The sequence below is a fragment of the Pseudomonas sp. S06B 330 genome (assembly GCF_002845275.2).
GTDB lineage: Bacteria > Pseudomonadota > Gammaproteobacteria > Pseudomonadales > Pseudomonadaceae > Aquipseudomonas.
Genome location: NZ_CP088149.1, coordinates 1 through 55,575, shown reverse-complemented (window position 1 = coordinate 55,575; position 55,575 = coordinate 1). Strand labels below are relative to the sequence as shown.

General features: G+C 59.7%; 57 protein-coding genes and 1 pseudogene (1 of these 58 only partly in view). 27 read left to right on the top strand and 31 right to left on the bottom strand.

The genetic code is table 11. From position 1 onward, the window contains the following. Positions 1–313: the 3' portion of a COG4315 family predicted lipoprotein gene (locus CX511_RS00290; protein ID WP_101293873.1), read on the top strand. 59 nt of this gene lie to the left of the window's left edge; only the last 313 of its 372 coding nucleotides appear in the window; the start codon falls outside the window, past its left edge; the stop codon is at positions 311–313. Between the two features lie 31 nt (positions 314–344). On the opposite strand, the gene ubiA is transcribed toward CX511_RS00290, so the two are convergent. Both ubiA and CX511_RS00280 read right to left on the bottom strand, forming a co-directional pair. Continuing rightward, positions 345–1,235: a 4-hydroxybenzoate octaprenyltransferase gene (ubiA, locus tag CX511_RS00285; protein ID WP_045186201.1), complete on the bottom strand. Its 891-nt coding sequence runs from the start codon at positions 1,233–1,235 to the stop codon at positions 345–347. Then, positions 1,235–1,759 carry a chorismate--pyruvate lyase family protein gene (locus CX511_RS00280; protein WP_045186199.1) on the bottom strand — a complete coding sequence of 175 codons (525 nt, stop codon included), beginning with the start codon at positions 1,757–1,759 and terminating at the stop codon, positions 1,235–1,237. The genes ubiA and CX511_RS00280 overlap by 1 nt, the downstream gene beginning before the upstream one ends. A gap of 208 nt (positions 1,760–1,967) precedes the next feature. On the opposite strand from CX511_RS00280, the gene CX511_RS00275 reads away from it, so the two are divergent. The 4 genes from CX511_RS00275 to CX511_RS00260 all read left to right on the top strand — a co-directional run bounded on the left by CX511_RS00275 (position 1,968) and on the right by CX511_RS00260 (position 4,358). Then, the gene (locus CX511_RS00275) at positions 1,968–2,135 is read left to right on the top strand and encodes a rubredoxin (RefSeq protein ID WP_045186198.1); all 168 of its coding nucleotides are present in this window, start codon (positions 1,968–1,970) and stop codon (positions 2,133–2,135) included. A gap of 33 nt (positions 2,136–2,168) precedes the next feature. Further along, positions 2,169–3,317, top strand: coding sequence for an NAD(P)/FAD-dependent oxidoreductase (locus CX511_RS00270; RefSeq protein ID WP_101293874.1), 1,149 nt, complete (start codon positions 2,169–2,171; stop codon positions 3,315–3,317). 187 nt (positions 3,318–3,504) lie between these two features. Continuing rightward, on the top strand, positions 3,505–3,780 hold the full coding sequence (locus CX511_RS00265; RefSeq protein WP_003213368.1) for an HU family DNA-binding protein: 276 nt from the start codon (positions 3,505–3,507) through the stop codon (positions 3,778–3,780). Between the two features lie 203 nt (positions 3,781–3,983). Continuing rightward, a complete protein-coding gene (locus CX511_RS00260) occupies positions 3,984–4,358 on the top strand; it encodes a helicase (protein WP_045186194.1) in 375 nt (124 codons plus the stop codon). A gap of 22 nt (positions 4,359–4,380) precedes the next feature. Here the strand turns inward: CX511_RS00260 and CX511_RS00255 are convergent, their stop codons facing one another. The 6 genes from CX511_RS00255 to exbB form a co-directional block, all read right to left on the bottom strand. Then, on the bottom strand, positions 4,381–5,781 hold the full coding sequence (locus CX511_RS00255) for an aminoacyl-tRNA deacylase and HDOD domain-containing protein (RefSeq protein ID WP_045186193.1): 1,401 nt from the start codon (positions 5,779–5,781) through the stop codon (positions 4,381–4,383). A gap of 78 nt (positions 5,782–5,859) precedes the next feature. Next, entirely contained in the window at positions 5,860–7,935 is a 2,076-nt protein-coding gene (recG, locus tag CX511_RS00250) for an ATP-dependent DNA helicase RecG (RefSeq protein ID WP_045186191.1), read from the bottom strand. Positions 7,936–7,944: 9 nt separating this feature from the next. Continuing rightward, the gene (locus CX511_RS00245; RefSeq protein ID WP_045186190.1) at positions 7,945–8,865 is read right to left on the bottom strand and encodes a hydrogen peroxide-inducible genes activator; all 921 of its coding nucleotides are present in this window, start codon (positions 8,863–8,865) and stop codon (positions 7,945–7,947) included. A gap of 93 nt (positions 8,866–8,958) precedes the next feature. Then, positions 8,959–9,696: an energy transducer TonB gene (locus CX511_RS00240; protein ID WP_045186189.1), complete on the bottom strand. Its 738-nt coding sequence runs from the start codon at positions 9,694–9,696 to the stop codon at positions 8,959–8,961. Further along, on the bottom strand, positions 9,693–10,118 hold the full coding sequence (exbD, locus tag CX511_RS00235) for a TonB system transport protein ExbD (protein WP_038615935.1): 426 nt from the start codon (positions 10,116–10,118) through the stop codon (positions 9,693–9,695). Before exbD ends, CX511_RS00240 begins: the two co-directional genes overlap by 4 nt. Before the next feature lie 3 nt (positions 10,119–10,121). Continuing rightward, positions 10,122–11,117, bottom strand: a complete 996-nt coding sequence (exbB, locus tag CX511_RS00230) for a tonB-system energizer ExbB (protein WP_045186188.1) — start codon at positions 11,115–11,117, stop codon at positions 10,122–10,124. Between the two features lie 196 nt (positions 11,118–11,313). On the opposite strand from exbB, the gene CX511_RS00225 reads away from it, so the two are divergent. Further along, a complete protein-coding gene (locus tag CX511_RS00225; protein ID WP_045186187.1) occupies positions 11,314–12,171 on the top strand; it encodes an SDR family oxidoreductase in 858 nt (285 codons plus the stop codon). Position 12,172: 1 nt separating this feature from the next. Here the strand turns inward: CX511_RS00225 and CX511_RS00220 are convergent, their stop codons facing one another. The 5 genes from CX511_RS00220 to CX511_RS00200 form a co-directional block, all read right to left on the bottom strand. Beyond that, complete coding sequence (locus CX511_RS00220; RefSeq protein ID WP_045186185.1) at positions 12,173–12,907, bottom strand: hypothetical protein; 735 nt, start codon at positions 12,905–12,907, stop codon at positions 12,173–12,175. Between the two features lie 58 nt (positions 12,908–12,965). After that, the gene (gene ridA, locus CX511_RS00215) at positions 12,966–13,346 is read right to left on the bottom strand and encodes a deaminase RidA (RefSeq protein WP_045186183.1); all 381 of its coding nucleotides are present in this window, start codon (positions 13,344–13,346) and stop codon (positions 12,966–12,968) included. A 23-nt stretch (positions 13,347–13,369) separates the two neighbouring features. Then, the gene (gene spoT, locus CX511_RS00210; RefSeq protein ID WP_045186181.1) at positions 13,370–15,478 is read right to left on the bottom strand and encodes a bifunctional GTP diphosphokinase/guanosine-3',5'-bis pyrophosphate 3'-pyrophosphohydrolase; all 2,109 of its coding nucleotides are present in this window, start codon (positions 15,476–15,478) and stop codon (positions 13,370–13,372) included. A 60-nt stretch (positions 15,479–15,538) separates the two neighbouring features. Then, entirely contained in the window at positions 15,539–15,805 is a 267-nt protein-coding gene (gene rpoZ / locus CX511_RS00205) for a DNA-directed RNA polymerase subunit omega (RefSeq protein ID WP_028942466.1), read from the bottom strand. Positions 15,806–16,078: 273 nt separating this feature from the next. Beyond that, positions 16,079–16,957 (bottom strand): LysR family transcriptional regulator, encoded by an 879-nt coding sequence (locus tag CX511_RS00200; RefSeq protein ID WP_045186179.1) that lies wholly within the window; start codon positions 16,955–16,957, stop codon positions 16,079–16,081. 243 nt (positions 16,958–17,200) lie between these two features. On the opposite strand from CX511_RS00200, the gene CX511_RS00195 reads away from it, so the two are divergent. From CX511_RS00195 to CX511_RS00180, 4 genes are all read left to right on the top strand, one after another. Continuing rightward, positions 17,201–18,583 (top strand): glutamine synthetase family protein, encoded by a 1,383-nt coding sequence (locus CX511_RS00195; protein WP_045186178.1) that lies wholly within the window; start codon positions 17,201–17,203, stop codon positions 18,581–18,583. Positions 18,584–18,601: 18 nt separating this feature from the next. Further along, on the top strand, positions 18,602–20,095 hold the full coding sequence (locus tag CX511_RS00190; RefSeq protein WP_101293875.1) for an aldehyde dehydrogenase: 1,494 nt from the start codon (positions 18,602–18,604) through the stop codon (positions 20,093–20,095). Positions 20,096–20,109: 14 nt separating this feature from the next. Continuing rightward, positions 20,110–20,889 carry a gamma-glutamyl-gamma-aminobutyrate hydrolase family protein gene (locus CX511_RS00185; protein ID WP_045186174.1) on the top strand — a complete coding sequence of 260 codons (780 nt, stop codon included), beginning with the start codon at positions 20,110–20,112 and terminating at the stop codon, positions 20,887–20,889. 112 nt (positions 20,890–21,001) lie between these two features. Further along, positions 21,002–22,555 carry an APC family permease gene (locus tag CX511_RS00180; RefSeq protein ID WP_045186172.1) on the top strand — a complete coding sequence of 518 codons (1,554 nt, stop codon included), beginning with the start codon at positions 21,002–21,004 and terminating at the stop codon, positions 22,553–22,555. Between the two features lie 21 nt (positions 22,556–22,576). On the opposite strand, the gene gmk is transcribed toward CX511_RS00180, so the two are convergent. Beyond that, positions 22,577–23,197: a guanylate kinase gene (gene gmk / locus CX511_RS00175; RefSeq protein WP_045186170.1), complete on the bottom strand. Its 621-nt coding sequence runs from the start codon at positions 23,195–23,197 to the stop codon at positions 22,577–22,579. A 13-nt stretch (positions 23,198–23,210) separates the two neighbouring features. Further along, positions 23,211–24,074, bottom strand: coding sequence for a YicC/YloC family endoribonuclease (locus CX511_RS00170; RefSeq protein ID WP_045186168.1), 864 nt, complete (start codon positions 24,072–24,074; stop codon positions 23,211–23,213). A 239-nt stretch (positions 24,075–24,313) separates the two neighbouring features. Here CX511_RS00170 and rph point away from each other — a divergent pair, with 239 nt between their 5' ends. Both rph and CX511_RS00160 read left to right on the top strand, forming a co-directional pair. Next, positions 24,314–25,036: a ribonuclease PH gene (gene rph, locus CX511_RS00165; RefSeq protein WP_045186166.1), complete on the top strand. Its 723-nt coding sequence runs from the start codon at positions 24,314–24,316 to the stop codon at positions 25,034–25,036. A gap of 24 nt (positions 25,037–25,060) precedes the next feature. Beyond that, on the top strand, positions 25,061–25,429 hold the full coding sequence (locus CX511_RS00160; RefSeq protein WP_045186164.1) for a DUF4870 domain-containing protein: 369 nt from the start codon (positions 25,061–25,063) through the stop codon (positions 25,427–25,429). A 63-nt stretch (positions 25,430–25,492) separates the two neighbouring features. Here CX511_RS00160 and crc read toward each other — a convergent pair whose 3' ends face one another. Then, positions 25,493–26,272 carry a catabolite repression control protein Crc gene (gene crc / locus CX511_RS00155; protein ID WP_028942456.1) on the bottom strand — a complete coding sequence of 260 codons (780 nt, stop codon included), beginning with the start codon at positions 26,270–26,272 and terminating at the stop codon, positions 25,493–25,495. A gap of 80 nt (positions 26,273–26,352) precedes the next feature. Here crc and pyrE point away from each other — a divergent pair, with 80 nt between their 5' ends. Further along, a complete protein-coding gene (gene pyrE / locus CX511_RS00150) occupies positions 26,353–26,994 on the top strand; it encodes an orotate phosphoribosyltransferase (protein WP_045186162.1) in 642 nt (213 codons plus the stop codon). A gap of 265 nt (positions 26,995–27,259) precedes the next feature. Beyond that, positions 27,260–28,261 (top strand): formylglycine-generating enzyme family protein, encoded by a 1,002-nt coding sequence (locus CX511_RS00145; RefSeq protein WP_101293876.1) that lies wholly within the window; start codon positions 27,260–27,262, stop codon positions 28,259–28,261. Between the two features lie 52 nt (positions 28,262–28,313). Here the strand turns inward: CX511_RS00145 and CX511_RS00140 are convergent, their stop codons facing one another. From CX511_RS00140 to coaBC, 7 genes and pseudogenes are all read right to left on the bottom strand, one after another. Continuing rightward, on the bottom strand, positions 28,314–28,511 hold the full coding sequence (locus tag CX511_RS00140; RefSeq protein WP_143527813.1) for a hypothetical protein: 198 nt from the start codon (positions 28,509–28,511) through the stop codon (positions 28,314–28,316). Between the two features lie 69 nt (positions 28,512–28,580). Then, complete coding sequence (locus CX511_RS00135; RefSeq protein ID WP_101293877.1) at positions 28,581–28,823, bottom strand: hypothetical protein; 243 nt, start codon at positions 28,821–28,823, stop codon at positions 28,581–28,583. Between the two features lie 16 nt (positions 28,824–28,839). Further along, a complete protein-coding gene (locus CX511_RS00130; RefSeq protein WP_220639094.1) occupies positions 28,840–29,748 on the bottom strand; it encodes a LysM peptidoglycan-binding domain-containing protein in 909 nt (302 codons plus the stop codon). Positions 29,749–30,155: 407 nt separating this feature from the next. Continuing rightward, complete coding sequence (gene argB, locus CX511_RS00125; protein WP_045181313.1) at positions 30,156–31,061, bottom strand: acetylglutamate kinase; 906 nt, start codon at positions 31,059–31,061, stop codon at positions 30,156–30,158. 29 nt (positions 31,062–31,090) lie between these two features. Continuing rightward, positions 31,091–32,467 (bottom strand): annotated as a pseudogene (locus tag CX511_RS00120) (phosphomannomutase/phosphoglucomutase); the annotation flags it as partial. A 136-nt stretch (positions 32,468–32,603) separates the two neighbouring features. Beyond that, positions 32,604–33,059: a dUTP diphosphatase gene (dut, locus tag CX511_RS00115; protein WP_045181319.1), complete on the bottom strand. Its 456-nt coding sequence runs from the start codon at positions 33,057–33,059 to the stop codon at positions 32,604–32,606. Positions 33,060–33,065: 6 nt separating this feature from the next. Continuing rightward, positions 33,066–34,274, bottom strand: coding sequence for a bifunctional phosphopantothenoylcysteine decarboxylase/phosphopantothenate--cysteine ligase CoaBC (gene coaBC / locus CX511_RS00110; RefSeq protein ID WP_045181322.1), 1,209 nt, complete (start codon positions 34,272–34,274; stop codon positions 33,066–33,068). Positions 34,275–34,408: 134 nt separating this feature from the next. Between coaBC and radC the strand changes: the two genes are divergently transcribed. After that, the gene (gene radC / locus CX511_RS00105; RefSeq protein WP_045181324.1) at positions 34,409–35,095 is read left to right on the top strand and encodes a RadC family protein; all 687 of its coding nucleotides are present in this window, start codon (positions 34,409–34,411) and stop codon (positions 35,093–35,095) included. Here radC and CX511_RS00100 read toward each other — a convergent pair. Continuing rightward, positions 35,079–36,668 carry an ABC transporter substrate-binding protein gene (locus CX511_RS00100; protein WP_101293197.1) on the bottom strand — a complete coding sequence of 530 codons (1,590 nt, stop codon included), beginning with the start codon at positions 36,666–36,668 and terminating at the stop codon, positions 35,079–35,081. The two genes, radC and CX511_RS00100, sit on opposite strands and share 17 nt — an antisense overlap. A 362-nt stretch (positions 36,669–37,030) precedes the next feature. Between CX511_RS00100 and rpmB the strand changes: the two genes are divergently transcribed. Together rpmB and rpmG are read left to right on the top strand one after the other, a co-directional pair. After that, positions 37,031–37,267: a 50S ribosomal protein L28 gene (gene rpmB / locus CX511_RS00095; RefSeq protein ID WP_010225868.1), complete on the top strand. Its 237-nt coding sequence runs from the start codon at positions 37,031–37,033 to the stop codon at positions 37,265–37,267. Positions 37,268–37,278: 11 nt separating this feature from the next. Continuing rightward, positions 37,279–37,434 (top strand): 50S ribosomal protein L33, encoded by a 156-nt coding sequence (gene rpmG, locus CX511_RS00090; protein WP_010225867.1) that lies wholly within the window; start codon positions 37,279–37,281, stop codon positions 37,432–37,434. Between the two features lie 64 nt (positions 37,435–37,498). Here the strand turns inward: rpmG and CX511_RS00085 are convergent, their stop codons facing one another. Continuing rightward, positions 37,499–37,858, bottom strand: a complete 360-nt coding sequence (locus tag CX511_RS00085; RefSeq protein ID WP_101293196.1) for a cupin domain-containing protein — start codon at positions 37,856–37,858, stop codon at positions 37,499–37,501. A gap of 196 nt (positions 37,859–38,054) precedes the next feature. Here CX511_RS00085 and CX511_RS00080 point away from each other — a divergent pair, with 196 nt between their 5' ends. Together CX511_RS00080 and CX511_RS00075 are read left to right on the top strand one after the other, a co-directional pair. Then, the gene (locus CX511_RS00080) at positions 38,055–39,548 is read left to right on the top strand and encodes an aldehyde dehydrogenase (RefSeq protein ID WP_045181332.1); all 1,494 of its coding nucleotides are present in this window, start codon (positions 38,055–38,057) and stop codon (positions 39,546–39,548) included. A 96-nt stretch (positions 39,549–39,644) separates the two neighbouring features. Continuing rightward, positions 39,645–40,784, top strand: coding sequence for an MFS transporter (locus CX511_RS00075; protein ID WP_045181334.1), 1,140 nt, complete (start codon positions 39,645–39,647; stop codon positions 40,782–40,784). Here the strand turns inward: CX511_RS00075 and CX511_RS00070 are convergent. Further along, complete coding sequence (locus tag CX511_RS00070; protein ID WP_045181336.1) at positions 40,781–42,337, bottom strand: phospholipase D family protein; 1,557 nt, start codon at positions 42,335–42,337, stop codon at positions 40,781–40,783. The two genes, CX511_RS00075 and CX511_RS00070, sit on opposite strands and share 4 nt — an antisense overlap. Positions 42,338–42,396: 59 nt before the next feature. Continuing rightward, positions 42,397–43,827 (bottom strand): aminotransferase-like domain-containing protein, encoded by a 1,431-nt coding sequence (locus CX511_RS00065; protein WP_177409694.1) that lies wholly within the window; start codon positions 43,825–43,827, stop codon positions 42,397–42,399. A 179-nt stretch (positions 43,828–44,006) separates the two neighbouring features. Here CX511_RS00065 and CX511_RS00060 point away from each other — a divergent pair, with 179 nt between their 5' ends. Continuing rightward, positions 44,007–44,237 carry a DUF1127 domain-containing protein gene (locus CX511_RS00060; RefSeq protein WP_045181341.1) on the top strand — a complete coding sequence of 77 codons (231 nt, stop codon included), beginning with the start codon at positions 44,007–44,009 and terminating at the stop codon, positions 44,235–44,237. A 137-nt stretch (positions 44,238–44,374) separates the two neighbouring features. Here the strand turns inward: CX511_RS00060 and CX511_RS00055 are convergent, their stop codons facing one another. Then, complete coding sequence (locus tag CX511_RS00055) at positions 44,375–45,679, bottom strand: NAD(P)/FAD-dependent oxidoreductase (RefSeq protein WP_045181343.1); 1,305 nt, start codon at positions 45,677–45,679, stop codon at positions 44,375–44,377. Between the two features lie 115 nt (positions 45,680–45,794). Here CX511_RS00055 and CX511_RS00050 point away from each other — a divergent pair, with 115 nt between their 5' ends. Then, complete coding sequence (locus tag CX511_RS00050) at positions 45,795–46,148, top strand: YkgJ family cysteine cluster protein (RefSeq protein WP_045181345.1); 354 nt, start codon at positions 45,795–45,797, stop codon at positions 46,146–46,148. Positions 46,149–46,151: 3 nt separating this feature from the next. On the opposite strand, the gene dadR is transcribed toward CX511_RS00050, so the two are convergent. Next, on the bottom strand, positions 46,152–46,640 hold the full coding sequence (gene dadR / locus CX511_RS00045; RefSeq protein ID WP_008366790.1) for a transcriptional regulator DadR: 489 nt from the start codon (positions 46,638–46,640) through the stop codon (positions 46,152–46,154). A 156-nt stretch (positions 46,641–46,796) separates the two neighbouring features. On the opposite strand from dadR, the gene dadA reads away from it, so the two are divergent. The 6 genes from dadA to CX511_RS00015 all read left to right on the top strand — a co-directional run bounded on the left by dadA (position 46,797) and on the right by CX511_RS00015 (position 52,810). Beyond that, positions 46,797–48,098, top strand: a complete 1,302-nt coding sequence (dadA, locus tag CX511_RS00040; RefSeq protein ID WP_045181348.1) for a D-amino acid dehydrogenase — start codon at positions 46,797–46,799, stop codon at positions 48,096–48,098. Further along, positions 48,070–48,423, top strand: a complete 354-nt coding sequence (locus tag CX511_RS00035; protein WP_101293194.1) for a RidA family protein — start codon at positions 48,070–48,072, stop codon at positions 48,421–48,423. The genes dadA and CX511_RS00035 overlap by 29 nt, the downstream gene beginning before the upstream one ends. Positions 48,424–48,517: 94 nt before the next feature. Beyond that, the gene (alr, locus tag CX511_RS00030) at positions 48,518–49,591 is read left to right on the top strand and encodes an alanine racemase (protein ID WP_045181353.1); all 1,074 of its coding nucleotides are present in this window, start codon (positions 48,518–48,520) and stop codon (positions 49,589–49,591) included. Between the two features lie 108 nt (positions 49,592–49,699). Further along, the gene (locus CX511_RS00025; RefSeq protein WP_028942437.1) at positions 49,700–50,248 is read left to right on the top strand and encodes a cupin domain-containing protein; all 549 of its coding nucleotides are present in this window, start codon (positions 49,700–49,702) and stop codon (positions 50,246–50,248) included. Between the two features lie 159 nt (positions 50,249–50,407). Then, a complete protein-coding gene (locus tag CX511_RS00020) occupies positions 50,408–50,812 on the top strand; it encodes a c-type cytochrome (protein WP_101293193.1) in 405 nt (134 codons plus the stop codon). 117 nt (positions 50,813–50,929) lie between these two features. Further along, positions 50,930–52,810, top strand: coding sequence for an acetyl-CoA hydrolase/transferase C-terminal domain-containing protein (locus CX511_RS00015; protein ID WP_101293192.1), 1,881 nt, complete (start codon positions 50,930–50,932; stop codon positions 52,808–52,810). A 122-nt stretch (positions 52,811–52,932) separates the two neighbouring features. Here CX511_RS00015 and CX511_RS00010 read toward each other — a convergent pair whose 3' ends face one another. Both CX511_RS00010 and rep read right to left on the bottom strand, forming a co-directional pair. Further along, on the bottom strand, positions 52,933–53,502 hold the full coding sequence (locus CX511_RS00010) for a xanthine phosphoribosyltransferase (protein ID WP_045181362.1): 570 nt from the start codon (positions 53,500–53,502) through the stop codon (positions 52,933–52,935). Between the two features lie 63 nt (positions 53,503–53,565). Beyond that, complete coding sequence (rep, locus tag CX511_RS00005) at positions 53,566–55,575, bottom strand: DNA helicase Rep (protein ID WP_045181365.1); 2,010 nt, start codon at positions 55,573–55,575, stop codon at positions 53,566–53,568.

The following is a 55,575-nucleotide window of genomic DNA, read 5'->3' as shown; positions in this document are numbered from 1 at the left end:
GGGGATCGCGTCGGCCCATCACACCATGATGAAAGACGGAGTGATGGTCGATCAAGCCGGCATGACGCTGTACACCTTTGACAAGGATTCGGGTGGAAAATCCATGTGCAACGATGAGTGTGCCAAGAACTGGCCGCCGCTGATGGTCAAGAACGGCGACATGGCCGAGGAGGGTTGGTCACAGATCGAGCGCGACGACGGTTTGATGCAATGGGCTTACAAAGGTAAACCTGTGTACACCTTTGTCAAAGACAAGAAAGCTGGAGACATGACCGGCGATGGCATGAAGGATGTCTGGCACGTGATCAAGTAATCGCAAGCACGCGCTGTCTGCCTGCGGGCAGTCAGCGCGCTGCGTAGTCGATGACGATACTGATGAACACCAGCAGCCCGGCCCAATGGTTATGCAAAAAGGCTTTGAAACAGGATTCGCGATCCAGTTTACGGGTCGTCCAGAACTCCCAGATAAAACACGCCAAGGCTGCCAGCAGCCCCACGTGGAACCAGCCACCCAACTCGAAGCGGTTGCCAGCCATCAGCAAACAGCCCAACGACAATACTTGCAGGGTCAGGATGATCACCCGATCAGCCTCACCAAACAGGATCGCAGTGGATTTGACCCCGATCTTCAGGTCGTCATCGCGGTCGACCATGGCGTAGTAAGTGTCGTAACCCACGGTCCACAGTAGGTTGGCGATATACAGCAGCCAGGCAATGGCTGGCAGCTCGCCGTTGGCGGCGGTGAAGGCCATGGGAATACCCCATGAATACGCTGCGCCAAGCACTACCTGTGGATAGTAGGTGTAGCGTTTCATGAAGGGGTAGCAAGCCGCGAGCGCCACCGCGCCGAACGACAAGTAGACAGTGCTGGCATTGGTGCATAACACCAGCAGAAAACTCACACCGACCAGCACGGCAAACAGCATCAGTGCTTCTCGAGCATTGATTCGACCGGCGGCCAACGGGCGGTCGGCAGTGCGTTTTACGTGACCGTCGACTTTGCGGTCGGCGAAGTCGTTGATCGCGCAGCCTGCGGCCCGCATCAGCACCACGCCGAGCGTGAAGATCAGTACATTGGCCACAGTCGGCGTACCCTTGGCAGCGATCCAAACCGCCGAAAGGGTGGGCCACAGCAGCAGGTAGATACCGATTGGGCGGTCCATGCGGCTCAGCTGAATGAAGTCCCAGGCCCGTGGATGCAGACGATTGAGCGACTTGAGCAGCTGCACGTACATCAGTGGATCTCCCCAGGAATCTCAGCAGCCTGCCACAGCGATGGCAGGAAAACTTCGGCAACCAATACACTCAGCGCTGCGCGGTCAAAGCGCGAACGGCGCCCCCAGAGCGCGTTGCTGGCGTCTATGGCCGGTAACCAAGCGCTGGGATAATGGCAGACTTCAATGGCGCGGCGAGTGAATGCCTGGTCACAGAACAGCAGCTCACCCAAGGAGCGGCTGCCCAGCGCTTCCATGTCCAGCCCACCGCTTTCCAGGGCGCTGCGCGCCGCTACGCTACGGGCGAATACCCAGGCCTGGCCATGGCCACGCAAGTACACTTCGCGTACCCAACCTTCACTGTTGAGCGGCAATTCCAGTGCCTGACATTCGTCGTCACGCAGGGGCTGCCAGCCCTCGTAAAGGGGTGTAACAGAAAAGTGATCGGCGGATAATCGAGTCAGGCGACGGGTCAATGATCCTTGATCGAACAACCAGTCGAGGAGCGCAGGCGTTGCGCTGTCTGCTACCTGAGAGTACTGCAACCATTCTGCAGCGGGCGCTTGCGATGTTTCGTACGGCACGATGGTATGGATTAACAGGCCAAAGAGACCGCGAGCTTAGCATGATTGCCCGATCCGGCTTGCATGCTGGCACCTGGCTCCAGTACAAAGCCCCCTTCTTAGATGGTCGCCACTGTAATTACACCGAGAGCGGCCACTCCAATGCCTGGGTTTGTTGAGGAAATATGTGATGAAAAAGTGGCAGTGTGTTGTTTGCGGCCTGATCTACAACGAGGCCGAAGGCTGGCCGGATGATGGCATCGCCCCAGGCACCCGTTGGGAAGACGTCCCGGCAGAGTGGCTGTGCCCGGATTGCGGTGTGGGCAAGATGGACTTTGAAATGATTGAAATCAACTGATCACTGTTTAACCAGGACACAAGGAAATATGGCATGACGGCACCCGTGGTAATTGTCGGTACAGGGTTGGCGGGCTACAACTTGGCCCGTGAATTTCGCAAGCTCGACAGCGATACGCCGCTGCTGTTGATTACCGCTGACGACGGTCGTTCCTATTCCAAGCCAATGTTGTCCACAGGTTTTGCCAAGAACAAGGATGCCGACGGCCTGAGCATGGCCGAGCCTGGCGTCATGGCTGAACAGCTCAAGGCTGAAGTGCGCACCCACACGCGCATCAGTGGCATCGACCCGGGCCACAAGCGCCTGTGGATTGGTGAAGAGCAGGTGACCTATCGAGACCTGATCCTGGCCTGGGGCGCGCAAACCGTACAAGTGTCGGTGGAAGGCGATGGTGCTGAGGCGATCTTCCCGATCAACGACCTGGAAGATTACGCCCGCTTTCGTGCTGCCGCTGCCGGCAAGCAGCGGGTGCTGATCCTGGGGGCTGGGCTGATCGGTTGTGAGTTCGCCAACGACATGAGCCAGGGAGGCTTCCAGGTTGAGTTGGTCGCGCCCTGCGAGCAAGTCATGCCGACCTTGCTGCACCCGGCGGCAGCTGGCGCCGTGCAAGCCGGCCTGGAAGGGCTAGGGGTACGCTTCCATCTGGGGCCGGTACTGACCCGGCTGCAGCGCGTTGCAGGTGGGCTCGAGGCCCATCTGTCCGATGGCACGCTGATCCCGTGTGACCTGGTGGTTTCCGCTGTCGGCCTGCGCCCACGCATCGACCTTGCCGCCGCTGCGGGGTTGCAGGTCAACCGGGGCGTAGTCGTCGACCGCCAGTTGCGTAGCTCCCATGCCAACATCTACGCCTTGGGCGACTGCGCCGAGGTCGATAGCCTCAACCTTCTGTATGTCATGCCGTTGATGAGCTGCGCACGTGCTCTGGCGCAAACCCTGGCCGGTAACCCGACGGCGGTCACCTACGGCCCGATGCCAGTGACGGTGAAGACGCCAGCCTGCCCACTGGTAGTATCGCCGCCGCCCCACGGGCGTGATGGCACCTGGCAGGTTGAAGGACAGGGCATGGACCTCAAGGTGCTCTGCCATGATGCCGACGGCAACTTGCTCGGTTACGCCCTGACGGGCTCGGCGGTGATGGAGAAGCTGGCTCTAAATCGGCAACTTCCGGCGTTGATGGCGTAAATAGCTGGCGTTCTGTCGGTTTTCCCCTGCCTTTGCCTTAACAATGGCCGCCCAGAGACTGGCGCGGCCCCGGACGGCATGCCATCCTCACTCCCGTCTGCCGCAGTTTAGAGCCTGCGGTGCCTTGGGCGCTGTTCTCGAAGAGCAGCACGGCATAACAACAAAAAACCGTCTAAGAGGCTTCACTATGCGCAAACCAGAACTCGCCGCAGCTATCGCTGAAAAGGCCGATCTCACCAAAGAGCAAGCCAATCGCGTGCTCAACGCTGTGCTCGAAGAAATTACTGGCGCCCTGCATCGCAAAGACAGCGTGACGCTGGTCGGCTTCGGTACCTTCCTGCAGCGCCACCGCGGTGCTCGCACTGGCAAGAATCCGCAGACCGGTGAGCCCGTCAAAATCAAAGCCAGCAACACCGTTGCGTTCAAGCCAGGCAAATCCCTGAAGGACAGCGTCAATCCGTGATGCCTCACACAGGTTGATTGCAATAAAAAACGGGCACCCGATCACGGTGCCCGTTTTTTATTGCCGGGCCAGCTGCGAACGAGGGAATTACGTGGTTACAGAGGCAACAGCGCTGAACTTCGCGAAAAGAGCGGCAAAGTATGGTGTTTTTGTAGCGAGACTATAAACTGCTTCGCCAGTCACTTTTTAGCCGAGGCGCGCATATGAAGTTTCGCTTTCTCCTTTGGGCCATGGGGTTGTTGATGGCCAAGGCCAGTCGCAAAAACCCGGCATTCCAGCAGCAACTGGCCGACAAGGATCTGGTGTTCCAGCTGCAGACCCTCGATGGCAAAGTTGCGCGGCATTTCATCGTCAAAGATTTGCGTATCAGCAGTCAGTCCGGCACACACCCCCAACCTGCGTTTGCCATCGCTTTCAAGGATGCAGCGTTCGGCTTTGCCACCCTGCAAGCGAAGAACAAGCAATTGGCGTTCATGCAGGGTATTCAGGACAAGAGCATCCAGATTAAGGGCAATCCGGCACTGGTGATCTGGTTCCAGGGCCTGATGAAGTACTTGAAGCCGAAGAAAAAGGCCTGACCTCCTCGGTCAGGCCATAGGCTCAGTGCTGGCTAAACTGTGAAGCCAGCTCGCGCAGCAGCGCTTCTGCTTCCAGCACTTTGTTCACCACGTCATCGGCCTTTTCACGGCTGATGCTCAGGCGCTCAAGCAGTTCGTCGGGGATCGGCTGGTTCGGGCCCGAACCAATTCCGCGGGTGCGCAGCAGGCGCACCGCCAGGCACACCAGATTGGGAAAGGCGGCGTAGTCACCATCGTACTGTGGGTCGTGCTGGAAGCGCAGCGCGGTGGCCAGCTCCTCGGGCATATCCCACATGCGCATTAACCACGCCCCGATCTGTTCGCGGCTGATCCCCAGCAGGTGCTGTTCGACGTAGCTGTGGCATAGGTGCGGGTTGACCTCCAGATGACGGCAGATCAGCGAGAAATGCGGCGGAAACACATGCGCCAGTAGCAGATAACCGAAGTTGTGCAGCAGTCCGGCGAGGTAGGTCAGGCCCGCTTCTGGACGTTCTGCACGTGGCATGGCGCGGGTCAGGCCTTCGATCACGGCGGCGGTGTAGATTGACTGCTGCCAGTAAGGTGTTGCTTGCTGTGGATGATCCTTGGGCAGGCTCAGGGTCTTGCCAAGCGCCAGTCCCAGCGCCAGATTGATCACCAGGTCAAAGCCCAGCACGCGCACGATGGCATCTTCGACCGAGCGAATCTTGCCCGGTGAAGCGTAGTAGGGCGAAGCCGCCCAACTGACGACTTGGGCGGCCAAGGCCGGGTCGGTCTCGACCACGCCAGTAATGTCGTCGATGGTGGCATTAGGGTCGACGCGCAGCTTGATGATTTTTTGCGCGGTTTCCGCCAGCGGTGGAATCTCGATGGTGTTTTCCAGGCGCTGCTGGATTCGTCGAGCGGTAAATGCCTGGACCGCCTGGCTGATCTCTTCGCGGTCGTCCGTCGGGCGATCGAGGTTCGGACGGATGCTGCTCAGTGGCTCACCGAAATTGCCCGTGCTGGCTTTGCTAAGCATTTTCTTGAAGTCATCGCGCTCGAACTCCAGCAGCATGCCGTCTTCACCGGAGTGCACCAGCAGACGCTCAGGTTTCAGCAGGCTTTCTTCATAGAGGCACGGTGAACTGGTCAGCGCCGCAAGGCCAGGGAGCTTCTTCAGGCCATGCTTGTCGAGCATATGCTTGAGGCGATCCAGAGGCACGGCGGCCAGCTTGCGACCGGTCAGTTCGGCGAGGCGATTGAGGTCGAGCAGGTGGCTCTGTGGAAACAGCACCATCAGGGCGCCGACTTCGTCATCGAGCAGCACCGCCTGGACCTTGCGCTCAGGTAACAGGTTTGGGTTGTCGAGCACTTCGCGATAGGCGATGCCGAGCTTTTCCAGCAGCAGCCGGATAACAGACGGAGCGTGGGGGGTTGCGGTGTCCAGGGCAACTTCAGTCATGGTCTGTATCCAGAAATTTTACAATCGCAAGAGTATAACCAGCTTGAGGTCCTAGCTGGATCCATTCTGGGACGGGCGTCACACCTGTCCATATTGCTGGCCATGGCGCAGCCAGCGGTCCAGCAGTGGGCTGACATGCTCAGGCCAGCGCGCCAGCAACGCCTGAGCGGCATCACGCACGGCCGGTAGCAGATCGGCATCGCGCATCAGGTCGGCGACTTTGAACTGCAACAGCCCTGTCTGGCGGGTGCCTAGCATCTCGCCTGGGCCGCGCAGTTCGAGGTCTTTCTCGGCAATGATGAAGCCGTCATTGGTTTCGCGCATGATTCCCAGCCGTTCACGACCGATCTGTGACAGCGGCGGATGGTAGAGCAGTACACAATGGCTCGCCGCGCTACCGCGGCCGACCCGACCACGCAACTGGTGCAGTTGGGCCAGGCCCAGGCGTTCAGGGTTTTCGATGATCATCAGGCTGGCATTGGGTACATCGACCCCGACCTCGATCACTGTGGTCGCCACCAGCAGTTGCAGATGACCTTGTTTGAACTCGGCCATGACTGCGGCCTTTTCAGCGGGCTTCATGCGCCCGTGGATCAGGCCAACACGCAGCTCGCCCAAGGCGCTGCCGAGCTCTTCAAAGGTAGTTTCCGCGGCCTGACAGGTCAGCTCCTCGGACTCTTCGATCAAGGTACAGACCCAATAGGCCTGACGCCCTTCAGCGCAGGCGGCGCGCACCCGTTCGACCACTTCGAAGCGCCGGCTGTCAGCTACCAGCACGGTGTTGACCGGGGTGCGTCCGGGCGGCAGTTCATCGAGGATCGAGGTGTCCAGGTCGGCGTAGGCGCTCATTGCCAGGGTGCGCGGTATTGGCGTCGCGGTCATGATCAGTTGGTGTGGGCAGAGCTGGCCGCCAACACCTTTCTGACGCAGGGCCAGGCGCTGCTGGACGCCAAAACGATGTTGTTCGTCGATGATCGCCAGGGCTAGATTCTTGAACTTCACTTCGTCCTGGAACAGCGCATGGGTACCGACCACCATGGGGGCGCCACCTGCAATTTGTTCCAGAGCGCTGGCCCGGGCCTTGCCCTTGAGCTTACCGGCCAGCCAGGCGACTTCAATGCCCAGCGGCTCCAGCCAGCGCTTGAAGGTCACGAAGTGCTGTTCAGCGAGAATCTCGGTGGGTGCCATCAGCGCGACCTGATAACCCGCCTCCAGGGCTTGCAGGGCCGCGAGGGCGGCAACCACGGTCTTGCCGGCGCCAACGTCGCCCTGGACCAGGCGCAACATCGGCTCCGGCTGGCTGAGGTCGTAGGCAATCTCGTTGCCGACCCGTTGCTGGGCGCCAGTCGGGGCGAAGCCAAGGTTGGCCAGGTACTGCTGGGGCAAACGCGTGGCTTTGGGCAGTACCGGCGCCCGTTGTGCGCGCAGGCTTTCGCGCAGGCGTTGCTGCGATAGCTGATGGGTCAGCAACTCTTCGAACGCCAGACGGTGCTGGGCCCAGTGTTGACCTTCGGCAAGCTCATCGACATCGGCATCGGCGGGTGGGTGATGCAGGTAGCGGATGGCATCGGCGAGTGGTGCGAGTTGATAATCCCGGGCCAGTTCCGCTGGCATCCAATCGGGCAGGCTGCGTGGGCCGAGCATCGCCAGGCTCTGCTGGCACAGCTGGCGCAGGCGTTGCTGGGTAAGGCCTTCGGTGGTCGGATAGATCGGTGTCAGGGTCTGTTCCACCGGTGCCGGTTCGTCGCCAGTCAGGGCGCGGTACTCCGGATGGTAAATTTCCAGGCCAGAGGCACCGGGACGGGCTTCGCCGTAGCAGCGCAGATGGGTGCCGCGCTTCATGCCTTCCTTTTGCGCATTGCTGAAGTGATAGAAGCGCAGGCTCAACACGCCAGTGCCATCACCCAGGCGCACCAGCAGGCTGCGGCGCTTGCCCATGACCACATCGGTGCCGCTGACCACGCCTTCGATCACCGCATCCTGGCCAGGGCGCAGGGCTCCGATCGGGACCACACGGGTGCGGTCCTGATAGCGCAAGGGCAGGTGGAAGAGCACGTCCTGGAGGTTCTCCAGGCCGACCTTGGCGAGCTTCTCGGCCATGGCTTCGCCCACGCCCTTCAGTGCAGTCACCGATACCTGGGACAACTCCGGCATGGCGACTTCCTACTGGCTCACAGTGGGTTTTGCCACCGAGCACAGGCGGATGGAGTCGGCGAGGATCTCGATCGCTTTCGGTCGCGGGAAGCTGGCGCGCCAGGCGATTGCCACGGTGCGAAACGGTGCTGGTGGGCTCAAAGGGCGCACTTCGATGACCCCAGGGGCATAGTGATGGCTGTGGACCGCCGAAAGCGGCAGGATCGACACACCTAGACCCGAGGCCACCATGTGGCGGATCGTCTCCAGCGAGCTGGACTCGACCGTGGTGTGCTTGGCACCGTCACTGCCTTTGGCCAGGGTTGGGCACGCCTCGAGCACCTGATCGCGGAAGCAGTGGCCTTCACCCAGGAGCAGCAGGCTCTTGTCGTTGAGCAGGCTGGCGTCGATGGTCTCTTTCTTGGTCCACGGGTGTTCGCTGGGCATCAAGACATAGAAGGGTTCATCGTACAGGGGCAAGGTCAGGACATCGGCCTCGTTGAACGGCAGGGCGATGATCACCGCGTCGAGCTCACCGTTGCGCAGCTTGTCGCGCAGGATGTGCGTGAAGTTCTCTTCGATGTACAGCGGCATCTGCGGGGCGACCCGGTGCAGCTGCGGGATCAGGTGCGGGAACAGGTACGGGCCGACGGTGTAGATCGCACCGACTTTCAGCGGTGCGGTCAGCTGATTCTTGCCGGCCTGGGCCAGTTCGCGGATACCTTGGGCTTGTTCCAGGACCTTCTGGGCCTGGGCGACGATGCCTTCGCCAACCGGGGTCAGGCGTACCGCGCTTTTGCTGCGCTCGAAGATCAGTACACCGAGCTCGTCCTCAAGCTTCTTCACGCCTACCGACAGAGTCGGTTGGCTGACGTGGCAGCGCTCGGCGGCATGGCCGAAGTGTTGCTCTTGGGCGAGGGTGACGATGTAGCGCAATTCTGTGAGGGTCATAACGTGCGTCCATGAAGTTGCGGCCCCAGCATAGCGGCTGCAATCGATAGACGCACGTTATCAGAGTTGCTTGTTTGTGACAGAAACAAAGCGTTAGCGCTTGTCCAGCGAGTAGACGAAAGGCGCAATCACCTCGATGCTGCCGTTATTGAGCAATTCCTTAGGCGGTGGAGGTACAGGCTGCGCGCGACGGATCATCTCCAAGGTCGCTCGATCCAGTGCTGCGCTACCCGAGCCGCCAGCTAAGGTGTACGACAGGATCTTGCCTTCGCCATCCACCACGAATCGCAGTCGGTTGATGCCTTCCATGCGCATGCGCCGAGCGTTTTCCGGGTAGCGCTTGTACTTCGCCAGGTGACGCAGCAGGTCGCTCTGCCAGGTTGGCAGGGCATTGCTGTTGGTGGCGATGCTCGGCGCTGGAGCAGCCGATTTTTGCGTCGGCGCTGTTGTCGGCGGGGTATCGACCACTTCTTCGTCGGCTGGCTTTTCCTGCGGCGGCTCAGGCTTTTTCTCAGGCTTGGGCGGCTGCGGTTTAGCTTTAGGCTTGACCTGTTTGGCAACAGCGATCTTTGGCTTCGGTGCCTCGGCCAGCTTCGGCAACGGCGGTTCTTCGACCGGCGCTGGCGGCTGTGGCGGGGTTACCACTTTGGGGGGCGGTGGCGGTGCCGGTTCCGGCATCGGGGCCATCTCGATCATCATTGCCGCAGGCGGCAGCTCGATTGCCTGGGGGACCGACCAATTGAGCGTCAGCAGCACGGCGATGGCATGGATACCCAGCACAACCGCCAGACTAGTGCTGTAACGCGCCAGCTTATGCCGCGTCTTGATCATTTCTTGGCTGCCGTCTCAAGACCGACCAGACCGACTTTCAGGTAACCGGCCGCGCGCAGTGAGTTCATGACTTCCATCAAGTCACCGTAATCCACGCCTTTGTCCGCCTGGAAGAAGATCGTGGTGTCTTTATCGCCCTTGGTCTTGGCGTCGAGTACTGCACCGAGCTGGTCGCGTTGGACCTGCTCTTCGCCGACATAGACATTCTGGTCGGCCTTGACGCTGAGGAATATCGGCTTTTCCGGCCTCGGCGCCGGCTTGGCGGTTGAGGCGGGCAGGTCGACCTTGATATCAACGGTTGCCAGAGGCGCTGCCACCATGAAGATGATCAGCAGGACCAACATCACGTCGATGAACGGCGTGACGTTGATTTCGTGGTTCTCGGCGAGGTCGTCGCCACCTTCGTTAAGATGCAGGCCCATGGATTACCCCACTTTCACCATGTGAGGTGCAGTGGCGCGTTCACCTGGCTGATGGTCCAGGTCGCGGCTGACCAGCAGCAGGACTTCAGCCGAGGCGTCCGATACCTGAGCCTTGTAGCCAGCGATGGAACGGGCGAAGACGTTGTAGATCACAACGGCCGGGATCGCAGCAACCAGGCCCAGCGCGGTGGCCAGCAAGGCCTCGGCGATGCCTGGGGCAACCACCGCGAGGTTGGTGGTCTGGGTTTTGGCGATGCCGATGAAGCTGTTCATGATGCCCCATACTGTACCGAACAGACCGACGAACGGTGCGGTGGAACCGATGGTGGCCAATACTCCGGTGCCGCTGCTCATGTTACGGCCGCTGGCCGCTACCAGGCGCTCAAGACGGAAGCTGACGCGTTCCTTGATGCCTTCTTTCTCACGGGCATTCGCCGAGAGGCGCATCTCATCCAGAGCATCGTGGACCAGGATGTGAGCCAGGGTGCCCTCTTTATTGGAGCAGTCGCTGGCTTCCTTGAGGGTGGTGGCACGCTTGAGGGCAGCGATTTCGCCACGCAGGCGACGCTTGGCGCCCATCAGCTCGAAGCCTTTGGCGATCCAGATGGTCCAGGTGATGATCGAGGCGATGGCCAGGCCGATCATGACGATCTTGACCACGATGTCGGCGTTTTTGTACATGCCCCATGGCGACAGGTCGTGGGCCATGCCCAGGCTGGTGTCTTCGACCAGTGCTTCGACTTCTTCGGTTTCGCTGACGGGCTGACCATCAACTGGCGCGGCGGCAGCGGCGGCCGGGCTTGCAGCAGGATCGGCCTGGGTGGCTGGCTGGCTGGCGCCGGGCACAGCAGGGGCTACGGCGGCAGCGGGAGTAGCGGCAGGAGTGGTCGGCTCATCGGCCAGTGCAGCCGGGGCCATGACCAGGCTGAGCATCAGCGCGGCAATGGCGCGCCATGCGCGCGGCGTGGTTGGCGAAGCGGAAGGTTGAATACGTGTCATGCTGGCCGGACCTGATGAAGAAGAAAGAGGTGGTTGTCCTTCTAGGCCTCGAGACAGGCCGAGAACAAAATTTGGGCAGCCATTATTGCAAGTAATTCTTGTTAGCAGAAGTAATAAAGTTACTTTTTTTCCACTATAGCTAGCCGCCTATCGATTTATTTGGATAGGCTGGGCCTTTGATTTTTGGAGTTTCAGGATGTCTGCGCCTTCAGTTCTGGTCGTCGGTTGTGGCGATGTCGGTGGCCGTCTGGCCAAGCAAATGCAGGTCGGTGGCTGGCAGGTCAGCGGGCTGCGCCGCAGAATCGAGCAACTCCCTGAAGGGGTAAAGGGCATTGCTGGCGACTTGTTCGACAGTCGTTGCCCTGACGCCTGGCCGATGGAGTCGCCGGACTACCTGGTCTATTGCGCAGCCGCCAGCCAGCACGATCAGGCGGGTTATCAGGCGGCTTATGTTGAAGGGCTGCGCCATGTTCTGAGCTGGCTGGCCGAGCGTGGTCAGCAGCCGCGGCGCTTGCTGTTCGTTTCGAGTAGTGGCGTGTATGCCCAGAAGGAGGGCGAGTGGATCGATGAAACCTCGGTGACCGAGCCGCACAATTACACCGGAACGGTGATGCTTGAGGCCGAGCGGTTGGCGCTGGCCAGCGGCATTCCGGCAACCATCGTGCGCTTGACCGGTATCTACGGCCCAGGGCGTGAGTGGTTGCTTAGCCAGGTTCGTCAGGGTTATCGGGTAACTGAAGAGCCGCCGCTGTTCGCTAATCGCATTCATGCTGACGATGCTGCCGGCTTGCTCGCTTTCTTGCTCAAGGCCGATGATCAGGGGCAGGTGCTTGAGGGTTGCTACATCGGCGTGGACGATGCACCAGCAGCACTGGCTGACGTGGTGGCCTGGCTACGCCAGTACATGGGGGTCACGCAATGGTCGGAGCAGGAACGGGTGCGTCGCACCGGCAGTAAGCGTTGCAGCAATGCCCGTGCTCGGGCGCTGGGCTGGGTGCCACAGTACCCGAGCTACCAGGAAGGCTATGCAGCGATCCTGGAAGGCAAAGGCTGAGTCAGTCGCGCTCAAGTAGCCACTGGCGAGGGCCAGGGCTGAGTTGCGGTTTCTCATCAGGCTGCGCACTGTTCAGAGCACGCAGAATTTCAAGTTGATCACCGTCGCGCTTGAAAATATACGGTGCGCCGCGCTGATTGCGTTCTAGCCAGAGGCTGTCGTTGGCGCCGCTCATGTCGGCGCAGTCGCCAGCCAGGCAGAGGGCGTAGCGGTCCAGGCTGGGCAAGCCCTCGACAACACCATTGTCGCGAAAATGCACCGTTCCGCCTTGACCTGGGCCTGCCATGATCTTCCACTCGCCACCCAGGTAGGCACTGTACAGGGCCTGCTCGAAGGTGGTGCCGGTACGGGCGCCCATTGGTGCGGGGCTACGGGCTTTCTCGAAGCTTTGTTGAGGCGACCACTGACTGGTGTTCTGGACCAGCTCATCACCGTCCAGCGTCAGGGTTTCGACGTGGTTGCCAGGGAATACCACCTGGTATTGCTTGTCACCAGCCGTGAGCTGGCCTTCTGCGAGTTCAAAGCCATTATCAACGCTGGCTTGTCCAGCGGCGATATTGAGCTTCCATTCGAAGTTTGGGCCGTTGTCTTTCAGGGCCTGGCGCAGGCTGATGCCTTTGGCAGCGCTATCGATGGCTTTCTGGTTGATCCAGATGCCGTTGTAGTCTTCAGGTTTGTGGCTTGCGCATCCGCTCAGCAGTGCAGCAGCCAGGGTCAGGGCGAGCGCTTGGCGCATGGCGGGGTCCTTTCCGGGGCAAAGCGAGGGCGGGCCAGGCGGCCCGCCGCGCGGGGTATTACTCGAGGACCAGGATGGCGTCCATTTCAACTTGCGAGCCACGTGGCAGTGCAGCAACGCCGATGGCGGCGCGTGCTGGGTAAGGCTGCTCGAAGTATTTGCCCATGATCTCGTTGACCTTGGCGAAGTGGCTCAGGTCAGTCAGGAAGATGTTCAGCTTGACGATGTCCTTGAACGAACCACCGGCCGCTTCAGCGACGGCTTTGAGGTTTTCGAAGACCTGAACGGTCTGGGCTTCGAAGCCTTCAACCAGCTCCATGGTTTTCGGGTCCAGCGGGATCTGGCCGGACATATACACCGTGTTACCGGCCTTGATTGCCTGGGAGTACGTACCGATGGCGGCTGGGGCCTTGTCGCTGGTGATGACGGTCTTGGACATGATGACTCCTTGCTGTTATTGGGCTACGTGCGCATGCGGGTGATACGGATCACTCCGGTCAGGGCGCGTAGTTTCTTGATCACGCGGGCCAGGTGCACGCGGTCGTGAACGCTGACCACCAGTTGGACCACGCTGATGCGACCATCGCGCTCGTCCATGCTGATTTTTTCGATGTTGCCGTCGGCGGCGTTGACGCTGCTGGCCAGCAGCGCGATCAGGCCGCGTTGATGCTCCAGCTCGACACGCAGTTCGACATTGAATTCACCCGTGACATCCTTGGCCCAGGACAGCTGCACGCATTTTTCCGGGTTGTGTCGGATTTCACTGATGTTGCGGCAGTTCTCCAGGTGCACGACCATGCCTTTACCGGCCGACAGGTGACCCACAATCGGGTCGCCGGGGATCGGTGTACAGCACTTGGCGTAGCTGAGTACCAGGCCTTCGGTACCGCGGATTGCCAGCGGGCCCTCAGGGGTCGGCAACTGCTCGCCCTCGGTGGAGAGCAGGCGGCGGGCGACCACATAGGCCATGCGATTGCCCAGGCCGATGTCTTCAAGCATGTCCTCGAGCTGCTCCAGGCGGTATTCGCTGAGCATGGCCTGGATGCGTTCCTGGGGAATCTTGTCCAAGGCGCTGTCGAAGCCATTGAGCACTTTGTTCAGCAAGCGTTCGCCGAGGCTGATGGACTCGGAACGGCGCTGCAGCTTGAGGGCGTGGCGGATGTGCGTGCGGGCTTTGCCGGTGACCACGAAGTTGAGCCAGGCAGGGTTCGGTCGGGCGCCAGGCGCGCTGACGATCTCGACCGTCGAGCCGCTCTGCAGCGGTTCGGACAGCGGCGCCAGGCGGCGGTTGATCCGGCAAGCGATGCAGCTGTTGCCGACATCGGTGTGCACTGCATAAGCGAAGTCGACCGCCGTGGAGCCTTTTGGCAGCTCCATGATCCGGCCTTTGGGCGTGAACACATAGACCTCGTCCGGGAACAGGTCGATCTTTACGCTTTCGATGAATTCCAGCGAGTTGCCCGCACGTTGCTGCATTTCCAGCACGCCTTTGACCCACTGGCGGGCGCGAGCATGGGTGCCCTTGGGTTGCTCGTCGTCGCTTGACTTGTACAGCCAATGGGCAGCAATGCCGTTATTGGCCATTTCTTCCATTTCGCGGGTGCGAATCTGGATTTCGATCGGCACGCCGTGCATGCCGAACAAGGTGGTATGCAGCGACTGGTAGCCGTTAGCCTTGGGAATCGCGATGTAGTCCTTGAAGCGTCCGGGCAGTGGCTTATACAGGTTGTGTACGGCACCGAGCACGCGGTAGCAGGTATCTACCTTGTCGACGATGATGCGAAACGCATAGACATCCATGATTTCGTTGAAGGCCCGGCGTTTGCCGCGCATCTTCTTGTAGATGCCATAGAGGTGCTTTTGACGGCCGCTGACTTCGCCTTCGATACCGTCGACGGCCAGGCAGTGGGCCAGCGACTCCTCGATCTTGTTGACGATTTCCTTGCGGTTACCGCGAGCGCGCTTGACCGCCTGGTAGATGCGCGCGGAGCGCATCGGGTGCATGGCCTTGAAACCGAGGTCTTCGAATTCCACGCGCACGCTGTGCATCCCCAGGCGATTGGCGATGGGGGCGTAGATTTCCAGGGTTTCTTTGGCGATGCGCCGGCGCTTTTCGCCTGACAGCACCTCAAGGGTGCGCATGTTATGCAGGCGGTCAGCCAGCTTGACCAAGATGACGCGGATATCCCGGGCCATGGCCATGGCCATTTTCTGGAAGTTTTCCGCTTGGGCTTCGGCTTTGGTCTCGAAGTTCATCTGGGTCAGTTTGCTGACCCCATCGACCAGTTCGGCCACAGTCTCGCCAAATTGCGAGCTGAGGGCTTCCTTGGCGATGCCGGTGTCTTCGATCACGTCATGGAGCATGGCCGCCATCAGGCTCTGATGGTCCATGTGCATGTCGGCAAGGATGCTCGCCACCGCCAGCGGATGCGTGACGTAGGCTTCGCCGCTGCGACGGCGTTGGCCATCGTGGGCTTGTTCGGCGTAGAAGTACGCTCGGCGCACCAGGTTGACCTGGTCTGCGCCGAGGTAGGTCGACAGGCGATCGGCGAGGGCGTCTATGCTCGGCACAGGATTACCTCCTGCCGAGGAAAAGGGACCTGCGCCGTACTGCGTCGACCAGGCATAGGCTTAGACCGCCTCGTTGGCCTCTTCCTCACTACCGAAAGCAAAGGCTGGCTCAACTTCGACAATGGATTCGGCAGCGATGAATTCAGGGGTGCAGATGCCTTCAGCGATTTCACGCAGGGCAACGACGGTAGGCTTGTCGTTTTCCCATGCCACTTTCGGCTCTTTGCCGCCGGTGGCCAGCTGACGGGCACGCTTGGTAGAGAGCATGACCAGCTCAAAACGGTTATCCACGTGTTCTAGGCAGTCTTCAACGGTTACGCGGGCCATGGTCTTCCTCAAGTAGCAAATGCGGTGTTCAGCCCGAATGGGCGAGCGGACTCGATAGTTTAAAAAATCACCAGCCTTTAGGGAAGCGTTGATTTCATTTCGGGTCCTTGATACTTCGACGATAACCACTTCCGGGGCTCTGGCACAACTGTTTGTCGTTGTGTCGGAACGCTGGTGGGAGCGGATTTATCCGCGAAGGATTGGGTAGTAACCCCAGATTCTGGGGCCGCGCTGCGGCCCTTCGTGGATAAGACCACTCCCACAATGACTGATTTACTGGCGGCCGAGGGCATCGCGCAGGCGCGGGGTCAGTTCGTCGAACAGGGTCTGGACTGAGCGCAATGCGCGGCAATCGGGGCGGGTCAGCAGCCACAGTTCGGTGTTGCAGCCCGCAAGGGCATCACTCAATGGTTCCACGCCCGGAAGGGTATCGGCCATGTAATCGGGCAGCGCAGCCACGCCCAGGCCGGCAGTCACCAACTGGGCAATGGCAGAGATGCTGCTGCAGCGATAGCGCGGCAGCACGCCAGGTAGGTGTTCGCTGCGCCAGACCACTGTGGGATGGTCCTGCATAGCGTCATCCGGCGCAATCCACGGCAGGCTGGCAGGGGCTTCCTTGAGTTTTTCGCGATACTCCTCGCGTCCGCAAACCACGTAAGAGGCTGAGCCCAGGCAGCGGCCGACCAGGTGTTCCGGCGGCGAATTGGTCAGGCGCAGCGCCAGGTCGGCATCGCGGCGGCTCAGGTTGGCGAAGGTGTTGGAGGTTGCCAGTTCCAGTGACAGGGCAGGGTAGGCCGGCATGAATTCGGCCAGTGCCGGCAGCAACAGACTGTGCAGCACGGCATCGGTACAGGTCAGCCGAACGGTGCCGCTGACGACCTGCTCGCCATGCTCCAGCGCTACCCGCGCGGCATCTAAGGCCTGTTCGGCGCGTTCGGCCTGTTCAGCCAGGGCCTGGGCGGTGCCCGTGGGGATGTAGCCTTTGCGGCTTTTCACGAACAAGGCGGTACCCAGGGCCGCTTCCATGCGCCGAATCGAGCGGAAAACCGTCGAAACATCCACTCGCAGCAGCTCAGCGGCCTTTGCCAGTGAGCGGCCGCGGACTAGGGCGAGTACCAGTGAGAGGTCGGCGTGACTGATCTGATATTGCATGGGTGCACTCTTTGCTTGCCTAAATGCCAATGTCTGTTGCGTTAGGGCCATTCTATAGTGAGCCAGCAGTCGTGAATCAACTCGCGACGTTGTCAGCATGTGGAACGAATGTTCCAGATGGCAACGTTCTGCAGTTCCCCACGATGGGACTACTTAAAAGAACAAACGAAACCATCGCCGCTCCCGGTAGCGCCGCAGTACCTCCTCGACAATTGCTCGACAAAAATCAAAGGATGCCTAGCCATGACGTCGGTCTCTCCGCGCGCCATCCCTCTCGACGAGATGGGTGAATTTCTCACGGCCCACCCTGAGGTGCAGTTTGTCGATCTGCTGATTGCCGACATGAACGGTGTGGTACGCGGCAAGCGCATCGAGCGAGCGAGCCTGGTCAAAGTCTACGAAAAAGGTATCAACCTGCCGGCCTCGCTGTTCGCCCTGGATATTAACGGTTCGACCGTAGAAAGCACCGGCTTGGGCCTGGATATCGGCGACGCCGACCGTATCTGTTTCCCGATCCCCGGCACGCTGGCTTACGAACCCTGGCAGAAGCGGCCTACCGCTCAGTTGCTGATGACCATGCACGAGCTGGACGGCGCGCCGTTCTTCGCCGACCCGCGGGAAGTGCTACGTGGTGTGGTCGAGAAGTTCGATGCGCTGGGTCTGGATATCTGCGCGGCGTTCGAGCTTGAGTTCTACCTGATCGATCAGGACAACCTCAACGGCCGACCACAGCCGCCGCGTTCACCGATTTCGGGCAAGCGTCCACAGTCGACTCAGGTCTACCTGATCGATGATCTGGACGAGTACGTCGACTGCCTGCAGGACATGCTTGAAGCGGCGAAAGAGCAAGGTATTCCAGCCGATGCCATCGTCAAGGAAAGCGCGCCTGCACAGTTCGAAGTCAACCTGCATCACGTTGCTGACGCGATCAAGGCCTGTGATTACGCTGTCCTGCTCAAGCGCCTGATCAAGAACATCGCCTACGACCATGAGATGGACTCCACCTTCATGGCCAAGCCTTACCCAGGCCAGGCGGGCAACGGTCTGCACGTGCATATCTCATTGCTGGACAAGAAAACCGGCAAGAACATCTTCACCAGTGATGATCCCGAGCAGAGTGAAACCCTGCGCCATGCCATTGGTGGCGTGCTGGAAACCATGCCTGCGTCGATGGCCTTCCTCTGCCCGAACGTCAACTCCTACCGTCGCTTCGGTGCCCAGTTTTATGTGCCTAACGCGCCAAGCTGGGGCCTGGACAATCGTACCGTAGCGGTCCGTGTGCCGACCGGCAGCAGCGATGCTGTGCGTATCGAACACCGCGTGGCCGGTGCCGATGCCAACCCGTACTTGATGATGGCGGCGATTCTGGCCGGCATTCACCACGGCTTGACCAACCAGATTGAGCCGGGCGCGCCCATTGAAGGCAACTCGTACGAGCAGTTGGAGCAGAGCCTGCCGAATAACCTGCGCGACGCGCTGCGTGAGCTCGATGACAGCGAAGTGCTGAACAAGTACATCAGCCCGGACTACATCGACATTTTTGTTGCCTGCAAGGAAAGTGAAATGGCTGAGTTCGAGGTGTCGATTTCCGACCTCGAATACAACTGGTACCTGCATACCGTGTGATGCCCGGAGAAAATAACAATGACAATTGCACCACGTGAACACTGGGAACAGTTGTTCCAGACCCTGAAAATCGAAGGCTGCGCCTTTGTCGACGGGCAGTATTGCACCAGTGTTGCTGGTGACACTTTCGATTGTTCCAGCCCGGTCGATGGCCGCCAATTGGCGCAGATCGCCAGTTGCGACAGCGCCGATGCCGAACGTGCTGTCGCCGCTGCCCGGCGCGCCTTTGACAGTGGCGTCTGGGCACAACAGGCACCGGCGCAACGCAAGCGGGTACTGATTGCTTTCGCCGACTTGCTGCTGGCCAATGCTCAGGAGCTGGCGTTGCTGGAAACCCTGGACATGGGCAAGCCGATTGCCGATTCCTTGAGCATTGATATCCCGGCTGCGGCCAATGCCATTCGCTGGCACGCCGAAGCCATCGACAAGATTTATGACGAAGTTGCTGCAACCGCGTCCGACCAGCTGGGTCTGGTCACCCGCGAGCCGGTCGGCGTGGTTGCGGCCATTGTTCCGTGGAACTTCCCACTGATGATGGCCTGTTGGAAGCTCGGCCCGGCCCTGGCCACCGGTAACTCGGTGATCCTCAAGCCGTCCGAAAAATCACCCCTGACCGCAATCCGTATCGCCCAGTTGGCACTCGAAGCCGGTATCCCGGCTGGCGTGCTCAACGTCCTTCCTGGATACGGTCACACCGTTGGCAAGGCCTTGGCCCTGCACATGGATGTCGACACGCTGGTGTTCACCGGCTCCACGCGCATTGCCAAGCAGCTGATGGTCTATGCCGGTGAGTCGAACATGAAGCGGGTCTGGCTGGAAGCCGGTGGCAAGAGCCCGAACATTGTCTTCGCTGACGCCCCTGACCTGCAGGCGGCTGCCGATGCGGCAGCCGCGGCCATCGCCTTTAACCAAGGCGAAGTGTGCATTGCCGGCTCGCGCCTGCTGGTTGAACGCAGCATCAAGGAGCGCTTCCTGCCGATGGTGGTCGAGGCCCTCAAGGCCTGGAAACCGGGGCACGCCCTGGACCCTGAGACACGCGTCGGCGCCCTGGTCGACAGCACTCAGCTCGATACCGTGCTTGGCTACATCGAGGCCGGCAAGGCCGATGGTGCGACGTTGCTGACCGGTGGCGAACGTGTACTGGAAGACACCTGTGGTGTTTACCTGCAGCCCGCCATTTTCGATGGCGTGACCAACGCCATGCGTATCGCGCGTGAGGAAATATTTGGCCCAGTACTGTCGGTGATCACCTTTGACAGTGCCGATGAGGCAATTGCCATTGCCAACGATTCACCCTTCGGCTTGGCCGCAGCCGTGTGGACCTGCGATATCTCCCGTGCCCATAAGGCCGCTCGCGCCCTGCGCGCTGGCAGCGTCTGGGTCAACCAGTACGACGGCGGCGACATGACCGCGCCGTTTGGTGGGTTCAAGCAGTCGGGCAATGGTCGAGACAAGTCGCTGCATGCTTTCGACAAATACACCGAACTCAAGGCGACCTGGATCAAGCTGTAAGGGAGGGTGAACCCATGCAAACTACCAATGACCTGCCGCCTTTGATTGGCATTTCTGCCTGTCGTCAGCAGTTGGGCAACAATTCGTCGCACACGGTTGGTGACAAGTACGTCGAAGCAGCAGGTTTCGCCGGAATCCCTCTGATCCTCCCCGCACGCGCAGAGCCGGTTGACCCGCAGCGCGTGCTGGAGCGCCTCGATGGCATTCTTTTTACCGGTTCGCCTTCAAATGTCGAGCCGCATCATTACAATGGCGCCCCCAGCGTGGAAGGTACGAAGCACGATGTGTTTCGCGACCGGCTGACTCTGCCGTTATTGCAGGCCGCCATTGCCACCGGTGTGCCGGTGTTCTGCATCTGCCGTGGATTTCAGGAATTGAACGTCGCCTTGGGCGGCACCCTGCACCAGCGTGTCCAAGAGCTGCCAGGGTTCCTCGATCATCGCGAGCCGCAGGACGCACCACTGGAAGTGCAATATAGCCCCCGCCATAGCGTGACCGTACAGCCCGGTGGGTTGTTCGAACGGCTTGGGCTGGAGCAGAGCTTCATGGTCAATTCGCTTCACAGCCAAGGCATCAACCGCCTGGCTGACGGCCTGCGTGCCGAGGCCCTGGCGCCGGACGGATTGATCGAAGCTGTGTCCATGGAGGACGCCCCGGGCTTTGTGGTCGGTGTGCAGTGGCACCCCGAATACCGCTTGGCCGACAACCCGGTTTCATTGCGTCTTTTCCAGGCGTTTCGTGAGGCATGTCTGGCCCGTGCAAGGGGCGAGCGTCAGCGGGGGAAGGCCCTATAAGGTCAACCGATTGAGCCGGAACAGCAGCACCAGATAACAGGTTTCAATGAGTGAAAGCGGACGCGCTGCGGGGCGTCTTGAAAAACAATAGTAAAAGCGGCGGCAACTACTCATGAGCGAATACGAAGCAGGCCTGTCCCCGGGTATCGGACAGGCTCGCCCTCAGGCAACGAGTGTATCGGGAGCAACCAAGGGGCTGGCCAAGGGCCGGCTCGGCCTGCTGGCGAGCATTGTCCTGGGCATCTCCACCATTGCACCGGTCTACACCCTCACCGGTGCGTTAGGCCCAACTGTGCGTGAAGTCGGTGCGCACCTGCCGGCCGTGTTTATCGTTGGCTTCCTGCCCATGCTGTTGGTCGCACTGGGCTACCGTGAGCTGAACTCGGCTGAACCTGACAGCGGTACATCCTTCACCTGGTCGGCGCGGGCGTTCGGCCCGATGATCGGCTGGATCGGCGGCTGGGGCTTGGTCACGGCCACCACCATCGTCCTGTCTAACCTTGCGGGGGTGGCAGTCGACTTCTTTTATCTATTCCTCGGACAGATCACCGGCAGCCACGAGGTGGCTGCGTTGGCCGACAATCTGCTGATCAATGTCATCACCTGTTGCGTGTTCATCGCCATGGCGGTGTGGATTTGCTGTCGCGGTATTGCCACCACCATGACCGTGCAGTACGGCTTGGTAGCGTTGCAGTTGGTGGTGCTGGTGGGCTTTGCCTTGGCAGCCTTCGGCGGCTCATCTGCACAAACCCCGCCACTGGAGTTCGATCTGGACTGGTTCAACCCCTTTGGCGTTGAGTCGTTCTCGGCGTTTACTGCGGGTCTGTCGCTGTCGATCTTCATTTTCTGGGGCTGGGATGTCTGCCTGAGCATCAGTGAAGAGTCGGTGGGCAGCGGTGACACACCCGGCCGCGCGGCGACCCTGACGGTGCTGCTGATTCTCGGTCTGTACCTGGTGACGGCGATTGCCACGCTGCAGTTTGCCGGTATCAGTGATGTTGGCCTGGGCCTGAACAATCCACGTATTCAGGAGAACGTCTTCGCCCACTTGGCAGGTCCGGTCATGGGGCCGCTGGCGATCCTGATGTCCATCGCCGTTTTGGCCAGTACTGCCGCTTCGCTGCAGTCGACTTTCGTTTCACCGGCGCGCACCTTGCTCGCCATGGGTTACTACGGTGCGGTGCCAGAGCGCTTTGCCAGCGTCTGCCCGCGTTCGAAAACCCCGCGTTACGCAACCATCTGTGCCGGTGTGGCGGCGGGCGTGTTCTACGTCACCATGCGCACCTTGAGTGAGAACGTGCTGGCCGACACCATCACCGCCCTGGGCATGATGATCTGCTTCTACTACTCGCTGACCGCCTTTGCCTGTGTCTGGTACTTCCGCCACAGTCTCTTCGACAGCGTGCGTCACTTCCTGATGCGTGGCCTGTGCCCGCTGCTCGGTGGCGGTATTCTCTCGGTGATTTTCCTGCAGACGGCCTACGACAGCGCCTCGCCATCGTTTGGCAGCGGTTCGCATGTTGGTGGTCTGGGGCTGGTGTTCGTAATCGCAGTGATCATCACCCTGCTGGGGTTGGGGCTGATGATGTTGTCACGCCTGCGGGCGCCGGCGTTCTTCCTGGGCATGACCTTGCGTCGTCACGCCACGGTCTCCAGCCGCCGCTAAGCGGCTGGAGCTGCAGGTTGCTCAGGCAAGCAATTGCTTGAGCAACTGGCCGTGACGCTGCTGCTGGTTAGCCTGCAGCAAGCGGTTGGCGCGGAACACCGCTTTGAGGTCTTCCAGCGCAGTGGCGAAGTCATCGTTGATGATGACGAAGTCATACTCGTCGTAGTGACTCATCTCACTGACCGCTTCACGCATCCGTCCTTCGATGATCTCGTCGCTGTCCTGGCCACGGTTGGTCAGGCGTTGACGCAGGGCTTCCTGGGTCGGCGGCAGGATGAAGATCGAACGTGCCTCAGGCATCAGCTTGCGCACCTGCTGAGCACCCTGCCAGTCGATTTCCAGAATCAGGTCGTGGCCCTGGTCGAGCGCCTGCTGCAGTGCGCTACGCGAAGTTCCGTAGTAATTACCGAAGACTTCGGCCTGCTCGAGGAAGTCGCCTTGCTCGATCATCAGCTTGAATGCGGTGTGCTCGACGAAGTGGTAGTTCACGCCGTGCACTTCGCCAGGGCGCATGGCCCGGGTAGTGTGCGAGACCGACACCTGGATGCTGTTGTCAGCGTCGATCAGGGCCTTGACCAGGCTGGTCTTGCCAGCGCCGGAGGGGGCAGAAACGATATAAAGGGTGCCGCTACTGTGATTCATGGTTGGGGTGGCCTTACTCAATGTTCTGTACTTGTTCACGCATCTGCTCGATCAGTACCTTGAGGTTGACCGCGGACTGGGTGCTGCGTGGGTCGAAGGCTTTGGAGCCCAGGGTGTTGGCTTCGCGGTTGAGCTCCTGCATCAGGAAGTCCAGGCGTCGGCCAGCGGCGCCGCCGGACTTGAGCACCCGGCGAACTTCGGTGATGTGGGTGCTCAGGCGGTCGAGCTCTTCAGCGACGTCGCTCTTTTGCGCCAGCAGGACCATTTCCTGCTCCAGGCGCTGCGGGTCGAGTTCGGCCTGCATGTCGGTGAAGCGGTCGAGAATCTTCTGGCGCTGGGCGGCGAGCATCTGCGGCACCAGGGCGCGCAGAGTGGTGACTTCGCTGGCCATGCCGTCCAGGCGTTCGTTGATCAGGCGGGCCAGTTCGCTACCTTCGCGATTGCGACCGCTCTTCAATTCATTCAACGCCTCGACAAACAGCGCCATGGCTTCGTTGTTGAGGGTTTGTGGGTCGTTAGCGTCGGCTACCAATACTCCGGGCCAGGCCAGCACTTCCAGCGGGTTGAGCGGGGCTGGCTGCTTGATCAGGCTGGCAACGGTCTCGGCAGCGGCCACCAACTGTGCGGCGCGCTCACGGTCAACCTGCAGCGGCTTGCCGGTGCTTTCTTCGTTGAAGCGCAAGGTGCATTCGACCTTGCCGCGTGACAAACCTTGGCGCAGTGCCTCACGCACTGCACCTTCGAGGTCGCGCAAGGCTTCGGGCAGGCGCAGGTGGGGTTCCAGGTAGCGGTGGTTTACTGAGCGTAGTTCCCAGATCAGGGTGCCCTGGCTACCGGCACGCTCGACACGAGCAAAAGCGGTCATGCTGTGCACCATGGGAAGTACCTCGCAAAAAAGGGTCAAGAGAAAGCCAACCGGCTGCAAAGGCGCAAGATTGTAGCGCAGTGCGGCGCTGGCTCCCAATCCACTGATGTTACAAACACTCACGCAACTCCCGGAAAAAACCGACCAACGCCTCTGGGCCCTCTGTTTCGGGGCCTGCACAATAGGTGTGCCCTCAAGGCCCGGTACGCTTATAATGCTGGGCAGATTCAAACCCAGTACAGGTATCCCAAATGAAACGTCCAAGTGGTCGCGCTGCCGATCAGCTCCGCTCGATCCGCATCACCCGCAACTACACCAAACACGCCGAGGGATCAGTACTGGTCGAGTTCGGTGACACTAAAGTCGTCTGTACGGTCAGTGTCGAGAACGGCGTACCGCGCTTTCTCAAAGGCCAGGGCCAAGGCTGGCTGACCGCCGAATACGGCATGCTGCCGCGCTCCACTGGCGAGCGTAACCAGCGTGAAGCCGCCCGTGGCAAGCAGGGTGGTCGTACCCTCGAAATCCAGCGCCTGATCGGCCGTTCGCTGCGCGCTGCCCTGGACATGAGCAAGCTCGGTGACATCACCCTGTACGTCGACTGTGACGTGATCCAGGCCGATGGCGGTACCCGCACGGCATCGATCACTGGCGCCATGGTTGCTCTGGTAGACGCCCTGCGCGTGGTCAAGAAGCGTGGCGGCCTGAAGGGCGGTGACCCGCTCAAGCACATGATCGCCGCCGTCTCGGTTGGCATGTATCAGGGCGAGGCCGTACTTGACCTGGACTACCTGGAAGACTCGGCTGCCGAGACCGACCTCAACGTGGTCATGACCAGCCAGGGTGGCTTCATTGAAGTCCAGGGCACTGCCGAAGGCGCGCCGTTCCAGCCTGAAGAGCTCAATGCCATGTTGGCGCTGGCGCAAAAGGGCATGGTTGATCTGTTCGAACTGCAGCAGGCCTCGCTGGCCGACTGATTTCGACAACGCAAGGAGCAGAGCATGAGCGAGCAACCGTTGCAGTTGCCCACCCCCAATGCCGAGATTCGACAGTGGGCGATGTTCTGCCACCTGGCCGCGTTGCTGGGCCTGATCGTGCCTTTCGGCAACCTGCTGGGTCCGTTGGTGATGTGGATCTGGAAGAAGGACCTCGATCCGTTCATCGATGCCCAGGGCAAGGAGGCGCTGAACTTTCAGCTCACCGTTTTCCTGGCCTCGATCATCTGCTTCGCACTGATGTTCGTGCTGGTGGGGATTGTGTTGTTCGGCATGTTGATGGTCGCCGTATTGGTGTTGACCATTGTTGCTGGGGTCAAGGCCAATGACGGGCAGCCCTATCGTTATCCGATGACCTGGCGACCGATCAAATAGTGATCAGCTCATAGCAGGCACAAAAAAACCGACGTGATGTCGGTTTTTTTGTGCCTGAACGAATCAGATCGTCAGCGTCCAGTCGTAGTCCACGATCAGTGGCGCGTGCTGGGAGAAGCGTGGCTGGCGCGGCAGGCGTGCGCTACGCACGAAGCGACGCAGGCCCGGGGTCAGCAACTGATAGTCGAAACGCCAGCCCAGGTTGAGCATCTCGGCCTGTTCGTTATCCGGCCACCAGCTGTACTGGTCGCCTTCACGGCTGACTTCACGCAGGGCGTCGACATAACCCATGTCACCGACGACGGTGTCCATCCACGCGCGTTCCGGCGCCAGGAAACCCGGCGACTGCTGACCGTCGCGCCAGTTCTTGACGTCGAGCTTCTGCTGCGCCACGTACAACGAGCCGCAATAGATGTACTCGCGGCGCTTGCGTCGCTGCTTGTCCAGGTACTTGGCGAAGTCGTCCATCAACTTGAATTTCTGGTTCAAGTCTTCGTCGCCGTTCATTCCCGAAGGCAGCAGCAGCGTTGCGATGCTTACCTTGTCGAAATCGGCCTGCAGGTAACGTCCGTAGCGGTCGGCTGTCTCGAAGCCCAGGCCGCTGATGACTGCCTTGGGCTGCAACCGCGAATAAAGTGCCACGCCGCCTTGGGCGGGAACTTCTGCGTCGCAGGCATAAAGGAAGTAGCCATCAAGCTGAAAAGCTGGGTCGTCGAGTTCAAAGGCCGAGGCGCGGGTATCCTGAAGGCAGATGACGTCGGCATTCTGGGCTTGCAGCCAGCTGAGCAAACCACGCTCGACTGCAGCCTGAATGCCATTTACGTTCACACTGATGATCCGCATAAATGGCCCCAAAAATCTCGTGCGTGTATGATACCCGAGCTGTACTCATTTAGCTAAATCCGTGGTATCCGGGACTCTTCATGCAGCCGTATCAGCGCGACTTCATTCGTTTTGCCATCGACCGCGGGGTTCTGCGCTTCGGTGAATTCACCCTCAAGTCCGGGCGCACCAGCCCGTATTTCTTCAATGCCGGCCTGTTTAACAGTGGCTCGGCCCTGGCTCAGCTCGGGCGTTTCTATGCGGCGGCGATTGTCGACAGCAAGATTCCGTTCGACGTACTGTTCGGCCCGGCCTACAAGGGTATCCCCCTGGCGGCAGCCACTGCCGTGGCTCTGGCCGAGCATCACAACCTCGACCTGCCATGGTGCTTCAACCGTAAAGAGGCCAAGGCCCACGGTGAAGGTGGCAGCCTGGTCGGTGCGCCGCTGGAAGGTGACGTGCTGATCATTGACGATGTGATTACTGCGGGCACCGCGATCCGTGAAGTCATGCAGATCATCCAGGGTCAGCAGGCCAAGGCTGCTGGTGTACTGATCGCACTGAACCGCCAGGAGCGCGGCAACGGTGAACTGTCGGCGATCCAGGAAGTGGAGCGTGACTTCGGCATTCCAGTCGTCAGCATTGTGTCGCTGACCCAGGTGCTGGAGTTCCTCGCCGACGATCCGGCGCTCAAGCAGCACTTGCCGGCCGTCGAGGCCTATCGGGCCCAGTACGGGATCTGAGGTTGGAAAAGAAAAAGGCGCCTATGAGCGCCTTTTTCTTGCGGTACACTTTCGTATTCGAAAGAAAATCCAGGTTTAAATAGAGGTAACAGGATCGCGCCTCAGAACTGCACTAGTGCGTGGCATTTAAATGAGCATGCATGAGACGATTCTGAATAATTAGTAGGACTTTTCTGAAATTTATGGCTAAGGTGTTTGTTCTAAATTATCGAAATAGAAGCATGATAGTCTCCAGGTTTCGATTGGCAAACGCTGGAACGTTCTTATGGCAAAGCAGATCTTATTGTCCATCTATTCTCTATTGCTGCTGACCGCCTGCCAAGTACAAAAATATCCACTGCCTGAAAGTCAGAAACTATCTATCGAGAAAGTCGCCAAGATCGCGGTGACGATTGATCAAAAATACTCAGAACTTTCCGCCGAAACGCGCAGCAGGCTGTTGAATACTGTTGTGCAGTCACTGGACAATATGGTGTTTGTCGAGGGTGGTGAATTCCAGATGGGGGATTTTGGCTGGCCGTATGACGACGACCCGACAAATATGTGTGGCTGGCCATGCGGTGTGGAGCCAGACCGGATGGGCCGTATAAGCATACACAGTGACGACGACTTCGTTCATCCCGTTAAGCTGAGTAGTTACTCCCTATCGAAATACCAGACGACGCTTAGGGATTTTGATCTATTTTTTATCGCTCAGGGCAAGCCGTTGTTTGATGCGGAAAATCGTAAGCGAGAAGATCTGAAGGAAATTATTTACGCACCCAACCTACCTGCACCGACCAAAAGCTGGCAAGAAGCCAAGGAGTACTGCGGTTGGTTAGGGGGGCTGAGTGGCTTTCCAGTGGATCTGCCTACAGAGGCCCAGTGGGAATATGCCGCGCGGAATCGTGGCCAGCACGTGGTATTTTCTACCGACAATGGGAGCCTGAACTATGGGCGTAACTTTCCTTCATCGGGCAAAGGTAAACGTCTTACATTTGCCGTTGATAGTTTTGTCCCTAACCCTCTAGGGATTTACAACCTATCAGGGAATGCCACTGACTGGGTCAATGATTGGTACGAAAAAGACTACTACCGTCGTTCACCACTGGAAAACCCTACCGGCCCCGAAACAGGCACGCTTCGGGCTCTTAGAGGGTCAGGGTATGGTGAGGCCCCGTTGATCAGTGCTAGTACGGTGCGGCGATGGGGGGAGGAGCCTGTGAGAAAGCGGCATGTCCCAGGCTTCAGCTTCCGTTGCGCTGTTCAGTCCGATCAGTCTCTTTAGACTAGAAAATATTAAGGGCGCAGTAAATCGCGCCCCTATTGGTTTTCAAATATTAGACCAGTCCATCAGACTTACCACTTCGCTGTGCGGCTAGGAACACCTTTTCCTTATGCCAAGCATTGCTGGGATTCCAAGCCACTCGATTTGAGTTTCTGGATGGTTGATTAATTACCAGGCTGTCAATAAAACGATTGAATTGATTTTGTTCATGTCCGTTGAGCAAGGCGTTAATACGCTCCAAACTCTTCATGGCATTAACCTTTTTTTCGTCGACCGAACAATGCTCTAGCACTTCGATAAATTGCCGCCAGTGACGTACTTAGGAAAGAAGAATGACCAGAGCCTGCTCCTGATTTTCGATGAACATGCCAGTCACTCCCGCGGCCACACCTTCTGTTAGCAGGTAAACCATGGGGCCAATGGTTTCCGGCGGCAATACGCGCAGAGGTACATCCTGCTGACGATTTTTTATGACTTTATCTTCCTGATGTGCAATCAAGTAGTCAGCCAGTGCCTCAGCTTCAACCCTGGTGGCCTGCCTCTCTTTCCACCATAAAATCATATCGTTAAAGCCGTCCTCAAACGCCTTGGTGATCGTCGTAGCAGGAGATGTAGTGGCGCCGGGTGGGGTCGCTGAACAGGATGATTTCCACTACGTTAATACCAGTCTGGGTTTGCTTGCCTTGCTGACGCTCAAAGCTCCCCCCCATGCCATGTCTCAAGTCGGGCGCCGCACTATTGGCAGTGCTGAAACTGTCTTCCGGCTCGGGTGCTCGCTGTGCCGCCAGTTCGGCGCGGAGTTTGCCGATTTCACCATCCAGTTCCAGGACCTTCTTGCTCTGCAAGGACTTCCAGTTGGATTCAAATTGCGTGGTCCTCAAAGCACTGGGTTTGTAATCCTGATACCAGTCACGCGCTTGCTGTAAGGTCGCCAGGCGGCCCTGCAGGTCTTTGTCAGTGGTGAGCGGCGCGATTGTGCTGGGCTGGGGCTTGGTCTCGCGTACCAGCAACCCGGCGCCTTCGGCTTTCTGCGCCCAGGCATCTTTGACGCACCCCGCACAGGTGCAACTGGCCATGGGGGCCTGAGGTTTCTTGCACTGCAGGGCAGGCAAGGCTTTAGCCAGGTTCTGATGCAGTTCATCCATGAGCTTCTGCACCGCGTTGATTTCCCGCTTCAGTGCTTTGGACTGTTTGGCGGTCAGTACATAGAAATGCGGCTCGCCAGTAACGTGGGCGACGTCAACCAGTTCCTCGTCACATTCGGCCTGCCCCTTGAGCGCAATCGACGTAGTGCTATGCGCATGCATCGGTGGCGGTAGTTCAGGTTTTGGCGCGGCGCCGGGAAGCTTTAACTCCCATCCGGCTTTGATGTGGTTAGGGTCACCAATGATCGGGTTAAGCGCCTGGATTTCAGATACTTTAGCGCCATGTCGTTGGGCAATTTGCCCTAGGGTATCGCCATGTTTAACCGTGTAAGTGCTGCTCATGCATCATCATCCTTGTGATCCAGAGACGCTCAAGCTCAATCAGTTTTTCGCCTGGCGTTCACCTTGGTTTGTCTGTAAGCAGCGCAGGTGAGTACAAGAGGCGTGCCATTAATTGCTAAGGCCAGGTAATCCGCGGCCTTCAGCACCGGCCCCTGTGTCTGAAGCCGCTTCTAGCCGCAAAAATCGATGAAAAGTGCGCAACTTCTTGCGCAGTACTGCGCAAGAAGTTGCGCACTCGGCTGTAAGCCTTGAAAGACTTGGCTTGTAGCGATGGCTAGGGGGAGTTATCCACAGATGGGTGCGCAACTTTTTGCGCACTTGACTATAAAGTCAAAGATGGGGGCGCGAGCCACCGCACAGATACAAAAAAGGCGACCCTGAGGTCGCCTTTCTTTAGCCTTCTCGTCTTAACGTGGCTTGCTGTTGGTAATCAATGTACCCACACCACTGTCGGTAAAGATCTCCAACAGCACCGCATTCGGTACCCGGCCATCAATGATGTGCGAGCTGTTGACGCCGCCTTGCACCGCTTCCAGAGCGCAACGGATCTTCGGCAGCATGCCGCCATAGATAGTGCCGTCGGCGATCAGTTCGTTGACCTGCTCAGTGGTCAGCCCGGTGAGTACGGTGCCTTGCTTGTCCATCAGGCCGGCGATGTTGGTCAGCAGCATCAGCTTTTCAGCCTTAAGTGCTTCTGCCACCTTGCCCGCGACCAGGTCCGCGTTGATGTTGTACGACTCACCGTTGGCACCGACGCCGATTGGAGCGATGACCGGGATGAAGTCACCTTTGACCAGCATGTTCAGCAGGTCGGTATTAACCCCGACCACTTCGCCGACATGGCCGATATCGATGATTTCCGGGGTGGTCATCTCAGGCGTCTGGCGGGTAACGGTGAGCTTTTTCGCACGGATCAGTTGGGCGTCTTTACCGGTCAGGCCAATGGCGCTGCCGCCATGGCTGTTGATCAGGTTGACGATGTCCTTGTTCACCTGGCCGCCAAGCACCATCTCGACCACGTCCATGGTCTGCGCGTCGGTAACGCGCATGCCATCGATAAAGTGGCTTTCGATCGACAGGCGCTTGAGCAGATCACCGATCTGCGGTCCGCCACCATGCACGACCACCGGGTTGATGCCGACCGCCTTCATCAGCACGATATCGCGGGCAAAACCGGTTTTGAGCTCTTCGCTCTCCATCGCGTTGCCGCCGTATTTGATCACCAGGGTCTTGCCGACAAAGCGTCGGATGTAAGGCAGCGCTTCGGACAAAACCTGGGCGACATGGGTGGCGGCATCGCGATCGAGGGTCATGCAGGGCTCCAGTTGGAACAGATAGTCGGTCAGAACTTGGGTTGCAGATCAGGAGCAACGCGCTTCAACTGGGCGCGGAATACTTCCTGGATACGCTGCAGTTCGGCGTCGGTGTCGGCCTCGAAGCGCAGTACCAGCACCGGTGTGGTGTTGGACGCGCGAACCAGGCCCCAGCCGTGGGGATAGTCGACCCGCACACCATCAATGGTGGTCAGGTTGGCGTCTTGGCCCCAGTCAGCCTCGCGTTGCAGTGCATCAATGATGCTGAATTTACCTTCGTCGGTCACATCAATATTGATTTCCGGCGTACAAATGTCATTCGGAAACGCATCGAACAGCTGCTCGGCATCGGTCTTGGCTTTGCTGAGAATCTCCAGCAGGCGTGCGGCACTGTAGATGCCGTCGTCAAAACCATACCAACGCTCCTTGATGAAGATGTGTCCGCTCATCTCGCCGGCCAGGAGGGCACCGGTTTCTTTCATCTTCTTTTTGATCAACGAGTGACCAGTCTTCCACATTAGCGCGCGACCACCGTATTGCTCGATCAGCGGGGTCAGGCGGCGTGTGCATTTGACGTCAAAGATGATTTCGGCACCCGGATTGCGCTCAATGACATCCTGGGCAAACAGCATCAGCAGGCGATCGGGGTAAACAATGCTGCCGGTGTTGGTAACGACGCCAACGCGGTCGCCATCACCGTCGAAGGCCAGGCCCAGGTCGGCGCCGCTTTCCTTGACCTTGGCAATCAGGTCAACCAGGTTCTCGGGTTTGCCCGGATCCGGGTGATGGTTGGGGAAGTTGCCGTCGACTTCGCAGAACAACGGGATCATTTCGCAGCCCAGGGCTTCGATCAGTTGCGGGGCAATGACACCCGCGGCACCGTTGCCGCAATCGACTACGACCTTGAGTTTCTTCGCCAGCTTGATGTCGCCGGTGATCTGCTTGAAGTAGCGCTCAAGAATCTCGACCTTTTCCACACGGCCTTCGCCACGGCTCAGGTCGTTGGTTTTCAGGCGCGTCAGCAGGGCCTGGATCTGTTCGTTGGCCAGGGTGTCACCGGCAATGACGATTTTGAAACCGTTGTAGTTCGGCGGGTTGTGGCTGCCGGTGAGCATCACACCGGACTTGCCGGCGAGGACGTTGGCGGCGTAGTACAGGGCAGGGGTCGGTACCAGGCCGACGTCGCTGACCTGGCAGCCGGCGTCGACCAGGCCTTTGATCAGTTGTTCGACCAGCATCGGGCCAGACAGGCGGCCATCACGGCCGACCGAAATGTTCGGTTCACCTTGGGCCAGGGTTTGCGCACCGATGGCGCGGCCGATCCAGTAGGCGGTTTCGGCGGTAAGGGTGTCACCGACCACGCCACGGATGTCGTAAGCGCGGAAGATGCTTTCTGGAAGTGCGGGTACCGGGTGTGCCATGTCGTTCATCTCTGGGGAGCTCCAATATCGAGGGCGTGCAGGGCAGGCTCAAACTGAACGCTTTGACGGTCATTTCGCCAGAGAGTTCGCCATCCTTGGCGCACAGTGGGCAGTTGGCGGATCAGTTGCTGCCCGAATGTCCAAAGCCGCCAGCGCCACGCTGGCTCTCGTCGAAGGCTTCGACGATGTCGAAATGAGCTTGTACCACCGGTACCAGGACCAGTTGCGCAATACGCTCGCCGACGGCGATGGTGAAGGGGGTCTGGCCACGGTTCCAGCAAGAAACCATCAGCTCGCCCTGGTAGTCGGAATCGATCAGGCCGACCAGGTTGCCCAGCACGATGCCGTGTTTGTGACCAAGGCCCGAGCGCGGCAGGATCAGTGCGGCCAGGCCTGGGTCGCCGATGTAAACCGACAGGCCGGTAGGGATCAGCAAGGTCTGGCCCGGCTCCAGGACGGTGTCCTGCTTGAGCATGGCGCGCAGGTCGAGGCCGGCTGAGCCCGGCGTGGCGTACTGCGGCAGCGGGAATTCGTTACCGATGCGTGGATCAAGAATCTTGGCTTGTAGAGCGTGCATGCAGAGTTAAACCTGGTTGAGACGTTCGGCGATGAAAGCAACCAGCTGGCGGGCGATCTTGCCCTTGCTGGTCTGTGCGAAGAGTGTTTCGTGGAGCTGGCGATCGATCACGCTGCAGGCGTTTTCCTCGCTGTTGAAGCCGATGCTGGGGTTGGCCACATCGTTGGCGACAATCAGGTCGAGGTTCTTGTCCTTGAGCTTGCGTGCAGCGTAGTCGAGCAGGTGTTCGGTCTCGGCGGCGAAGCCGACGCTGAACGGGCGGTCAGGACGGGTGGCGATGCTGGCCAGGATGTCCGGGTTGCGGACCATCTGCAGCAGCAGGCCGTCACCTGTCGTGGGGTCTTTCTTGAGTTTCTGTGGGGCGACCACTTCAGGTCGGTAGTCCGCGACCGCAGCCGAGGCGATGAAAATATCGCAGGGCATCGCAGCTTCGCAGGCGGCGAGCATGTCGCGAGCGCTGACTACGTCGATGCGGCTGACCCGATCAGGCGTTGGCAAATGCACCGGCCCACTGATCAAGGTGACTTTGGCACCGGCTTCGACCGCCGCTTCAGCCAGGGCAAAGCCCATTTTCCCGGAGCTGTGGTTGGTGATGTAGCGCACCGGATCGATGTTTTCCTGGGTCGGTCCAGCGGTGATCACGATGTGCTTGCCGGTCAGCGACTCGCGCTTGAAGCTTTCTGCGGCGCACCAGGCCAGGTCGTTGGCTTCGAGCATGCGTCCGAGGCCGACATCGCCACAGGCCTGACTACCGGAGGCTGGGCCATAGACCTTGATGTCGCGGCTCTGTAGCAGCTCGAGGTTGGCCTGGGTGGCAGGGTCGCGCCACATGGCTTGGTTCATCGCCGGGGCGACGGCCACGGTGGCGTCGGTGGCCAGCACCAAGGTGGTTAACAGGTCATCGGCCACGCCTTGGGCAAGACGTGCCAGCAGGTCGGCGGTGGCTGGCGCAATCAGCACCAGGTCGGCCCATTTGGCCAGCTCGATATGGCCCATCGCCGCTTCGGCAGCAGGGTCCAATAGGTCCATGTGCACCGGGTGGCCGGAGAGTGCTTGCAGGGTCAGTGGCGTGATGAACTCAGCGCCACCGCGGGTCATGACGACGCGCACCTGCGCACCGTGTTCCAGAAGCCGGCGAACCAGTTCGGCACTTTTGTAGGCGGCGATGCCGCCGCCGACGCCGAGAACGATGCGCTTACGATACAGCCGCTGCATAGGCTTGCCTTTTGCTCAGTGATTGCACGCGGCGACGACGCCTCCCCAGGCCGAATCGTCGCGTAAAAAAGTGCGGGTAATGTAGCACAGGGTACAAACACAGGAGCAGCAACCGATGGACAGGGAGGTGGGGCATGAGTATCAGGGATTGGCCTGAGGCGGAGCGGCCGCGGGAAAAACTGTTGGAACGTGGGGCAGGCAGCTTGTCGGACGCTGAGCTGTTGGCAGTATTTTTACGCACAGGTGTCGCGGGTATGAGCGCCGTTGACCTAGCGCGGCATCTGTTGAAGCAATTTGGTGGACTGCGTCATCTGCTGGAGGCTGATCAGGCCACGTTTCAGCGTGAAGTTGGGCTGGGGCCGGCGAAATACACCCAGTTGCAAGCCGTGATGGAAATCGGTCGGCGGCACTTGGAGCAAACCATTGTTCGCGATTCGGCACTGCAAAGCCCCGACGCGGTACGACGCTACCTCAAAGCCAAGTTGCGCCATGAAAGCAGCGAAGTGTTTGGCTGCCTTTTTCTCGACACCAAACACCGGCCATTAGGTTTTGAGGTGCTCTTTCGCGGCTCAATCGATAGCGCCAGTGTCTATCCCAGAGAGGTCATCAAGCGCGCACTGGCAAACAATGCTGCCGCGTTGATCATTTGTCACAACCACCCCTCTGGAGTGTCAGAACCGAGTCAGGCCGACCTGCACCTGACCAAACGCATCAAGGAAGCGCTGGCGCTGGTTGATGTGCGTCTGCTCGACCATGTCATCGTCGGTGAGGGTGAACCGCTATCGATGGTCGAGCATGGTTGGATCAGCGCGTCGAGCTGACCTTGGCGAAGTCCTGGCGACCGAACGGGCTGACTTGGTAGCCTTCCACGTTCTGACGGACCAGCGCTGCAGCGGTCGGGTGTGCCAGTGGCAGCCATAGTGCCTGCTGCTGGATCAACGCCTGGGCCTGCTGATACAGGCGGCTGCGCACGCTCTGGTCGGTGGTGGTCTTGCCAGCGCTGATCAACTGGTCCAGGCGCTGGTCGCAGTAGCGGGCGAAGTTGGTCCCGGACTTTACCGCCGCACAGGCGAATTGCGGGCTGAGGAAGTTGTCCGGATCACCGTTGTCACCGGCCCACCCCATGAACAGCAAATCATGCTCGCCAGCCTTGGCGCGGCGAATCAGCTCGCCCCACTCGATCACACGGATCTCGGCCTTGATGCCGACCTTGGCCAGGTCAGCCTGCAGCAACTGTGCGCCGAGGCTCGGGTTGGGGTTGAGCAGGCTGCCTTGTGGACGGGTCCAGATCGTAGTGCTGAAGCCATCTTTCAGGCCTGCTTTGGCTAGCAGTGTCCGGGCCTTGTCCAGGTCAGTGGAGTAACCCGGCAGGTCCTTGGCATAGCTCCAGGTGTTAGGCGGGTAGGGGCCATTGGCAGCGACGGCGGTGTTCTCGAACACCGCTTTGAGGTAGCTGGCCTTGTCGAAGGCCAGATTGATGGCCTGGCGTACTTCTGGCTTGTCCAGCGGCGCATGCTGGCTGTTGATGGCAACGAACGCGGTCATGAACGCTTCGGTCTTTTCCACCTTCAGGGCCGGATCGGTGCTGGCCGCCGCAATATCCAGCGGCTTGGGCGACAGGGCGATCTGGCATTCATTGCGTTTGAGCTTTTGCAGGCGCACGTTGGCATCGGGGGTAATGGCGAAAATCAGCGGATCGACACCCGGCTTGCCGGCAAAGTAGTCCGGGTTGGCCCGGTAGCGGATCACCGCGTCTTTCTGGAAGCGATTGAAGACAAACGGCCCGGTGCCGATTGGCTGGCTGTTGAGCTTCTCCGGCGTACCGGCTTTGAGCAATTGGTCGGCGTACTCGGCGGAATAAATCGAGGCAAAACCCATGCTCAGGGTGGCCAGGAACGTGGCATCCGGATGGTCGAGGGTGAAGCGCACGGTCAGTGGCTCGGGGGCTTCAATTTGCTTGATCAGGCTGGGCAGTTGCAGCGACTGTGCATGTGGAAAGCCACTCTGGGCGATCTTGTGCCAGGAGTGCGCGGGGTAGAGCATCCGTTGAAAGCTGAACAGGACGTCGTCAGCGTTCAGCGTGCGGCTTGGCTTGAAATAACCGGTGCTGTGGAGCTTCACCTCAGGGCGTAACTTGAACTCATAAATCAGTCCATCGGGCGAAACCGTCCAGCTTTCGGCCAGGCTGGGCACTACCTGACCTTTGCCAGCATCGAACTCGACCAGACGATTCATCAGGACGTCGGCTGACGCATTGGTGGTGGTCAGCGAGTTGTACTGAACCACATCGAAGCCTTCGGGGCTGGCCTCGGTGCACACACTCAGCGCAGCCGCCTGGGCAAGTACCGGGCCGAGCAGGGTGGCAAACAATAAGGGTAATGTAGCAACGCGCATGAGGATTCCTTGGCTGATCGATGGCCCATCTGCCAGTGCAGTCTGGAAAAGTCCTACCCTAGTGCGCCAGGCCGGAAATAACCATATCCTTTTTTGCCAATCGTGCGACGAGTGGTCGACACCTTGCCGGGCCAGTCGTTATGCTGCTCCGGCGTGTCGCACAGCGAGTCAAAGCACATCTTCTGTTGTTGTGCTCTGGTCTTTCTGGTATAAAGCAGCGCTCTTTTCTAGGGGCTCGACTCTTCGCATCTGCTGATCGAGTCGATAAGACCCTGAAGAAACACGGCGCTTAGCGCCAAAGACTGAGAGATTAAGCGGCCAACCCATGCCGGGTTGGGCATGTGGTTTTAGAGGGCTGAGGCATGTCGAGAGTCTGTCAAGTTACCGGTAAGGGTCCGGTAACTGGGAATAACATTTCCCACGCAAACAACAAAACCCGTCGTCGTTTCCTGCCGAACCTGCAGCATCATCGCTTCTGGGTCGAGTCCGAGAAGCGTTTCGTGCGTCTGCGCGTATCTGCCAAAGGCATGCGCATCATCGACAAGCGCGGCATTGATGCCGTTCTGGTCGACATTCGCCGTAACGGCGCTAAGGTCTAAGGGAGAGAATCATGCGTGAATTGATCCGTCTGGTGTCGACCGCTAATACCGGCCACTTCTACACCACCGACAAGAACAAGCGCACTACTCCGGACAAAATCGAAATCAAAAAATTCGATCCGGTTGTTCGCAAGCACGTGATCTACAAGGAAGCCAAGATCAAGTAATTGATCCGGCTGACGAAAAAAGGGCCCGTATCTCACGATATGGGCCCTTTTTTTATGGGCGCTGTTATTTCTGCTCAAACATCACGTAAATCTTGCGGCATGGCTCCAGCACTTCCCAGGTACCCTTGAAGCCCGCCGGGATCACGAAGCGATCACCAGCGCGCAGGGTTTTGGCGCCACCCTCGTCATCACGCAGCACCGAAACGCCCTGCACGATTTCACAGTATTCGTGCTCAGTGTAATTGACGGTCCATTGACCCACTTCGCCTTCCCAGACGCCCGCAGCAAACTGACCGCACGGGCTGGAATAGTGGTTGTAGACCGTCTGCTCAGGGTCGCCTTTGAGGATTTTTTCGGCTGCCGGACGATAGCGTTCGGCTTCGGTGATTACTTGGGCGAAGTCGATGATCTGGTCAATGCGCATGGCGGGTTCTCTTGTTTGTTTAATAAAATGAACATCAGTAGGCGTTTGGTGCGATTATGTCAAATATATTGATAATTGGGTCGCCAGTGGTTTAGGGTGGCAGGTGCCTGTGCGCGTAGCTCGCTCAGCCAGAATTTTTGACAGTGCCTGTGACCCCTCGTGCGGCACTGCACCTTAACAAGAGGAGGAGTTTCGTATGACCACCCTGACTCGTGCGGATTGGGAACAGCGTGCCCAACAACTGAAGATCGAAGGCCGCGCTTTCATCAATGGTGAATACACCGCCGCCGTTTCCGGCGCGACGTTCGAATGCCTCAGCCCGGTGGACGGCCGTCTGCTGGCACAGGTCGCCAGTTGTGACCTCGCCGATGCACAGCGCGCCGTGGAAAACGCCCGCGCCACTTTCGCTTCCGGCGTCTGGTCGCGTCTGGCTCCAGCTAAGCGCAAGGCCACCATGATCCGCTTCGCTGCCCTGCTCAATGCGAATGTCGAGGAACTGGCGCTGCTGGAAACCCTGGACATGGGTAAGCCGATCAATGACTCGCTGAATATCGACGTGCCAGGTGCCGCCCAGGCCCTGAGCTGGAACGGTGAAGCGATCGACAAGATCTACGACGAAGTCGCTGCGACCCCTCACAATCAACTGGGCTTGGTTACTCGCGAACCGGTGGGTGTGGTTGCCGCCATCGTTCCGTGGAACTTCCCACTGCTGATGGCCTGCTGGAAGCTCGGGCCGGCCCTGGCTACCGGTAACTCGGTGGTGCTCAAGCCTTCGGAAAAATCGCCGCTGACTGCCATCCGCATCGCCCAGTTGGCCATTGAGGCCGGTATTCCTGCAGGCGTGCTCAACGTTCTGCCAGGTTACGGTCACACCGTCGGCAAGGCCCTGGCCCTGCACATGGACGTCGACACCTTGGTGTTCACCGGCTCGACCAAGATCGCCAAGCAATTGATGATCTACGCGGGCGAGTCGAACATGAAGCGTGTCTGGCTGGAAGCCGGTGGCAAGAGCCCAAACATCGTCTTCGCCGACGCCCCGGATCTGAACGCCGCTGCCGAAGCTGCTGCTAGCGCCATTGCCTTCAACCAGGGCGAAGTCTGCACCGCAGGTTCGCGTCTGCTGGTCGAGCGTTCGATCAAGGACAAGTTCCTGCCACTGGTACTCGAAGCCCTCAAGGCCTGGACACCTGGCAACCCGCTGGACCCGGCTACCACCGTCGGCGCACTGGTCGACACCCAGCAGATGAACACCGTGCTGTCGTACATCGAAGCAGGTCACACTGACGGTGCCAAGCTGCTGGTCGGTGGTAAGCGTATTCTCGAAGAAACCGGTGGCACCTACGTCGAGCCGACCATTTTCGACGGCGTCAGCAATGCCATGCGCATCGCTCAGGAAGAGATCTTCGGCCCAGTGCTGTCGGTGATTACCTTCGATACCGTCGAAGAAGCGATCAACATCGCCAACGACACCCCGTACGGCCTGGCCGCCGGTGTCTGGACCGCCGACATCTCCAAGGCTCATCTGACCGCCAAGGCACTGCGTGCCGGTAGCGTTTGGGTCAACCAGTACGACGGTGGTGACATGACTGCACCGTTCGGCGGCTTCAAGCAGTCGGGCAACGGTCGTGACAAGTCGCTGCACGCGCTGGACAAGTACACCGAGCTGAAGGCGACCTGGATCAAGCTGTAACCGCTACGCGCGATCCTGTCCACAGCCGGACCTTGCTCAATGCAGGTCCGGCTGTGTTGTTTCTGCACAACAACAAAAAAGGCCTGGGAGGCTGCAATGCGTTGGGGTACCTATTTCGCCGTGCTGAGCGCGGTGCTCAGTGTCGGTCTGGCGCTGGGGGTGAGTATGCCGCTGGTGTCCCTGCGCCTTGAGGGGTGGGGCTATGGCAGTTTCGCGATCGGCGTGATGGCGGCGATGCCGGCCATTGGTGTATTGGTGGGCGCCAGTCTGTCCAGTCGCCTCGCCGCCCGTTTCGGTACGCCGGGGCTAATGCGCCTGTGCCTGTGGGCTGGCGCGTTGTCCATCGGCCTGTTGGCGCTGTTGCCTAGTTACCCGATTTGGCTGGTGCTACGCCTGTTGATCGGGATGATCCTGACCATTGTCTTCATCCTCGGTGAGAGCTGGATCAACCAGTTGGTGGTCGAGCACTGGCGCGGGCGCCTGGTCGCCCTGTATGGCTGCAGTTATGCCTTGAGTCAGTTGGCTGGCCCGTTGTTGCTGGGCCTGCTGGGTTCGGAAGATGACCTGGGCTTCTGGATCGGCGCGGGCCTGTTGCTGGTAGCGCCGCTGGTGCTGCTGGGGCGTGGCGGGGCACCGAGCGCAGAGGCTTGCAGTGTGACGCTGTTCGATCTGATCGGTTTCTGTCGGCGCTTGCCAGTTATTGCCTGGGCGATTGCCCTGTTCGCTTCCTTTGAAGCGATGATTTTGACCCTGTTGCCGGTGTATTGCCTGCAGCAAGGCTTCAGCACTGAGATCGCCTTGTTCATGGTCAGCACAGTGGTGGTTGGCGATGCGCTGCTGCAATTGCCTATTGGTGCCCTTGCCGACCGTATGTCGAGACGTACGCTGTTCAGCGGTTGCGCGATAACGCTGTTGCTATCGAGCCTGGCCATTCCATTGATGCTGCAAACCTGGGCGATCTGGCCTCTGTGGGTATTGTTCGGCGCCAGTGCCGGCGGTTTGTTCACCTTGTCGCTGGTGTTGATCGGTGAGCGTTACCGGGATGATGCTCTGGTGCGGGCCAATGCCCATGTTGCGCAGCTCTGGGGCATTGGTTGCCTGATCGGGCCGTTGGCTGCAGGTGCCGGAAGCCAGTGGGTCAGTGGGCATGCTTTGCCACTGCTGATGGCAGCCGGTGCTGCCGGGCTGGTACTGCTTGCGAGGCGCCCGAATGCCTTCGAGCCTGCGCCGGTCTAGAGCATCCGTTCCAGGCCTACAGCTTTGCTGATCCAGGCATTGAAGCGCCGCCACAGGCCACCGGGTTCGGTGGTCAGGGTGTGTAGACGGTGATTGTCTTCGGTGACCCAGACCATTTTGCCGTCGACCAGCTGCGGTTGGTAACTCAACGCTGGGGCCATACCCTGAACGGCCAGCTCACGGGTGTATTCGGCCAGTTCCGGGCTGTCGACCATGACCCCGACTTCGGTGTTCCACAGCACTGATCGTGGATCAAAGTTGAACGAGCCGATAAAGGTTTTGCGCCGGTCGAAGATGATCGCCTTGCTGTGCAGGCTTGAGTCGGAACTACCGTAAATGCGCAGCGTTCGGTTCGGGCTGGGATCGCCCGGCTGACGGCGCAGTTCGTACAGTTTTACGTCGTGCTCCAGCAGCGCCCGGCGATACGGCGCATAGCCGCCATGCACAGCGGGTACGTCGGTGGCCTCCAGGGAGTTGGTCAACAGCTTGACCGAGACTCCAGCATCAGCCCGACTGGTCAAATACAGCAAGCCGGTTTCGCCAGGCACGAAGTACGCCGAGATCATGATCAGCTCATGACGAACACCATTCATTTCCGGGGCCAGTTGCTGGGTCATCAGCAATTGCGGGTCAGGCTCGTCACGGGCCAGCACCTTGCTTGGTGCATCCCACAGCGCCTGGTTGTGCGCCCAGATCAGCTCGTTGCGCCAGATGTCCAGGCGCGGTCGGGCTTTGTAGGCCATCAAACGGTCGTACAGTGCTTTGCGCTCGACTTGTGCACGGGCCAGATAGTCCTCCAGGCGCTGACGGCTGGCACTGAGATCATTGGCATCGGGATCGACCAGCAGGAAGTCGTTAATGGGCTGACTTAGGGCGCTGTTCCAGTACTGGTCAAAACTGTGTCCGAGTTGCTCGGCGACCGGACCCACGCCGAGCAGATCAATGTCGGTGAAATTCAGGTTGGGCTCGGCATCGAAGTATTCGTCACCCAGGTTGCGACCGCCGACGATGGCCATGCTGTTGTCCACCAGCCACAACTTGTTGTGCATGCGCCGGTGTTGCAGGTTGAGGTTGAACAGCCGGCCCACCGCGCGTGTGACGCCGGTGCTGCGGCCCAGTTGCAGCGGGTTGAAGACGCGGATGTGGATATTGGGATGGACGGCGAGGGTGGCCATCTCCACATCGAGACCGTCACTGGTAGTGTCGTCGAGCAGGATGCGCACGCGCACGCCACGGTCGGCAGCCAGTAACAGCTCGTGGGTCAGGGCGCGGGTGCTGAGGCCGTCACGAACGATGTAGTACTGCAGGTCGATGCTCGATTGGGCGTTGCGGATCAGCTCGGCGCGCGCGCGAAAGGCTTCCTTGCTGTTGGGCAGCAAGCGAAAGCCCGAGCGCCCTTCGTAGGCGGATGCTTGGCGTTGCACCGAGCGCCCAAAGGCGGAATCACTGGCGGGCAGTGCCTGGCTGACTTGCCGGGGCTGGCTGACACTGGCGCATCCGTTCAGGCCGAGTATCAGCGACAGCAGCAGGGGCAGCGTGCGCGGGCTTCTCAAGGCAGTGGGTCCTTCACAACAGGGGCTTATGGGTATCGACCGCGAGCGGCGGCGGAACGTTACCCGTCACTATCGGCTTCGGCCAGTAGACGAATGGCGGTCTCACCCACTTTGCGCACTGCCGCCTCGATCTCGGCAGTGGGGCATGCGGCGAAGTTCATTCGCAGGCAGTTACGGTATTTGCCCGAGGCGGAAAAAATACTGCCCACGGCAATCTGTACGCCTTGCCCAAGTAAAGCCCGGTTCAGACGCAGGGTGTCGAAACTTTCCGGTAGCTCTATCCACAGCATGAAGCCACCTTGCGGCCGGCTGGCGCGGGTGCCTGGCGGAAAGTAGCGGGTGACCCAGTCGCTCATCTGATCACGCGCGCGTTGGTACTGGCTGCGCATGCGCCGCAGGTGCGGCTGGTAGTGACCACCTTCGATAAAGTCGGCAATCGCCAGCTGCGGCTGGGTTGCGGTGCAGCCAGTGCTGATGTACTTCATGTGCAGCACCCGCTCCAGATAGCGCCCAGGTGCGGCCCATCCGATGCGCAGGCCTGGGGCCAGGGTTTTGGAGAACGAACTGCAGAGCAACACCCGACCGTCTTCGTCGAACGACTTGATAGTCCGCGGACGCGGGTAGGTGTAGGCGAGGTCGCCATACACGTCGTCTTCGAGGATCGCCACGTCAAAGCGCTGAGCCAGCGTCAGCAAAGCTTTCTTACGTGCCTCGGGCATGATGTAGCCGAGCGGATTATTGCAGTTCGGGGTGATCTGGATGAGCTTGATTGGCCACTGTTCCAGCGCCAGCTCCAGGGCCTCGAGGCTGATGCCGGTGATCGGGTCGGTTGGAATCTCCAGGGCTTTCATACCCAGGCCCTTGAGGGTCTGCATGGCACCATGAAAGCTTGGCGAATCCACTGCGACGATATCGCCGGGCTGACACACCGCGCGGATGCTGGCCGACAGTGCTTCGTGACAACCGGTGGTCACGACCAGGTCAGCGGGGCTTACCGTGCAGCCGGAGTCGAGCATCAGGCGGGCGATCTGCTCGCGCAGGGCCTGGGTACCGGAGATGGTGTCGTAATACAGGCCGGGCATGTCCTGGCGCCGACTGAGCTGGGCCAGGCTGCGCAGTAAGGGTTTGAGCGTCGGGCTATCGACATCCGGCATACCGCGACCCAACTGCACCACATCCTTGCTGGGCACACTGCGGATCAGTTCGATGACCTGTTCCCATTGGGAAATCTCTACCGGGCGCTGTGCTGGGCGGCTGACGGCGGGCAGGGCGGGGAGGCTGCGATCGGTGGGCACGAAGTAGCCGGACTTGGGGCGTGGAGCGGCCAGGCCATTGTCTTCCAATAGGCGATAAGCCTGCTGCACGGTGCTCAGGCTGACGCCGTGCTCCACACTTAAGGCGCGTACCGACGGCAAGCGGTCGCCGGGGCGGTACAGGCCCTGTTCGATACGGGCGCTGAGCAGTTCGGCAAGGTTGACGTAGAGGGTCATGGGCATACTCTCGCGGAAAGCTTTGACTATCGGCCGATACAGATGACGAAAAAATACAGCATTCAGTATGAAAATTGCCAATTCTGTATGGAAATAATAGCGAAGTTTTGAATCTGTAATGCTTTTGCTCAAGCGCGCAAGCTTTGCCTACGGTTATCCAACCCCGGAGGATTCAAGCGATGAGCGGTATGAGCGATGTGCGCCTTAAATTGCACGCTGAAGAACTGAGCCGAGAGCAACGTCTGCAGTTGTTCAGTGTACCGGCCGGGCTCGGGCGCTGGGCACTGATGGCGCACCGTTGGCACAGCCGTCGCGCACTGCTGGAGCTGACCTGCGAACAACTGCGCGATGTTGGCCTTACGCCTGAGCAGGCGCGTGAGGAAGGGTTTAAGCCTTTTTGGCGTGGCTGAAGCCCGCAGCTCGTAGCCGCTGCCGCCAGGCTGCGATTGGACGCGCAGCGGCCATGAAACCTGAATGCCTGCCCCGGATACGGCTGCTGTGCAGCCGATCGCAGCCTGGCGGCAGCGGCTACACGAGCACCCCGACCTTAGACCAGTTCTTTGAGTCGATGCCAGAGCATGCCCAGCGCCAGCAGCGGTGAACGCAGGTGCTTGCCGCCTGGGAAGGTGATGTGCGGCACCTTGGCGAACAGGTCGAAACGACCACTGTGCTGGCCACTGATGGCCTCGCCCAGCAACTTGCCCGCCAGGTGAGTGGCGTTGAGCCCATGGCCGGAATAAGCCTGGGCAAAGTACACGTTCGGCTGGTTCGGTAGACGACCAATCTGCGGCAGGCGGTTGGCGCCGATACCGATCATGCCGCCCCATTGGTAGTCGATACGGACGTCGGCCAATTGTGGAAATACCTTGAGCATTTTCGGTCGCATGTACGCGGCGATATCCTGTGGATCGCGGCCGGAATAATGGCAGGCGCCACCAAACAGCAGGCGGCGGTCAGCGGAAAGGCGGTAGTAATCCAGGGCCACGCGTTGGTCGCAAACCGCCATGTTCTGCGGTAGCAGCTCGTGTGCCTGTGCTTCGCTCAACGGTTCGGTGGCGATAATATAGCTGCCGGCGGGCAGCACCTTGCCACCCAATTCGCTGTTCAAATCGTTGAGGTACGCATTGCAGCCGAGCACCAGAGTACTGGCTTGCACCGTACCCTGAGCGGTATGCACCCGCACCTGTGTGCCGTAGTCGATGCGGGTGACCGCCGATTGTTCGAACAGGCGAACCCCAAGCCGGGTGGCCACGGCAGCCTCACCCAAGGCCAGATTCAGAGGGTGCAAATGCCCCGAACCCATATCGATCAGGCCACCGACATAACGGTCTGAACCAACGACGGTACGCATCTGCTCGGGCTGCACCAGGCGTAGCTCATGGCGGTAGCCCAGGTTGCGCAGCTCTTCAGCATCCTCAGCAAAGCCCTGCAAATCCTTTGGCTTGTTGGCCAGATCGCAATAGCCCCAGGTCAGGTCGCAATCGATGGTGTGACGTTCGATGCGCTGGCGGACGATATCTACCGCTTCCAGCCCCATCAATTTCAGTTCGCGCACGCCGTCAGTACCCAGTAGCGGGGTGAACTGCTCCAGTCCGTGACCGACGCCGCGAATCAGCTGACCACCGTTGCGCCCGCTGGCGCCCCAGCCGATCTTGCGTGCTTCGAGCAGGATCACGTTGAGACCGCGTTCGGCTAGCTCGATTGCCGTGTTCAGCCCGGAAAAACCGCCACCGACGACGCAGACATCACAGCTCAGGTCGCCCTTCAGCGGCGGGTAGTCCGGCTGTGGCACGCTGCTGGCAGCATAGTAGGAGGCGGTGTGCGAAGCGGCTGGCTGAACAGAGGCGCTCATTGATGAGTCCTGTTTTTAAGTGTTTGGAAAAATTGACGCAGGATAAGCTGCACTTTCGGCGGTGGGCAACTATGGCGCAAAATAGCGCCATTCCCTTTCTCCGCCGCAGGCCGCTATGAGTTGCAACAGCCACAAGATCCGATTTCTGCGTGATCAGATTCCGTCATTCGAGTGCGTGCCCGGCTGCCATGACTGCTGTGGGCCGGTGACCACCTCCACCGAGGAAATGGCCCGCCTGCCCCGCAAAAGTGCCGCCGAGCAAGAGGCCGCCCTGGCCGAACTGAACTGTGTGCACTTGGGGCCCAACGGCTGCACGGTGTACGAAGAGCGGCCGCTGATCTGCCGGTTATTCGGTACCACCCCGCGCCTGCCATGCCCCAACGGGCGCGGCCCGGCCGAAATGATCGATCCCCAGGCCGAGAAGCTGGTGCATCAGTACATCGCCAGCACCCGTCAGGTGCTGGTTTGAGGCTCAGTCCGGAATTGGCAGGTTGAGGCTCTCTTTTACCTCTTCCATGACGATATAGCTCTTCGATTCGCGCACATGCGGCAATTTCAGCAAAATATCGCCCAACAGCTTGCGATAAGAGGCCATCTCCGAGATTCGTGCCTTGACCAGATAGTCGAAGTCGCCCGAGACCAAGTGACATTCCAGTACGTGGGGCAGTTTCAGCACCGCACGGCGGAACTCTTCGAAGGTGTCGCCGGACTTGTAGTCCAGGCTGATCTCAACGAACACCAGCAGGCTGCCTTTGAGGTGCTGCGGGTTGAGCCGGGCGTTGTAGCCCATGATGATCCCTTCGCGCTCCAGGCGCCGGACCCGCTCGGTGCACGGCGTGGTCGACAAACCAACCTTTTCGCCCAGTTCAGTAAACGAAATACGCCCATCTGCCTGCAGGATCCGCAGGATGTTGCGGTCGATCTTATCCAGTTCACGTTTGCTTTGGTGCTGGGTTCTCATAGTGGATGCCCCTCCGTAAAAGCCAACCTTGCCGAGAATTCTCGCCAAATATAGGCTTTTATACAGTGAAAAGCACTGGCCATACCTTCCTATACTGCGCGCATCTATGCCATTAACAACAATTGTCAGCGGTACGCTGCGTCGAGGGTAATCAACATGCGAGTTCTGGTACTTGGTAGCGGTGTGATCGGAACCGCCAGTGCCTACTATCTGGCACGGCAGGGTTTTGAAGTCGTCGTGGTCGACCGTCAACCGGCTGTCGCCATGGAAACCAGCTTTGCCAACGCCGGCCAGGTCTCGCCGGGCTACGCTTCGCCATGGGCTGCACCGGGCGTGCCGCTCAAAGCCATCAAGTGGCTGCTCGAGCGCCATGCACCACTGGCGATCAAGGCCACTGCTGACATCGACCAGTACCTGTGGATGGCGCAGATGCTGCGCAACTGCACCGCCAACCGCTATGCCGTGAACAAGGAGCGCATGGTCCGCCTGTCCGAGTACAGCCGTGACTGCCTCGACGAGCTGCGTGCCGAAACTGGGATCGCCTACGAAGGCCGCACCCTGGGGACGACCCAGCTGTTCCGTACCCAGGCGCAACTGGACAGCGCCGCCAAGGACATTGCCGTTCTTGAGCAGTCCGGTGTGCCGTATGAAGTCCTCGACCGCGAAGGCATTGCCCGCGTCGAACCGGCCTTGGCCAATGTCACCGATATTCTGGCTGGCGCCCTGCGTCTGCCCAACGACCAGACCGGCGACTGCCAGCTGTTCACTACCCGCCTGGCGGAAATGGCGGTCAAGCTTGGTGTCGAATTCCGCTTCGGTCAGGACATTCAGCGCCTGGACTACGCCGGTGATCGCATCAATGGCGTGTGGATCGATGGCAAGCTGGAAACGGCCGATCGCTACGTGCTGGCGCTGGGCAGCTATTCGCCGCAGTTGCTCAAGCCGCTGGGCATCAAGGCCCCGGTCTATCCGCTCAAAGGTTACTCGCTGACGGTGCCGATCACCGATCCGGCCATGGCGCCAACCTCGACCATTCTCGACGAGACCTACAAGGTCGCGATCACCCGCTTCGACAACCGTATCCGTGTTGGCGGCATGGCTGAGATTGCCGGTTTTGATCTGTCGCTGAACCCGCGCCGCCGTGAAACGTTGGAGATGATCGTTAACGATCTTTACCCTCACGGCGGCGACCTGAGCCAGGCCAGCTTCTGGACCGGCTTGCGTCCGACCACCCCGGATGGCACGCCGATCGTTGGTGCCACGCCGTTCCGTAACCTGTTCCTCAACACCGGTCACGGTACACTGGGCTGGACCATGGCGTGCGGTTCCGGCCGCTTGCTGGCCGACCTGATTGCGCGCAAAAAGCCACAGATCAGCGCCGAAGGTCTCGATATCTCTCGTTACGGAAAACACCAGGAGCCTGCAAAGCATGTCAGTCCAGCGCCAGCTCACCAATGAGCGTATGAGCCAGATCGTTACTCACAATGGCACCGTCTACCTGGCGGGCCAGGTGGGTGACGACATGAATGCCGGGATTGAACAGCAGACCCGTGAAACCCTGGCCAACATTGAGCGTCTATTGGACCTGGCGGGCACCGACAAGAGCCGTTTGCTCTCGGTGACCATCTACCTGAAGGACATCGATGCGCACTTCCAGGGCATGAACAGTGTCTGGGATACCTGGCTGGCAAAAGGCGTCGCTCCTGCCCGCGCCACGGTTGAAGCCAAGCTGTGCGAGCCGGAAATCCTCGTCGAACTGTCGGTAGTGGCTGCCCTGCCGTAATCGCAATCCCTCACCCGGTGCCGCTGGCGGCCCACCAGCTGCCTTCGAGCGCCGGGTTTTTTACTCTAACCAGACTGCCCAGAAGGCTGCCGTCATGCGTCCTGCTCGTGCCCTGATCGACCTCCAAGCACTGCGTCACAACTACCAACTGGCCCGCGAACTGTCGGGTGCCAAAGCCCTGGCCGTGATCAAGGCCGATGCCTATGGCCATGGCGCTGTGCGTTGCGCGTTGGCGCTTGAGCAGCAGGCCGATGGTTTTGCCGTAGCCTGCATCGAGGAAGCGCTGGAGTTGCGGGCGGCTGGGATCAAGGCGCCGGTGTTGCTGCTCGAAGGTTTTTTCGAAGCCAGCGAGCTGGAGCTGATCGCCCAGCACGATCTGTGGTGCGTGGTGCATTCGCTGTGGCAACTGGAAGCGATTGAACAAGCGCGGATCAGCACACCGATCACCGTCTGGCTCAAGCTCGACAGCGGTATGCACCGGGTTGGTCTGCACCACACGGACTATCAAGCGGCTTACCAGCGCCTGTTGGCCAGTGGCAAGGTCACCCGCATCGTGCTGATGAGTCACTTCGCCCGCGCCGATGAACTCGACAGCAGTGCCAGCAGCGACCAGGTTGCGCTGTTTCAGACTGCGAGCCAAGGGCTGACGGCCGAGGTCAGCTTGCGCAACTCGCCCGCGGTATTGGGCTGGCCGAATATCCCCAGTGACTGGGTGCGCCCGGGCATCATGCTCTACGGTGCTACGCCGTTTGAAGTACCGCAGGCCGAGGCCGCGCGCCTGCAGCCGGTGATGACCCTGCAATCGCGGGTCATCAGTGTTCGCGAGCTGCCAGCCGGGGAACCGGTGGGGTACGGCGCCAAGTTCATTAGCCCGCGCCCGACCCGGGTCGGGGTGGTTGCCATGGGTTATGCCGACGGCTACCCACGCCAGGCGCCGACCGGCACACCCGTGATGGTGGCCGGCAAGCGCAGTCAATTGATCGGCCGGGTGTCTATGGACATGCTCTGCATTGATCTGACCGATGTGCCAGAAGCTGGCCTCGGCAGCCCGGTCGAACTGTGGGGCAAGAATGTCCTGGCCAGCGATGTGGCATTGCAGGCAGGGATGATCCCGTACCAGATCTTCTGCAACCTCAAGCGCGTGCCGCTGGACTATATCGGCGATTGAAGCGCCAAAGCGGACAGGCTGCGGGTCGAAGTGTTGTAAATACTGAACGCTGTTGCGATGATAACGTTCAATTTCGACCCCACTCGTTCGTTTAGGAGGGCTCCAGCATTGGACGTCGGTGAACGACTGCAAGCCATTCGCAAGCTCAAGGGCCTGTCCCAGCGTGAACTCGCCAAACGTGCGGGCGTCACCAACAGCACGATCTCGATGATCGAGAAGAACAGCGTCAGCCCTTCAATCAGCTCGTTGCGTAAAGTGCTGGGCGGTATTCCAATGTCCATGGTTGAGTTCTTCTCGGAAGAGCTGCAGCCGGAAAACCCCACGCAGATCGTTTACAAAGCCCATGAGCTGATCGACATCTCTGACGGTGCGGTGACCATGAAACTGGTCGGCAAGGCGCATCCGAGCCGGGCAATTGCGTTTCTCAACGAAGTCTATCCCCCCGGTGCCGACACCGGCGAAGAGATGCTCACCCATGACGGTGAAGAGACTGGCATTCTTCTCGAAGGCCGTCTGGAATTGGTGGTTGGGCTGGAAACTTTTATCCTCGAAGCGGGCGACAGCTACTATTTTGAAAGTACCAAGCCGCACCGTTTCCGCAATCCGTACGATGAGCCGGCTCGGCTGATCAGCGCGGCAACCCCGGCCAACTTCTAAGGCGTATGGCACGCGGCGGATTGTCGCGGCTAAGACCCTTTGGACACTAGGGTTGTTTCGGTATGGCAGGGTTCCCGTTATACTTGCGCCGCCTGCGAAACCGTGGCCGCGGGCGTGACTAGCCACCATGAGGGTGTACGTGTGAATCTAATCAAGAAAATGCTGGCCGTACCAGCTGCCGTATTGGCCCTTTGGGCAGTCAGCGCACAAGCTGCGACCAACGACGACATCGCCAAGCGACTGGAACCGGTCGGCCAGGTGTGTGTACAAGGTCAGGAATGCAAGGGAATGGAAGTTGCTGCCTCCGCAGGTGGCGGTGGTGCCAAGACCCCGGATGAAATTATCGCCAAGCACTGTAATGCTTGCCACAGCACCGGACTGCTCGGCGCGCCGAAAATCGGCGACACGGCTGCCTGGAAAGAGCGTGCCGACCACCAGGGTGGTCTGGACGGTATCCTGGCCAAGGCAATCACGGGCCTGAACGCCATGCCGCCTAAAGGCACTTGCGCAGACTGCTCGGATGACGACCTCATGGGTGCCATCAAGAAGATGTCCGGCCTGTAAGCCTGCACTTCGCCAACAAAGCCCGCCACGTGCGGGCTTTGTTGTTTTTAGCGCTGGCCTGGGGAGCAAACTCGGGCCATGCTCGGTCGAACCTGCAAGGATGACCGGGAGGCGCAGATGGCGCACAGCTATTCGATTGAAAAGGCTGTAGATGAAGTGTTGGCACGATTGCCGGCGCATATTCACATGGGTTTGCCACTGGGCCTGGGCAAGCCCAACGCCTTCGTCAATGCGTTGTATGCGCGCATCCGCCAGTTGCCCGAACGGCGACTGACGATCTATACCGCCCTGAGCCTGGGACGTCCCGATCTGGGGGACGGCTTGCAACGGCGCTTTCTCGAACCCTTTGTCGAGCGGGTATTTGCTGACTATGAAGAGCTTGAGTACCTGAACGACCTGCGCGGAGACCGTCTGCCGGACAATATTCGCGTCGAGCAGTTCTTCATGCAGCCCGGCAGCCTGTTGCACAGCACCATGGCCCAGCAAGACTACGTCAGCAGCAACTACAGCCATGCTGCGCGGGATATCAATGCCAAAGGGCTAAACCTGGTGGCCCAACTGGTCGCGGCCGATCTGCAGCGCCCGGACCACCTGAGCCTGAGTTGCAACCCGGACATCACTCTCGACCTGTTGCCGATGATCGCGCGGCGGCGTGCGGCAGGGGAAACCATCCTGTTGTTAGGCCAAGTGCATACTGAATTACCCTACATGCCAGGTAGCTCCGAGTTGCCTCGGCAGGATTTCGATGTACTGATTGATGCCGTGGAACACAGGCGTCTGTTCTCGACGCCAAACATGCCGGTTACCACCCAGGATCACTTCATCGGCTTACACGCCAGTACACTGGTACGCGACGGCGGCACCTTGCAGATTGGCATTGGTGCTATGGGCGATGCTCTGAGTGCCGCGCTGCTGGCCCGACAGGCCGATAGCGAGGCCTATCGGGCCTTGCTCGCCGACATGGATCTACAACCTTGGCAGCCGCTAATTACCCGCGAAGGTGGCATCGAACCTTTTGCCCAAGGCCTGTATGGCTGTAGCGAAATGTTCGTCAACGGCCTGCTGGCGCTTATGGACGCAGGGATCATCCGCCGTCCGGTGCAGGCCGATGCAGAGCAACAGGCGGGAGTGTTGGTGCATGGTGGCTTCTTCTTAGGACCTCAGGCGTTCTACCAGCGTTTACGCGAAATGCCCCTCGAAAGCCGTCGATGTATCGATATGCGCGCGATCAGTTACATCAACGAACTGTATGGCGAGGAAGCGCTCAAGCGTGTGCAGCGCCGTGATGCGCGTTTCATTAACACGGTGTTCACCATGACCCTGATGGGCGCCGGGGTTGCTGACCAACTGGAGGATGGCCGGGTGCTCAGTGGTGTCGGAGGGCAATACAACTTCGTCGCCCAAGGGCATGCCTTGGAGGGCGGGCGCTCGATTCTACTGCTGCGCAGCTGGCGTGAAGCGGGCGGGGAGGTCAGCTCCAATCTGCTCTGGAGCTACGGCCACTGCACTATTCCCCGGCACCTGCGCGACATCGTCGTGACTGAATACGGTATCGCCGATCTGCGTGGGCAAACCGACGCAGAAGTGATCGCGCGGTTGCTGGCCATCAGTGATTCACGGTTTCAGCCAGGGTTGATCGAGCAGGCGCAGAAGGCCGGCAAATTACCGTCCGCTTTTTCCCTGCCGGCACGCTTTACCGATAACACCCCACAACGGCTGGAGCGCTTGCGGGGCGGACACACACGGCTATTTCCCGAATATCCATTGGGCAGTGACTTCACGCCTGAGGAGCGTGATTTGTTACGGGCGCTGAACTGGCTCAAGAGCAAGTTCAAGTTGAGCGAGGTGTTGGATTTGGGCAAGGCAGCGTTGGACGCACCAGCGCCTGAGGCTTATCCAGCGCAATTGGCGCGGATGGGCTTGGCGCAGCCGCAGGGGCTGAAAGAGGAGCTGTATCAGCGACTGTTGCTGGCGGGTTTGCGGGCTACAGCCACGTGAGAACAGACACCCCGTAGCCGCTGCCGTGAGGCTGCGATGAGGCCCGAAGGGGCTCCAATACAACCACAAGGCAGCGACGTGGGGCGCCTGCTGTGCAGGCGATCGCAGCCTAGCGGCAGCGGCTACAGGAAAGTAACCACACCATCTTTGAGCGACTTGACCCGAGCCAGCGACTCAACGCGATAACCCTGGCTGTCCAGCTCGGCACGGCCGCCCTGGAACGACTTCTCGATGACGATACCCAGGCCGGCAACGGTCGCGCCCGCTTGCTTGATAATCGAGATCAGCGCCTGGGAGGCTTTGCCATTGGCCAGGAAATCGTCGATTACCAGCACGCGGTCGCTGCTGTTGAGGTGGCGCGGGGAGATCGCCACGGTGTTTTCGGTCTGCTTGGTGAAGGAGTACACCGAGGCGGTCAGCAGGTTCTCAGTCAGCGTCAGCGACTGGTGCTTGCGGGCGAAAATAACCGGCACGCCGAGCTTCAGGCCAGTCATCACCGCCGGGGCAATGCCCGAGGCTTCGATGGTGACGATCTTGGTGACGCCGGAGTCGGCGAACAGACGGGCGAATTCGTCGCCAATCAGTTGCATCAGCGCAGGGTCGATCTGATGGTTAAGAAACGCATCGACTTTGAGAACCTGATCGGAAAGCACGATGCCTTCTTCGCGAATCTTCTGGTGCAGTGCTTCCACTGTGGTAATTCCTCGATGTAGCAAGAGTGGCCACGGCAGTACGCCGCAGCAAAGGTTGATTATCTAACGTTTGAGCATCGCGCGGATATCGGCCAATGCATTATTGCCGCGCGCGGCCTTCACTTCCGTCGGCGCATCGTCCAGGCCTTCCCAGGCCAGATCATCGTCGGGCAGTTCGTCGAGGAAGCGGCTCGGCGAACAATCGATGATCTCGCCATACTGCTTGCGCTTGGCTGCAAAGGTGAAAGCCAATGTCTGCCGGGCGCGGGTGATGCCCACATAGGCAAGGCGCCGTTCTTCTTCGATGGTGTCCGCTTCGATACTGGAGCGGTGGGGAAGAATTTCTTCCTCCATGCCCATGATGAACACGTAAGGGAATTCCAGGCCCTTGGATGCATGCAGGGTCATCATCTGCACGCCCTCGGCACCGTCTTCCTCTTCCTGTTGGCGCTCAAGCATGTCACGCAAGACCAGCTTGCCGATGGCTTCCTCGATGGTCATCTCACCGTCTTCGTCTTTCTCGAGGGTGTTTTTCAACGCCTCGATCAGGAACCAGACGTTGCCCATGCGAAAGTCCGCAGCCTTGTCGCTGGAACTGTTGGTGCGAATCCAGTTCTCGTAGTCGATGTCCATGACCATGCTGCGCAGGGCCGCAATCGGGTCCTCCAGGGCGACCTGCTCGCGGACCTTGTCCATCCAGCGCTTGAATCGCTGTAGACGGTCGGTGTAGCGGCTGTCCAGATGTTCGCCAAGGCCCAGCTCTTCACTGGCGGCGTACATCGAGATCTTGCGCTCGGTGGCGTAGTTTCCGAGCTTTTCCAGGGTAGTCGAGCCGATTTCCCGGCGCGGTACGTTGATCACCCGCAGGTAGGCGTTATCGTCGTCCGGGTTTACCAGTAGGCGGAAGTAGGCCATCAGGTCTTTGACTTCCTGGCGGCCGAAAAAGCTGTTGCCGCCCGACAAACGGTACGGCACCTGATGGTGTTGCAGCTTCAGCTCGATCAACTTGGCCTGGTAGTTACCGCGATAAAGAATCGCGAAGTCGCTGTAAGGGCGATCGGTGCGCAGGTGCAGGCTGAGGATTTCCATGGCCACCCGTTCGGCCTCGGCTTCCTCGTTCTTGCAGCGGATCACGCGGATTTCGTCGCCATGACCCATCTCACTCCACAGCTGTTTCTCGAATGCATGCGGGTTGTTCGAGATCAGCACGTTGGCACAGCGCAGGATGCGGCTGGTGGAGCGGTAGTTCTGCTCGAGCATCACCACCTTCAGCGATGGGTAATCGTCTTTGAGCAGCATCAGGTTTTCGGGGCGTGCGCCGCGCCAGGCGTAAATCGACTGGTCGTCGTCGCCTACCACGGTGAACTGATTGCGCGTGCCGATCAGCATTTTCACCAGCAGGTACTGGCTGGCGTTGGTGTCCTGATATTCGTCCACCAGCAGGTACCGCACCTTGTGCTGCCACTTCTCGAGGATGTCGGCGTGTTCTTCGAACAGCTTTACCGGCAGCAGGATCAGGTCGTCGAAGTCCACCGCGTTGAATGCTTTGAGCGTGCGCTGGTAGTGGGCGTAGACGACGGCAGCAGTCTGCTCCTTCGGGTTGCGCGCTTTTTCCAGGGCCTCAGGCGGCAGGATCAGGTCGTTTTTCCAGGCACCGATCATGTTCTTGATCTCGTCGACGCCGTCGTCGCCCGAGTATTCCTTCTGCATGATGTCGGTCATCAGGGCTTTGACGTCGGTCTCGTCGAAGATCGAAAAGCCCGGTTTGTAGCCCAGCCGTTGATGTTCCTTGCGGATGATGTTCAGGCCCAGGTTGTGGAAGGTCGACACGGTCAGGCCGCGGCCTTCGCCTTTGCGCAGCAGAGTGCCGACCCGCTCCTTCATCTCCCGCGCGGCCTTGTTGGTGAAGGTCATGGCCACGATGTATTGCGCACGGATGCCGCAATTCTGGATCAGATGCGCGATCTTGCGGGTGATCACGCTGGTTTTGCCGGAACCGGCACCGGCGAGCACCAAAAGAGGGCCGCCGACGTAGTTCACGGCTTCTTGTTGCCGGGGATTGAGTCGGGACAT

Bases quoted from the DNA above. Each gene is read 5' to 3' on its own strand.
- CX511_RS00220 (WP_045186185.1), bottom strand. From the start codon at position 12,907: ATGCGCCAAGCGCTCGCCCTGACCCTGGCTGCTGCACTGCTGAGCGGA.
- coaBC (WP_045181322.1), bottom strand. From the start codon at position 34,274: ATGCAGCGGCTGTATCGTAAGCGCATCGTTCTCGGCGTCGGCGGCGGC.
- CX511_RS00035 (WP_101293194.1), top strand. From the start codon at position 48,070: ATGTCAGTCCAGCGCCAGCTCACCAATGAGCGTATGAGCCAGATCGTT.
- CX511_RS00075 (WP_045181334.1), top strand. From the start codon at position 39,645: ATGCGTTGGGGTACCTATTTCGCCGTGCTGAGCGCGGTGCTCAGTGTC.
- CX511_RS00275 (WP_045186198.1), top strand. From the start codon at position 1,968: ATGAAAAAGTGGCAGTGTGTTGTTTGCGGCCTGATCTACAACGAGGCC.
- dadR (WP_008366790.1), bottom strand. From the start codon at position 46,640: ATGAGAACCCAGCACCAAAGCAAACGTGAACTGGATAAGATCGACCGC.
- argB (WP_045181313.1), bottom strand. From the start codon at position 31,061: ATGACCCTCGATCGCGATGCCGCCACCCATGTCGCCCAGGTTTTGTCC.
- CX511_RS00185 (WP_045186174.1), top strand. From the start codon at position 20,110: ATGCAAACTACCAATGACCTGCCGCCTTTGATTGGCATTTCTGCCTGT.
- CX511_RS00055 (WP_045181343.1), bottom strand. From the start codon at position 45,679: ATGAGCGCCTCTGTTCAGCCAGCCGCTTCGCACACCGCCTCCTACTAT.
- radC (WP_045181324.1), top strand. From the start codon at position 34,409: ATGAGTATCAGGGATTGGCCTGAGGCGGAGCGGCCGCGGGAAAAACTG.
- CX511_RS00015 (WP_101293192.1), top strand. From the start codon at position 50,930: ATGGCGCACAGCTATTCGATTGAAAAGGCTGTAGATGAAGTGTTGGCA.
- dut (WP_045181319.1), bottom strand. From the start codon at position 33,059: ATGCACGCTCTACAAGCCAAGATTCTTGATCCACGCATCGGTAACGAA.
- CX511_RS00270 (WP_101293874.1), top strand. From the start codon at position 2,169: ATGACGGCACCCGTGGTAATTGTCGGTACAGGGTTGGCGGGCTACAAC.
- CX511_RS00160 (WP_045186164.1), top strand. From the start codon at position 25,061: ATGAGCGAGCAACCGTTGCAGTTGCCCACCCCCAATGCCGAGATTCGA.
- crc (WP_028942456.1), bottom strand. From the start codon at position 26,272: ATGCGGATCATCAGTGTGAACGTAAATGGCATTCAGGCTGCAGTCGAG.
- CX511_RS00255 (WP_045186193.1), bottom strand. From the start codon at position 5,781: ATGACTGAAGTTGCCCTGGACACCGCAACCCCCCACGCTCCGTCTGTT.
- recG (WP_045186191.1), bottom strand. From the start codon at position 7,935: ATGCCGGAGTTGTCCCAGGTATCGGTGACTGCACTGAAGGGCGTGGGC.
- CX511_RS00200 (WP_045186179.1), bottom strand. From the start codon at position 16,957: ATGCAATATCAGATCAGTCACGCCGACCTCTCACTGGTACTCGCCCTA.
- exbD (WP_038615935.1), bottom strand. From the start codon at position 10,118: ATGGGCCTGCATCTTAACGAAGGTGGCGACGACCTCGCCGAGAACCAC.
- CX511_RS00050 (WP_045181345.1), top strand. From the start codon at position 45,795: ATGAGTTGCAACAGCCACAAGATCCGATTTCTGCGTGATCAGATTCCG.
- CX511_RS00225 (WP_045186187.1), top strand. From the start codon at position 11,314: ATGTCTGCGCCTTCAGTTCTGGTCGTCGGTTGTGGCGATGTCGGTGGC.
- exbB (WP_045186188.1), bottom strand. From the start codon at position 11,117: ATGACACGTATTCAACCTTCCGCTTCGCCAACCACGCCGCGCGCATGG.
- CX511_RS00190 (WP_101293875.1), top strand. From the start codon at position 18,602: ATGACAATTGCACCACGTGAACACTGGGAACAGTTGTTCCAGACCCTG.
- CX511_RS00140 (WP_143527813.1), bottom strand. From the start codon at position 28,511: ATGAAGAGTTTGGAGCGTATTAACGCCTTGCTCAACGGACATGAACAA.
- ubiA (WP_045186201.1), bottom strand. From the start codon at position 1,235: ATGTACGTGCAGCTGCTCAAGTCGCTCAATCGTCTGCATCCACGGGCC.
- rpoZ (WP_028942466.1), bottom strand. From the start codon at position 15,805: ATGGCCCGCGTAACCGTTGAAGACTGCCTAGAACACGTGGATAACCGT.
- pyrE (WP_045186162.1), top strand. From the start codon at position 26,353: ATGCAGCCGTATCAGCGCGACTTCATTCGTTTTGCCATCGACCGCGGG.
- rep (WP_045181365.1), bottom strand. From the start codon at position 55,575: ATGTCCCGACTCAATCCCCGGCAACAAGAAGCCGTGAACTACGTCGGC.
- CX511_RS00065 (WP_177409694.1), bottom strand. From the start codon at position 43,827: ATGACCCTCTACGTCAACCTTGCCGAACTGCTCAGCGCCCGTATCGAA.
- CX511_RS00170 (WP_045186168.1), bottom strand. From the start codon at position 24,074: ATGGTGCACAGCATGACCGCTTTTGCTCGTGTCGAGCGTGCCGGTAGC.
- CX511_RS00060 (WP_045181341.1), top strand. From the start codon at position 44,007: ATGAGCGGTATGAGCGATGTGCGCCTTAAATTGCACGCTGAAGAACTG.
- CX511_RS00245 (WP_045186190.1), bottom strand. From the start codon at position 8,865: ATGACCCTCACAGAATTGCGCTACATCGTCACCCTCGCCCAAGAGCAA.
- CX511_RS00145 (WP_101293876.1), top strand. From the start codon at position 27,260: ATGGCAAAGCAGATCTTATTGTCCATCTATTCTCTATTGCTGCTGACC.
- rpmG (WP_010225867.1), top strand. From the start codon at position 37,279: ATGCGTGAATTGATCCGTCTGGTGTCGACCGCTAATACCGGCCACTTC.
- CX511_RS00260 (WP_045186194.1), top strand. From the start codon at position 3,984: ATGAAGTTTCGCTTTCTCCTTTGGGCCATGGGGTTGTTGATGGCCAAG.
- rpmB (WP_010225868.1), top strand. From the start codon at position 37,031: ATGTCGAGAGTCTGTCAAGTTACCGGTAAGGGTCCGGTAACTGGGAAT.
- CX511_RS00130 (WP_220639094.1), bottom strand. From the start codon at position 29,748: ATGAGCAGCACTTACACGGTTAAACATGGCGATACCCTAGGGCAAATT.
- CX511_RS00240 (WP_045186189.1), bottom strand. From the start codon at position 9,696: ATGATCAAGACGCGGCATAAGCTGGCGCGTTACAGCACTAGTCTGGCG.
- ridA (WP_045186183.1), bottom strand. From the start codon at position 13,346: ATGTCCAAGACCGTCATCACCAGCGACAAGGCCCCAGCCGCCATCGGT.
- gmk (WP_045186170.1), bottom strand. From the start codon at position 23,197: ATGAATCACAGTAGCGGCACCCTTTATATCGTTTCTGCCCCCTCCGGC.
- CX511_RS00020 (WP_101293193.1), top strand. From the start codon at position 50,408: ATGCTGGCCGTACCAGCTGCCGTATTGGCCCTTTGGGCAGTCAGCGCA.
- CX511_RS00135 (WP_101293877.1), bottom strand. From the start codon at position 28,823: ATGATTTTATGGTGGAAAGAGAGGCAGGCCACCAGGGTTGAAGCTGAG.
- CX511_RS00265 (WP_003213368.1), top strand. From the start codon at position 3,505: ATGCGCAAACCAGAACTCGCCGCAGCTATCGCTGAAAAGGCCGATCTC.
- alr (WP_045181353.1), top strand. From the start codon at position 48,518: ATGCGTCCTGCTCGTGCCCTGATCGACCTCCAAGCACTGCGTCACAAC.
- dadA (WP_045181348.1), top strand. From the start codon at position 46,797: ATGCGAGTTCTGGTACTTGGTAGCGGTGTGATCGGAACCGCCAGTGCC.
- CX511_RS00195 (WP_045186178.1), top strand. From the start codon at position 17,201: ATGACGTCGGTCTCTCCGCGCGCCATCCCTCTCGACGAGATGGGTGAA.
- CX511_RS00080 (WP_045181332.1), top strand. From the start codon at position 38,055: ATGACCACCCTGACTCGTGCGGATTGGGAACAGCGTGCCCAACAACTG.
- CX511_RS00085 (WP_101293196.1), bottom strand. From the start codon at position 37,858: ATGCGCATTGACCAGATCATCGACTTCGCCCAAGTAATCACCGAAGCC.
- rph (WP_045186166.1), top strand. From the start codon at position 24,314: ATGAAACGTCCAAGTGGTCGCGCTGCCGATCAGCTCCGCTCGATCCGC.
- CX511_RS00180 (WP_045186172.1), top strand. From the start codon at position 21,002: ATGAGCGAATACGAAGCAGGCCTGTCCCCGGGTATCGGACAGGCTCGC.
- CX511_RS00100 (WP_101293197.1), bottom strand. From the start codon at position 36,668: ATGCGCGTTGCTACATTACCCTTATTGTTTGCCACCCTGCTCGGCCCG.